This window comes from Novosphingobium capsulatum NBRC 12533 (assembly GCF_001598375.1).
Lineage (GTDB): Bacteria > Pseudomonadota > Alphaproteobacteria > Sphingomonadales > Sphingomonadaceae > Novosphingobium > Novosphingobium capsulatum.
In genome coordinates, this window is sequence record NZ_BCYV01000006.1 from 114044 (window position 1) to 169671 (window position 55628).

The window sequence follows — 55628 nt, forward strand, 5'->3', positions numbered from 1 at the left end:
AGTTCATGGCGGGCATCAGCAACCCGCTCTGGTCGCGTTAGGTCTCGCTTGCGGCCCACTGTGCGGGCCGCAAGTGGCCTCGCGGTCAAAGCGGGCCCAAGAAGGAGAGAAGACCCATGGACATTCGCGTTTCGGGACACCAGGTCGAGGCCGGTGCCGCCTTTGAGGCCCACGCGGCCGATCGGCTTTCCGGCATTGTCGACAAGTACTTCTCCCGCGCGCTTTCCTCGCAGGTCACCCTGGGCAAGGCGCCGCACGGAGGTTTCCGCTGCGACATCATCACCCATGTGACGCAAGGGTTGATTCTCAAGGGCAGCGGCGTGGCCCAGGACGCGCACCAGGCGCTGGACCAGTCGGCCGAAAAGATCGACAAGCAGCTGCGCCGCTACAAGCGCCGGATCAAGGCCCATTCCGAAGGCGCCGATTTTGCCCGCCGCAGTGAAGACGCGGCCTATACCGTGTTCATGGTGGAAGAACCTGCGCACGATCAGGAAGAAGCCGAAGCTGCCGATGCGCCGCTGGTGATTGCCGAAACCCGGGTCGACGTGCCCACCGCGACGGTGTCTGACGCGGTGATCATGCTCGATCTGCGCAACACCAACGCGCTGCTGTTCAAGAACGCCGGCACCGGCGTGCACAACATGGTCTATCGCCGTGGCGATGGCTCGATCGGCTGGGTTGAACCGGCTGGCGCCTGATCTCTAAGCCCTGCCCGCAGGCCCATTTCGGGTTTGCGGGCAGTGCCATGACGGCATTGGCCAATTCACCCGTGATGCGTTCGGCGCTTGCATGGGGAACGAATAGAGCGCATGGCGCCGCCAACTTGACCGTGCCTTTACACAGGCTGTGGCGTTTTTCGTTTCATGACCGCACTTTTTTCCATTGATCCTCAGGCTGTCCGCGTCGTTCGCGCTGAATCCAAGGCGCAGATCCTGGATATGCTCGCCGCGTGCTTTGCCAGCGTCTATCGGCTCGACCGGGCGCAGGTGCAGGAACGCATCGAAGAGCGTGAGAGCCTGGGCAGCACCGGTTTCGGCCGTGGCGTGGCGATTCCCCATGCCCGGCTCGATGGCCTGTCGCGCCCGGTGGCGGTGTTCCTGCGGCTGGAAGAACCGGTCGATTTTGCCTCGGCCGATGGCATGCCGGTCGATTGCGTGTTCGGTCTCCTGTCTCCTGAACAGGCCGGCGCCGTGCATCTTCAGGCACTGGCCGCGATCAGCCGCCTGATGCGCGATGATCGCATGCACCAGCGACTGACCAGCGCGCCCGATGCCGACGCGCTCTATGCCGTGCTGGTCAACGTGATCGATCGCGACGCGGCCTGAACCGCGCGCACCCCAAGCCATGACAGCGCGCCTACCCGCAGGGATCGAGGCCAAAGGCTGGATCAGGGCCGCGCAGGCGGCTGGCGGCTTTGCCATGGTGCTGCACAAGGGCGATGCCGATGCCGGCACTATCGCCTTGGTGACATTGGAAAATCACCCCGAGCACGGGCACCTGGCGCAACTGTGGGAGCGCATGCCCCGCGCCGATGGTAGCCGGCCATGGACTGCTACCAAAGCGCAAGACCCGGAAATTAAACAAGATTTTAACGACTATATAGCGCGCAGAACTGCGGCTGATCCCGATTTGTGGCTGCTTGAACTGACCATCGCAGACGCACAACAGTTCATCGGGAACTTTGCCGGCGAAGGTTGACTCCCTTTCGCGCGTGGATAGACCCGGCGCCATCGAATTGCGCAGGCGGCGCCGCTTGGCATGGGGTCTTCAGGCGCTGGCACGCAGACGGGGGTTTACCGTTACGGCCCAAGGGGCATGGCTTTCGGCATGATTGCCGAAGCGCTGTGCTGCGCGCCGCAATCGGCCGATCACCGCCCAATGCAGATGGCTGATGACCGATCCGTTCCGCGTTGCCCGCCAGGCCCTTTCCAGCCTGCTTGCCGTGGCAATGCTGCTGGGCGCACCGCTTGCCCAGGCTCAGGAACCTGTTCACGCCCTGTCTGTTCACGCCCCCTCTGGCCCGCACGATCTCCAGGTCGTGGTGGCAGAAGGCTCCGCCAACGGGGCCATCACGCTTCCTTCTGCCGGCCCTGCCACCACCACGCTGCCGCCGGCGCGCGGCATGCTCGCCCTGGCCCCGGCACCTTCTGCCACCACCGGCGCGGTCAACCCTGCCAGTCTGGCTGATCTGGTGGCGGCAACGCCCGTTCCGGCCAACCTGTCAGCCGAGCTCGAATGCCTGGCTGGCGCAGTCTATTTCGAATCCAAGAGTGAGAGCCTGGCGGGCCAGTTGGCCGTTGCCCGCGTGATCGTGGCGCGCAGCCATTCGGGCCGCTATCCGTCATCCTATTGCGGCGTGGTGTTCCAGCCGTCGCAGTTCTCGTTCGTGCGCGGCCATGCCATGCCGGCGATCAACCACGCCAGCCGGTTCTGGGCCAATGCCGCGCGCATTGCCGTGATTGCCGATCAGGGCAGCTGGAAAAGCCCGGTCGAAGGTGCGCTGTTCTTCCACGCCGCGCGCGTTTCCCCGGCCTGGGGCAAGACCCGCCTGGCCGCCATCGGCGGGCATATCTTCTACCGCTGAGCGTTACTGAACCGGCGCCTTACAGTGCCTTGCCGGCGCGACCGGCCAGCTCATTGACGTATTGCCAGGCCACGCGGCCCGAACGGCTGCCGCGCCGCTTGGACCATTCCAGCGCATCGCCCGCGTCGAACGGCAGGGCCAGTTCGGCGCAATAGCCAGCGATGATTGCCAGGTAATCGTCCTGGTTGCAGGCATGAAAGCCCAGCGACAGGCCAAAGCGATCAGCGAGGGCCAGGCGATCGTCCACTGCATCGCGCGGATTGATCGGATCATCCTGCTCGCTCATGTGGCGTTCCACGATCGCGCGGCGGTTTGACGTCACGGCCAGGCGCACATTGGCCGGCCGCGCTTCCACCCCGCCTTCCAGCCACGAACGCAGCAGGCGCGCGCCTTCGGCATCGCCAGCATCAAAGCCGAGATCGTCGAGCAGGACCAGGAACTGGCGCGGCACCCCGCGCAACTGCGCAAACAGCAGCGGCAGGCTGGCATCGGGCATGGCCTGGACCAGGGCGATGGCGCCGGGGTGGGCAGCGTCGGCGGCGTTCACCGCGGCGCGCAGCACCGCCGATTTGCCCATGCCGCGCGATCCCCACAGCAGCATGTCATGCGCGGCCGCACCACGGGCCAGCCGCGCCACGTTGTCCACCACTGCGGCCTTTTGCGCATCGATGCCGCGCATCAGTGGCAGGCTCGGCGCCTCCAGCCGTTCCACCGCGCGTGCGGTCTGCCCCAGCCAGACATAGCCGGGATGGGTCAACCAGTTCACCTGGGGCGGCGCCGGCGGCGCCAGCCGCTCCAGCGCTTCGGCAATGCGGGTAAGCAGCGTTTCGGGCAGGCTGTGCGGCTGATCGATCATCACGTGGGCAACTTTGCGGCTAAGGGGATGCTTTGCAAAAGGCGCGCAGTCGCGATAGCGACGGCAGCCATGACGTCCAACCCCTTTTCCGACCCCTTGCCGCCCGAAATCCGCCCCGCAGACGATGATGGCGTCGCGGCTGCCATCGCCGTGCTGGCGGCGGGCGGAACCGTCGCCGTACCGACCGAGACCGTCTATGGCCTGGCGGCGCGGGCTGATCGCGATGCGGCGGTGGCGGGTATCTATCGCGCCAAGGGGCGGCCCGATTTCAACCCACTGATCGTGCATGTGCCCGATCTGGCGGCGGCAGAGCGTCTGGCGGTGCTGGATGACCGGGCCAAGGCCCTGGCGGCTGCGTTCTGGCCAGGCGCGCTGACCCTGGTCGTGCCACGCCGCGCCGACAGCGGCCTGGCCACGGCCGTGAGTGCCGGCCTGCCCACCGTCGCGCTGCGCTGCCCGGCTCATCCGGCGATGCAGGCGGTGCTGCGTCAATCCGGCCTGCCCCTGGCGGCGCCATCGGCCAACCGCAGCGGCGCGATCAGCCCGACCAGCGCGGCCCATGTCGCTGCCTCGCTCGGGCGGCGGGTGGATCTGGTGCTCGATGGCGGCGAAACCCGGCAGGGGATCGAATCGACGATCGTTGGCCTGCGGCCCGAGGGCGGTTGGGCCTTGCTGCGCCCCGGCCCGATCACCGGCGCCGAAATCGCCGCCGTGCTGGGCGAGGAGGCCGAACAAGGCCCGTCGCGCGGGATCGAGGCCCCGGGCCAGCTGGCCAGCCACTATGCCCCGGGAAAGCCGGTGCGCCTGGGCGCGGAGCACGCGCAGACGGACGAGTTCATGATCGGTTTCGGCGCGGTCTCAGGCGATGTCACGCTCTCGGCCCAGGGTGACCTGGCCGAGGCGGCCGCGCGCCTCTACGCCTGCCTACACGACGGCGCAGCGGCACGTCAGCCGCGTATTGCCATTGCCCCGGTGCCGGATGAGGGCATCGGCGCGGCGATCAACGATCGCCTGCGCCGGGCCGCAGTCTGAAAACCTTATTGCGGGTTGTTGAGATCGTTGACCACGGCCTGCGCGGCCGTGGCGCGGGCGCAAGCGCGGCGGTTGCCCTTCTTGCAGGCGGCCTGCTCGTTCGCCAGGCGGGCCTGCGCCTTGGCCAGCGCCTGCGCATGGGCCTGAGCACGCTGGGCCTGGGCGGCCGGATCAGGCCGGGTTGGATCGCGCGGGGCGGCGTTCTGCGCCGCACAGGCAGCCAGGGCCAGGGGAAGGGTCAGGACGATCACCTTGCGCAACATGCATTTGCCTTTCCAATGGCGGGTCTTCCAGGCGTTTGCACCAGCCCCTGCCCCGCCGCCAAACGAAAAAGGCCGCCGGTGGTTCCGGCGGCCCGTTTCACGTGAAACATCTGTTCGGCAGGTTGCGCCGGTCAGACCGTTTCGTAGTACTTGGGAGCATGCTCGTTGAGGATCGCGAGGATCTTCTTGAGCGCGGCCGGCTCGTCGGTCTTTTCCATCGCGGCGAGTTCGCGGGCCAGGCGCGAAGACGCGGCTTCGAAGATCTGCCGTTCGGAATAGCTCTGTTCCGGCTGGTCATCGGCGCGGAACAAGTCGCGAGTCACTTCGGCGATCGAGACGAGGTCGCCGGAGTTGATCTTGGCTTCGTATTCCTGGGCGCGGCGCGACCACATGGTGCGCTTGACCTTGGGCTTGCCCTTGAGCGTATCGAGCGCTTCGCGCAGGGTCTTGTCCGAAGACAGCTTGCGCATGCCGATCGCTTCGACCTTGTTGACCGGAACGCGAAGCGTCATGCGCTCCTTTTCAAAGCGGAGCACGTAGAGCTCCAGCTTCATGCCCGCGATTTCTTCCTGCTGAAGCTCGACCACGCGGCCGACACCATGCTTCGGGTAAACGACGTAATCCCCAACATCGAAGGCAAGAGCCTTGGCTGCCATTTCTTATCCTTTCGACGCCGGCAGACGGGACGGCGGGGGCGGGATGCCCGGCTAGGAAAAACCATGACGGCGAACCGAATATGCCTGTGACACTCCACCCTGCCCGGTCTGGTTGATCCGGTGCGGGGCTGGTCCCGGGGAGCGTGAACTGGCAAAGAACCGTTTTAAGCCCGGCCAAGGCCCTGCGATCGACGAGGCGATCCGATAGCGCGATCCGTCAGCGTTTTCCGTGTGCCGCCTGTTTCTGCCTTCTCGTAACAAAAAGGGCGCCCGGCAAAGGATTTGCCCGGCGCTTGATGGCTATATAGCAGCATTGTGGCAAAATTACCAGAGCCGAGACAGCAAAAGGCATGCGCCTTTTGGCCGCGCCCGGCCAAAAAGCCGGGGCAGCCCGATTTCCGGCGCTGGATCGGGGCATGGATCAAGCCCCGTCTGGCGCAATCAGCCGCGCGACAAAGGGGCGCGAATCACCCCTGGCGCGGTTGCCGGTTCGCTCAGTCCCCTTCGCCCGGCTCGGGCGAGAACTGGGTTTCGAACTTGTTTTCCACGCCCTTCCAGGCGTCGGCATCGGCCGGCGCGTCCTTCTTGGTCGTGATATTCGGCCATTCGGCAGAATACTTGGTGTTCAGCTCCAGCCACTGCTCCAGCCCGCTTTCGGTGTCGGGCAGGATCGCTTCGGCGGGGCATTCCGGTTCGCACACGCCGCAGTCGATGCATTCGCTGGGGTTGATCACCAGCATGTTGTCGCCTTCATAGAAGCAGTCGACAGGACACACTTCCACGCAGTCCATGTACTTGCAGCGGATGCAGGCATCGGTGACGACGTAAGTCATGCTGTGGGTATTTCCTCAAGGCTCGATTTCGGGCCGTGCTAGAGGCGCGAGGGGCGCCGCGTCAAGCACCCGATAGCATCCTTGTGCCTCAAGGGCAGGCCCGCGGCGTGCCGGAAGGGTGATAATCTCGATCACGCGCACCGAATTGCGCAAGGGTAGGACCAGGACATCCCCCGACTTCACGCCCGCGCTGCAGCGTTCGACGCGACGGCCGTTGAGGCGAATGTGCCCTTCTTCCACCCAGCCCTGGGCAAGCCCCCGGCTGCCGGCAAAGCGCAGGAACCACAGCAACTTGTCTATCCGCATTGCTCCTCCCTCGTGATCGCTTTTCCTTTATCGCAGCAACGTGGCCAGCGCGGCAAAGGCGCCGCTGGCCGGTGCCGGTTGCACCGGCGCGCGCGAGGCCTGCTGGTTGGATTTGCTGTTCCTGGCCGGTGGCGTGGCCGGCCGTGGCGGGCGCCAGTCCCACAACGGCGGTGCGGGCGGCCCGGCCTGCCCTTCGGCCAGCGGGCGCGGCATCGCGGCGCGGAAGCCGGCAGCGCGCAGCAGATTGGCATAGCCGGCGGTGGACAGGCCCATCGAGCGGGCCAGCGCCGGATCGAGCACGAAGCGGCGGCCTTTTGCGCCCTGGCGCACGCCGTGTGCGGCATGGAGCAGCTTTTCCGCCATGTCGACGCGCAACGCCTGCGGGCCGGTGCGGCGATAGCCCAGCGGAATATCCTTTTGCGCCAGCACTGGCGTCATGCCGCCCGGCGGCGGGGCGGTGGGAGCCAGGCCCCAGACCTTGGCCAGGGCCGCCCAGGCGGCCAGCGGCGCGGCGCGCAGGGCCGCGGGCACGAACACGTCGAGCGCACCAACCTGGATGCCCAGGCGGCGCGCCAGAGCGCGCTGCGCCGGTGTCAGGTCTTCCAGGCGGGCATGGTCGCGCGCGATAACCCCACCGCTTTCCACCAGGTGCAGCGCCAGCGCGCGCAGCGCGGCCCCTGCCGCAGGATCGCGGGCGGCATCGGCCAGGCGGCGCAACGGTCGCAAGGCGGTGGCGAGGTTCTGCTCAAGCCATTGCGCCAGCGCCGCCTGTACCTTGTCACGCGCGGCCGGGCCCGCGCGCTCCAGCGCAGGTTCGAGCGCGAGGCGCGGCTCAAGCACGGTGCGGCCCTTGGCGAGGCGGGCAACGGCAAGACCGCGCCACTGCACCTGCCCGTCGGCGAGGGCGATATCCTTGCCGGTAGCAGCGTCGCTCGCCAATTCGGCCAGGCGCGTGGCGAGCAGGCCCGGCAGGTGCCGTTCGGCCGCAGCCAGCAGCAGCTTGCGATCGGCCGCGCGGGCGAGCGGATCGACCACGAAGCGAAACCCTTCGAGATGGCCAATGGCTTCATCGTCGACCAGCACGGCGCCATCGTCGCCCAGGCGCACCGGCAGCAGCGAGGCGTCGGCCCCAGCCTTGCGCATCAGCACCGTGGTGCGGCGGTTGACGAAGCGTTCGGTCAGCCGCCCGTGCAGCGCATCGGACAGGCGCGTTTCCACGGCGCGGGCGCGCGCGGCCATCTCGTCGCGGGCCAGCACCCAGTCTGGCCGTTGGGCAATGTAGGACCAGCTGCGAATCGCCGCGATGCGGCCTTGCAGCGTGTCGATATCGCCCGAGGGATTGTCGAGCTGGGCAATCGCCTGGGCGACATAATCCGCGCCAAGGTAACCGCCGCGCAGATCCTGCCACAGCCGCGCCACGAACCGCGCATGGGTTTCCGCGCCCTGCTGGCGGAAATCGGGCAACGAACAGACATGCCAGAAACGTTCGACGCTGCGCGCGCCCCGCACCGTGGCGGCCACGTCCGGCTCTTCGGCCAGGCGGCGCAGCACGGCCAGGTCGATCGCCTCGGGCGGGGTGGCGAGTTCGGGGCGCGGTGGCGGGCTTTCCAGGTCGGCGATGAGCGTGGCCAAGGTATCGAAGCGCGGCTCCGCCTCACGCCAGAACAGGCGGGTCAGCGGGGGGAAGCGATGCTCTTCGATGGCATAGACTTCCTCGTCGGTAAATTCGGGATCGCGGCCGCCCGTGCCAGCCAGCGTGCCGAACGTGCCGTCCTTGTGATGCCGTCCGGCGCGCCCGGCGATCTGGGCCATTTCCGCCGTGGTCAGCCGGCGATGGCGATGGCCGTCGTATTTCGACAGGCCAGCAAAGGCGACATGCTCGACATCGAGGTTGAGGCCCATGCCCACGGCGTCGGTCGCCACGAGGTAATCGACCTCGCCCGACTGGTACATCGCCACCTGGGCGTTGCGGGTCTGCGGGCTTAGCGCGCCCATGACCACCGCCGCGCCACCGCGAAACCGGCGCAGCATTTCGGCCATGACATAGACCTGCTCGGCCGAGAACGCGACGATCGCGCTGCGCGGGGGAATGCGGCTGAGTTTCTTGGCGCCGACGTGGCTGAGCGTGGAAAAGCGTGGCCGCGTGACGATTTCGGCCTCGGGGACCAGGACCTTGACCATCGGCTCCAGCGTGGCGGAGCCCAGCAGCATGGTTTCCTCGCGCCCGCGCGCGTGCAGCAGGCGATCGGTGAAAATATGGCCGCGTTCGGGATCGGCGGACAGCTGCGCCTCGTCGAGCGCGACGAAAGCGAGGTCGGGCCGCGCCGGCATGGCTTCGGCGGTGCACAGCAGCCAGCGCGCGCCCTTTGGTTCGATTCGCTCCTCGCCGGTGATCAGCGCGACTTGCGCCGGCCCCTTGATCGCGCAGACCCGGTCATAGACCTCGCGCGCGAGCAGGCGCAGCGGAAAGCCGATCGCGCCAGAAGAGTGCGCGCAGAGCCGCTCGATCGCGAGATGGGTCTTGCCGGTGTTGGTCGGGCCGAGCACGGCCTTGATCGTGCCGCCTGACGGGCGATTCGCCGACGAGGTCACTCGCGGAGAGGCGGGCACGCGGTTGGCCATGGCCCCAGATGTGGCGGGCGTGCGGCGCACATGCAAGAAGGCGCCGTGGAATTATCCCCGGCGCCCTGCTTGATCGTGCCGAAACCCAGCTGAGCCGGATTTCAGGGCCTGTTACGCGTCGTAATCGGCGCCCAGCGAGGTGTTGCGCACTGGCGCCGCAGCCGTGATGCGCAGCGCTTCGGCCGACTGGGAAAGCGAGCCGATTTCATCGACTTCGTCATCGTCGTCGGGCAGCACGCGCTGCAGCGACTGGATGAGGTTTTCCTTGAGAATGGTGGGGCGCACCGTCTCTTCGGCAATTTCACGCAGGGCCACGACCGGGTTCTTGTCGCGGTCGCGGTCGACGGTCAGTTCGGCACCGCCCGAAATCGCGCGGGCGCGTTCGGCGGCCAGCAGAACCAGATCGAAACGGTTGGAAACCTTGTCGACGCAATCTTCGACGGTAACGCGCGCCATGGGCACTCCGAAAAATGGAAATGATCGGGGAAAGCGTGCAGCTAGGTAGGCGCGGACGAAAAGTCAAGGAACTTGGCATATCTAGCGGTTCCCCACCGTCACCGGCCGCGCGCGTTGCCGTGCGAAGAGAAAGTGTTTTTGCACGAATACCGCAAATAAGGGTAACGCTCGGGCAAGACTTGGTGGATAAGATGAACAATACCGGGTTCGTGTGCGCCCGGCCAAAGGGGGAACGCACGCAATTGGAGATCAGGGCAGTGGCCCAGCGCAACGATCTGCCCGAGGAACCCGGGCAAGACATCGCCGCCCCATCGGCCGGTGCTGACGCATCGGCCGGCGCCGACATGCGCGCCGCGCCCCGTTTCACGCTGCTGATTCGCGCGGCCAAGCTGATCGTCGATGGCGGCGAGTTTCTGTGCATCCTGCGCGATGCCTCGGCCACCGGCGTCAAGATTCGCCTGTTCACCCCCATTCCCGATCACCAGACCCTGGCGATCGAACTGGGCAACGGCGATCGCCATGCGGCGCGCCTGGTGTGGACCACGGGCGATCACGCCGGCCTGCAGTTCCTGCAGGAAATCGACGTGCAGCGCCTGATCGACGAGCGCGACGGCGCCTATCCGCGCCGCCAGGTGCGGCTGCGCCTGATGCTTGATGCCGTGCTGCATTCCGGCGGCGAAAGCGTGCATGTGCAGTTCCACGACATTTCGCAGCAGGGCGCCTGCATCGAATGCGAAAAGTGGTTGATGGTGCACGAACTGGTGCGCCTGGATACCGGGGTAATGCCCTCGATCTATGCCAAGGTGCGCTGGCGCAACCACCCGCGCTATGGCCTGGTGTTCGAGCAGACCTTCAAGCTGGATGAACTGGCGCGCATTTCCGCGCCGTTGCAATTGGGCCAGGCCCTGTCCGATGCCGCGCGTCGCAAGGGCCAGCCCGATTGAGCCCCGGCGTGGGTCTGTCCCGCGCTGTGCCCAATCGGGGAAACCCCCGCAATATCCGGCAAGAACTGCTTAACGTTAACTGTCCCTTATCCATTTTCCTTCATCCCGAGAGCATCAGCGAATCCGCTTGGACGGGGGCATGGGATGGTTAACGTGGTGGGCACTTCGGGGGATGAAGGCCGTCAGTACGATGTCGATGTGGCGATCATCGGTGCAGGCCCGGCGGGCCTGACCGCCGGCTACCTGCTGACCAAGCAGGGGCTTTCGGTGGCGATCATCGAGAAGGACACCCGCTATGTCGGCGGGATCAGCCGCACGGTGGAACACGAAGGCTATCGCTTTGATATCGGCGGCCATCGCTTCTTTTCCAAATCGCAGGCGGTGGTCGATCTGTGGAACGAGATCCTGCCTGATGACTTCATCCAGCGCCCGCGGATGAGCCGGATCTACTACGAGGGCAAATTCTATTCCTATCCGCTGCGCGCGTTTGAGGCGCTGTTCAACCTCGGCATCATGCGCTCCACCCTGTGCATGGCCAGCTATGTGAAGGCCAAGGCCTTCCCCAAGAAGACCGTGCGCAGCTTCGAGGACTGGACCACCAACCAGTTCGGGCAGAAGCTCTATTCGATCTTCTTCAAGACCTATACCGAGAAGGTCTGGGGCATGCCCTGCAACGAGATGAGCGCCGACTGGGCCGCGCAGCGCATCAAGGGGCTCTCGCTCGGCGCGGCCGTGCTCGACGGGTTCAAGCGTAGCCTGGGCCTCAACAAGAAGCCCAACGATGGCATGGCGACCAAGACGCTCTTGGAAACCTTCCGCTATCCGCGCCTGGGGCCGGGCATGATGTGGGAAGCTGCGCGCGACAAGATCCTCGCCAAGGGTGGCCATATCCTGATGGGCCACGCGATGAAGCAGCTGGCCAGCGATGGCCAGGGCGGCTGGCGCCTGAGCGCCACGCCGGCCGAAGGCGGCGAAACCATGATCCGCGCCCGCCATGCGATTTCCTCGGCCCCGATGCGCGAGCTGGCAGCCCGGATGCATCCGCTGCCGCAGACCACGATCGAGGCCAACGACCTCAAGTACCGCGATTTCCTGACCGTGGCGCTCAAGATCCGCTCGGAAGACCTGTTCCCCGACAACTGGATCTATATCCACGACAGCAAGGTCAAGGTTGGCCGCATTCAGAACTTCCGCTCGTGGTCGCCCGAAATGGTGCCCGACGACAGCGTGGCCTGCGTGGGCCTGGAATACTTCTGCTTTGAAGGCGACGATCTGTGGGCATCGAGCGATGCTGACCTGATCGCCCTTGCCACGCGCGAGATGCAGATCCTGGGCCTGGTGCAGCCCGACCAGGTGATCGGCGGCGTGGTGGTGCGCCAGGAAAAGGCCTATCCGGTCTATGATGATAGCTATGCCGCCAATGTTGCGGCGATGCGCACCGAACTGGAAGCGGCCTATCCCACGCTGCACCTGGTGGGGCGCAACGGCATGCACCGCTATAACAATCAGGATCACGCGATGATGACCGCGATGCTGACGGTGGAAAACATCGTGGCCGAGCGCCGCCTCTATGACACTTGGTGCGTCAACGAAGACGCCGAGTATCACGAGGCCGGGGCCGAAGGCGCGGACGCGGGCCTGCCCAGCACCCGCCCGGTCACGCCCGACCAGGCTGCCGCGCTGGCATCGGTGCGCCAAGTTCCCGAACGCATCGCCGCGGCGCCGGATCGCCGCGCCGCCTGATGGTCTGACGGTTTTCCGTGCGGTAATTCTTGGCCGAAAGGCGATGGACGGCAATGACGGCGATGATCATGCCCCTGTTTCAGCGATTGGGCCAGCACACGCTGGTGCGCTATATCCTCGCCAGCGTAGGGGCGCTGGCGGTGGATATCGGCAGTTTCCTGGCGCTGCTGGCGCTGGGCGTGCCGGCCATGGCGGCCTCGGCGCTGGGCTATGCCCTGGGCATTGCCGCGCACTGGTTGCTGTCGAGCCGCGCGGTCTTTGCCGAGAACGTCGCCGCATCGGGCCCGGCGCGGCTGCGGCAGCAGGCGCTGTTCGTGGGATCGGCGCTGGTCGGCCTGGCGATCACCACGCTGGTGGTGGGCGGCATGGTGCAGCTGGGGCTTGATCCGCGCACGGCCAAGATCGTGGCCATCGCGCTGAGCTTTGCCGCCACCTGGGTGCTGCGCAAGCAGGTGGTGTTTCGCTGATGACCGTGCTGGCTTCGGTGCGCGCCGATCGCGTTTCCCCTGCTCCCGATCAGACCTCGTCCCCGCCCCCACCCGGCGCCACGGCCAGCGCGCCGCTGCGCTGGTGGATGGTGCTGGGCATCTGGGCGCTGATCGTGGGGCTGCAACTCCTGATCTTTGCGCGCGATATTCCCGGCATGCGCATGGGCGATCCCGATGATGTGCTGCGTCTGGTGCAGGTGCGCGATCTGCTGAGCGGGCAGGCGTGGTTCGATCTGCACCAGTACCGCATCATGGCGCCAGAAGGCGTGCTGATGCACTGGTCGCGGCTGGTCGATCTGCCGCTGGCGGCAGTGATCCTGGCCTTGCGCCCGCTGCTGGGCACGGCCAACGCAGAAATTGCCGCGGCGGTGATCGTTCCGGCGCTGACCGTGCTGTGCACGGTGGCCTTGGCGATGCACGCGGCCAACCGCCTGTTCGGCTGCGACACTGCCGTGGCGGCCGGCATCATCGTCGGGCTTTCGGGCATCGTGCTGCACCAGATGCAGCCGCTGCGCATCGATCACCATGGCTGGCAGATCGTTTCTGCGCTGGGTGCCGTGGTCGGGCTGCATGCGCGCGATCCGCGTCGTGGCGGCTGGGTGCTCGGCCTGGCGCTGGCCGCCGGGCTCACTGTTTCGCTGGAAGGCCTACCGCTCACCGCGCTGTTCATCGGCGTGGTTGCCGTGCGTGCACTGCTCGATGGGCAGTGGCAGCGGCTGGGCCATGCGGCGGTGGCGCTGGCGCTGGGCACCGCCGGCCTGTTCCTGGCCTGCCGTGGCCTTCGCGACATGGTCGAACATTGCGATGCCGTCTCCCCGATGCACATCGCCGCGCTCGGCTGGGTGGCGCTGTGCGGCGCCGGCCTGGCGTGGTGGCGCCCTTCCCAGCGCCCGGCTTCACGTCTTGTGGCACTGGGCGTGCTGGCTATCGCCGCCGGCGGCGCGGCCGCCATCGTCGCGCTGGCCGCCCCACAATGCGCCACGGGCGCCTTCGGTGGGCTTGATCCCTATGTGAAAAGCCATTGGCTGGACAACGTGCGCGAAGGGCGCCCGATCTGGGAAACCACGCTGCACAATGCGATCGCGCTGATCGGTGCGGTGCCGCTGGGGCTGTGGGCCTGCTGGCGCCTGATCCAGAGCGCGCCATCCATGCCGGAGCGGCTGCGCTGGGTGCAGCATGGCCTGGTCCTGCTCGGCGCCGTGGCGGTGGGGGCGATGGTCAGTCGGGCGATGGCCACGGCGGTGGGCATCGCCATCCTGCCTGCGGCCTGGCAGGTGCGGCAATGGCGCCTGGTGGCCGTAGCGCAGACCAGCTCCGCGCGCCGCATGGGCGTCAACGTGCTGATGCTGCTGGCGGCATTGCCAATCCTGCCGATCGCGCTGGGCGAGACGGCCTGGGCCAAGCTGGGCCATCCGCCTGCGGATCGCGACTTTGCCATGGGCAGCCTGCGCGGATGCGATTTCGATCGTGGCGTGGGCGCGCTGGCGGCAATGCCTGCCACAGATATCTTTGCCCCCGTCGATATCGGCCCGGATATCCTGCTGCGCACGCACCAGCGCGTGGTCGCCACCGGGCATCACCGCGCCGCTGCCGCGATCAGCGATGTGATGCACGGCTTCCTGGCCGATCCCGAACAGGCGCGCGCCTATGTGGCCAAGCGCCATGCCACGCTGGTGGTGGTGTGCACCGTGGCGCCCGAGATGCACCTCTATCGCCGCCAGGCGCCCCATGGCCTGGCCGCCGCGCTGCTGGCCGGCACGCCGCCCTCATGGCTGCGCCCGATCGCCTTGCCGACAACGGCCAAGACGCCCAGCAACATCGCCGCGTGGCAGGTCGTGGCGCCGCGCTGAACGATCAGCGCGTGGCGCCAGCCGCGCGCGATCAGACCCCTTCGCGGGCAATCTCGCGCCAGCCGATATCCCGGCGGCAGAAGCCATCGGCGAAATCCAGTGCATCGACAGCGGCATAGGCAGCGTCGCGCGCGGCACGCACGGTCTTGCCGCGCGCCGTCACGTTGAGTACGCGGCCACCGCTGGACACGAGCTGGCCATCGGCGCCCAGCGCGGTGCCGGCGTGAAACACCTTGGCACCGGTGCCTTCGGCGGCGGCAATGCCATGGATGGCGCCGCCCTTTTTCGGGGTGCCGGGATAGCCCTGCGCGGCCATCACCACGGTCAGCGCGGGATCGCTGCTGAAGCGCGGCGGCTCGACCGACGACAGGCGGTTTTCCGCGCAGGCGAGCAGCAGCTCGACCAGATCAGTTTCCAGCCGCAGCATCAGCACCTGGCATTCCGGGTCACCAAAGCGGGCGTTGTATTCGATCAGCTGCGGACCCTTGGCCGTGAGCATCAGTCCGGCATAGAGCACGCCGGAATAGGGCGTGCCGGCATCCTGCATGGCCTTGACCGTGGGTACGATGATCTGCGCCATGGCCTGGGCTTCCAGCGCCGGGGTCAGCACGCGGGCCGGGCTATAAGCACCCATGCCGCCGGTGTTGGGGCCTGTATCGCCATCGCCGACGCGCTTGTGATCCTGGGCAGAGGCCAGCGGCAGCACGGTGGCGCCATCGGTCAGGGCAAAGAAGCTGGCTTCCTCGCCTTCGAGGAATTCCTCGATCACCACTTCGGCGCCGGCTTCGCCGAACTGGCCGTCGAACATGTCGTCAACCGCGGCGCGGGCTTCGTCCATGGTCATCGCCACGACCACGCCCTTGCCGGCGGCCAGGCCATCGGCCTTGATCACCACCGGCGCGCCGAACTGGTCGAGCGCCTGGTGCGCGGCCTGCGCGCTGGTGGCGCGGACATAGCCGGCGGTGGGAATGCCGGCCTTGGCGCACAGGTCCTTGGTAAAGCCCTTGGACCCTTCAAGCTGGGCGGCGGCCTTGCTCGGCCCGAACACGGCAATGCCTTCGCCGCGCAGCGAATCGGCCAGGCCATCGACCAGCGGCGCTTCCGGCCCGATCACCACCAGGCCGATGCGCTGCTCGCTGCAAAACGCGATGACGGCGGCATGATCGCTGGCATCGAGCGCCACAAGCTGCGCGTCCTGGGCGATGCCGGGATTGCCGGGCGCCGCATAGAGCTTGCTGCACAGCGGGGATTGGGCCAGTTTCCAGGCCAGGGCATGTTCGCGCCCGCCCGAACCCAACAACAGGATATGCATGGCCTTCCCTTCCGCGCCCAATGACGACGATGACTTTCGCAAGGACGGGCTCCTAGCGAGCGAACGCGCCGGCGACAACGCCCCGGCCCTGTCGATCTCCGAGATTTCTGCCCAGCTCAAGCGCACGGTGGAGGATCGGTTCGGCTTCGTGCGCGTGCGCGGCGAGCTTTCCGGGGTGAAGCGCGCGGCTTCGGGCCACCTCTATATGTCGCTGAAGGATGAAGGCGCGCGGCTCGATGGGGTGATGTGGCGCGGCAATGCGCAGCGCCTGGGTTTCATGCCCGAAGACGGCGTGGAAGTGATCGCCACTGGCAAGTTGACGACCTATCCTGGCCGCTCGAACTACCAGATCGTGGTCGATCGCATGGAGATTGCCGGCGAAGGCGCGCTGCTGGCGCTGCTGGCCAAGACCAAGGCGCGGCTGGAAGCAGAAGGGCTGTTCGACCGGGCGCGCAAGCGGGCCCTGCCGTTCCTGCCGCGCGTGATCGGCGTGGTCACTTCCCCCACCGGGGCGGTGATCCGCGATATCCTGCACCGCCTGTCGGATCGCTTTCCCAGCCATGTCGTGGTCTGGCCGGTGCTGGTCCAAGGCCAGGGCGCGGCCGCACAAGTGGCAGCGGCGGTGCGCGGCTTTTCCGATCTGGCCCCAGGCGGGCCGGTGCCGCGCCCCGACGTGGTTATCGTGGCGCGTGGTGGTGGGTCGATCGAAGACCTGTGGAGCTTCAACGAGGAAGAGGTGGTGCGCGCGATTGCGGCCAGCACGATTCCCGTGATCAGCGCCGTGGGCCACGAAACCGACACCACGCTTGCCGATTTCGCGGCCGACCTGCGCGCGCCCACGCCCACGGCGGCGGCTGAAATCGCCGTGCCGGTGCGCGCCGAACTGGCGGCACAGGTCCACGACCTGCAGGCTCGCCGCGGCCGTGCCCTGGCGCGCCTGCTGGCCCATGCGCGCGAGCGGCTGGAGGTGCGCAGCCAGCGCCTGCCCACCGCCCAGGCCCTGCTCAGCCCGCAGAGCCAGCGGCTGGATGACCTGTCGGACCGGCTGCGCCGCGCGCTGGTGCATCGCACCGAGATTGCTGCCGGGGTGCTCGCCCGCCACGGTGGTGCGCTGCGCCCTGCTCTGCTCACCCAGCGCCTGGGGCGCGAACGCGAACGATTGGCAGCGCACCGCCTGCGGCCCGAGGCGCTATTGCAGCGGATCGAACACGCGCGCGGCCGGGTGGAGGCGCTCGACCGCCTGCGTCGCTCGCTCGATCCCGAAGCGCCGTTGCAGCGCGGCTATGTCCTGGTGACCGACCGCGATGGCCATGTCGTGAAGGACCGCGCCACGGCAGCGGCGCGTGCGGCGCTGACGCTCAAGTTTGCCGATGGCACGCTGGACGTGACGGCGGGCGAGGTGCCCCCGGCCCAGCCCCCGGCCGCCGCCCGCCCCGCCAGCCGCCCGCGCGGCACGGCGGAAAGCGCCCAGCCCAAGCTGCTGTGATTTGCCAAGGCCGGCGGCAGGGCGTAAAACCGCTGTCATGTTGATGACTCCCAACGGCCGCCTGGCCCGCCTGCACTATCTGCCCGGAACGTTTCGCCAGCTTTCGGCGGGCGATCACGTGATCTGCGCCGTCAGCGGCGTGCCGATCCCGCTCGACGCACTGCGCTATTGGAGTGCGGAATTGCAGGAAGCCTATGCCACCCCGGAAATCGCCACGCGGCGTTTGCTGGGCCAGGCCGGTTGAGATGACCGGGTTCACCCGCCGCGCCGTGATGGCGGGCGGGATGGCGGCCTTGGCGCTGCCGGGGCTGGCCAGCCCGCTGCGTGGCTTGGCCCAGGCCAGCGTCTCGCTTCCGCCCGATTGGACGGCGCGCCTGTCTCAGGGCGGCTGGCTGCGCGGCGTGGCCCCGGCCGGCGCGGCGGCGCTGGCGCTTGACGGCGTGCCGCTGCCGCTGGCCAGCGATCGCGGGTTCCTGATCGGGTTTGATCGCGATGCGCCCGCCACGAGCATGCTGACAATCACCGACAGTGCCGGCGCGGTTAGCCAGGTGCCGCTCTCCGTGGCGCCGCGCGATTGGCAGATCGAACGGGTCGATGCGCCGCTGCGCCCGCCCGGCGTGCCTGATGCCGAATTCCTCGCCCGCCGCGCCACGGAACGCGCGCAGATCGATGCAGCGCGGGCGCAGCGCACTACGGCCCAGGGCTGGCGCCAAGCCATGGTGCAGCCGGCGCCTGGGCGCTTTTCCGGCCGATTCGGCGCGCAGCGGATCTATCGCGGGCAACCCGGCGCCTATCACGGCGGGCTGGACATGGCCTCGCCCACCGGCACTCCGTTCGTGGCGCCGGCCGATGGTGTCGTCGTGCTGGCGGCAGAGGCGCCATTCACGCTGGAAGGGCGCCTGCTGATGCTGGATCACGGCATGGGCCTGGGCAGCGCGTTCCTGCATTGCAGCAGCCACCTTGTGCGCGTGGGCGAGGCCGTTTCGCGCGGCCAGCCGCTCGGCACCGTCGGCATGACCGGGCGGGCCACCGGCCCGCATCTGCACTGGGCCCTGGCGTGGCAAATGGGCACGGTGATGCGCCGGCTGGACCCGCTGCTGTTCCTTGGCTGACAGTATCGCGGCGCCGGCTGCGGTGGTGCTCTCCAACAGGTAATATGGTTTCATTGGAAAATGACTGTTGCCGAGATGCACGTAATATTTCGATATTAAACCATTAAATTTCATGTATTTGCGAATACTGTTGTCGCATTGTCACACAAGTGAAGCCATTTATTTTGGCTCCGCACAATCGGCTTTCAAGCCAGCCGAAATCTCACAACAAACCGCGCCATCGGTCCCGTCCTTCGTGGAACTGGGCAGCGGTTTGGAACTTTCAGACCGCTGCACTGGAATGTCGGGATTGTCGCTCTCGGCCGGTGTCTCGCGATCTCTTTTGCGGGGCGCCGGCCCCCACAAGGGACATAGATCGTGATCAAGACCCCCTCGTCCTTGCACTATGCTGGCGTTGCCAGCCTGGCCATGGCGCTGGCCTCGCTGGCCAGCCCCGCCTTCGCCCAGGATGCTGCCCCCACGGCCCTGCCCGCCACCGCCGCGGCTGATGCCACGGATGCCCCCGGCAGCGAAATCATCGTCACCGGTTCGCGCATCGAGCGCCCTGACCTGACGGCATCGAGCCCGGTTTCGGTGATCAGCGCGGATTCGATCAAGTCGGTGAACACCGTCACGGTCGAGCAGATCCTCAGCGTCAACCCGCAGTTTTCGGCCGGCCTCAACGGCGCCAGCAACAACCCGGGCGATGGCTCGGCCACGCTCGATCTGCGCGGCCTGGGTTCGCAGCGCACGCTGGTCCTGCTCAATGGCAAGCGTCTGCCGGTCTATGACGCCACCGGCTCGGTTGACGTCAACCAGATCCCCACCGCGCTGATCAAGAACGTTCAGGTTCTGACCGGCGGTGCCTCGGCGGTCTATGGGTCCGACGCCGTTTCCGGCGTGGTCAACTTCGTGCTCGACGACAAGTTCACCGGCCTCAAGCTTGACGCCGGCAGCCAGGTCACCGGCTATGGCGATGGCGCGCAGTATGATGCCAGCCTTACCGGCGGGTTCAACATCGGCGATCGCGGCCACCTGATCCTGTCGACCAACTATTCCAAGCGCGATGGCGTCAAGTTTGCCGCGCGCGACTTTTCCAGCCGCACGCTGTGCTCGGAAGACCTGTCGCAAAGCTGCGGCTCGTCGAACACCACGCCCACGCTGTTCTCGATTCCGGGCGGCGGGTTGCAGCAGGTGACTGCCGCTGGCGGCCTCACCAGCAACTATGGCACCTATAACTACAACCCGATCAACTACGCGCAGACGCCGTTCGAACGCTATGGCGGCATGGCGATGTGGAACTACGACGTCAGCGACAAGGTCGAGCTGTATGGCTGGGCTTCGTACCAGCACACCAAGACGGTCCAGACCCTCGCGCCGACGGCGACGGCGGGCTATCCGTTCAACGTCTATTCCGACAACCCCTACCTCAGCGCGGCCGAGCAGGAAGCGTTCTTCGACAAGGCTGCCAATCCGCAGTTGCAGATCAATTCCGACGGCAGCTCGACCATCAGCATCCGCCGCCGCATCACCGAGGCCGGCGGCCGCATCGAAACCCACACCAACGAAACCTGGCAGGCCCTGGCCGGCCTGCGTGGCGATTTCTTCGATACCGGCCTGAAGTTCGACACCTCGGTGCAGTATGCCCAGGTGCACAAGCACACGCTGCTGGAAAACGACCTGTCCTATTCGGCGCTGACCAATGCGCTTGACGCCGTGTCTGATGGCAATGGCGGCGCGATGTGCCGCAGTGCCGATGCACGCGCGCAGGGTTGCGTGCCGATCGATCTGTTCTCGGCCAATGGCATTACGCAGAATGCGCTGTCCTATGTGCTGCGCAATGCGACGGAAGACGATCGCACCACCCAGTTCGTGGCCGAAGGCAACGTTTCGGGCGACGTCAAATTCCTGCGCAGCCCGTTTGCCGCCAACCCGGCCGCCATCTCGCTGGGCGTGACCTATCGCCGCGAAACCGCCGATATCGAAGTCAGCGACGATTACGCCTCGGGTGACCTGATCTATTACGGCCAGGGCTTCAACATCCCGAACAAGAGCTACAACGTCAAGGAAGTCTACGCCGAGTTCAAGATGCCGCTCGTCCAGGACAAGCCTGGCATCCAGGCGCTCGATGTTGAAACCGGCTACCGCTATTCGGATTACTCGATCTCGGGCGGGGTTTCGGCCTACAAGTTCGGGGCCGACTATGCGCCGGTGCAGGGCCTCAAGTTCCGCGCCAACTTCCAGCGGTCGGTGCGTGCGCCCAACCTCTATGAACTCTACCTGCCCAAGACCCTGGGCACCGGCAACCTCGGCACCGATCCCTGCGCCGGTTCGGGCGTGACGGGCACCACGGCGGCACTGTGTCTCGCCCAGGGCGCCACCCAGGCGCAGCTGACCAACGGCTTGATTTCCGGTCCGATCTCGGGCCAGGTCAATGCCTTCTACGGCGGCAACACCAACCTCAAGCCGGAAAAGTCGAACACCATCACGGCCGGTGTGGTGATCGAACCGGCCCAGATTCCTGGCCTGTCGCTGACCGCCGACTATTACGACATCAAGATCGCCAATGCGATCGTGACCAACTCCACCTCGGTGGTCGTGGCACAGTGCTTTGCCTCGGGTGATCCGACCAATCCCTATTGCCAGGGCATTCACCGCAGCACGGTCGATGGTTCGCTGTCGGGTGGCCTGACGGCGGGCGTCGACACGCTCTATGCCAACGTGGCGGCGCTGCGCACGCGCGGTCTCGACTTCGGCGTGAACTTCCATCGCGGCAGCCGCAGCGGCTTCCACTATGGCTTCGACTTTGCCGGCACCTACGTCATCACCAACTATCAGGTGGTGGGCGGCAGCGTGATCCAGTGCGCCGGCCGCTTTGGTGCGGATTGCGACATTCCGGCGCCGAAGTGGAAGCACGTGGCAACGCTGGGCCTGGGCTGGAAGAACGTTGATCTCTCCACCCGCTGGCGCCTGATCGGCCAGGTGAGCGAGGATGCCGACACGCAGATCCAGACCAACCGCATCCCGGCCGTCAGCTACTTTGACGAAACCGCCACGATCCGCGTGAACGACAAGTACACCTTCTCGCTCGGCGTGCTCAACGTGTTCGACAAGCAGCCCCCGATCGTGGGTGACACCAGCGGCGCCACCTCGGTGGCGGGCAGCACCTTCCCGACCGTCTATGACGTGATGGGCCGCAGCTTCTTCGCGCGCGTCACGGCCAACTTCTGATATCAGGCCCGGCGCGTCTTCCCGCGGGGAGCGCGCCGGGCCATTCTTTGCCGCAGGGTCACATCGCTGTGGCCTTGATCAGGCCGGGTCACCCAGACCCGGCCTTTTTTGCGTCTGGACAACGTGCTCCGCGACGGTGGCCTTGGGCAAATTTCCGACACAGTTGAAACGAAATGTGGCTTTGATGCCTCTGTGATTTGCATAAATTTCGCGATGTTTGCGGTTGGTGGCTACTCATGTTGCTTCGTTGCAACATGAGTGAAACGTTTTGTGGGGGGCGGTGAGAAGCTGCTTTCATTTGCGACGAAAAATCTCGCACAAGACGGCATCGGTCCCGGCTTTCGTGGAACGCTGCATCGTCCTGCCCTCGCAAAAGGGCCGGGCCTGCTTTGGAAAGCCGGGATTGTCGCTCCTGGCAGCCAAACTGGTCGGCTGCCTCCAGAAGGGACTGAACAGTGACCAAGATCAACACCACCGCCTATCGCGTCGGTGCAGCAGGCCTTGCGCTTGCCATCGCTTCGCTGGCTGCGCCTGCCTTTGCGCAAGACGCCGCCGCCCCGGCCGATGCCGCGCCCGCCGATGCGGGCCAGACCATCGTCGTCACCGGTTCGCGCATCGCTTCGCCGAACCTCACCTCGACCGCGCCGATCACCAGCCTGACGTCGGAAGACATCAAGCTGCAGGGCACGACCAAGACCGAAGACCTGCTCAATTCGCTGCCGCAGGTGTTCGCGGCGCAGTCTTCGACGCTGGCCAACGGTGCAACTGGTACCGCCACGGTCGACCTTCGCGGTCTCGGCGCCTCGCGTACCCTGGTGCTGGTCAACGGTCGCCGCCTGATGCCTGGTGACGTGACCAGCTCAGCTGCTGACTTGAACTTCGTGCCGGCTTCGCTGGTCAAGCGCGTTGACGTGCTGACCGGTGGTGCTTCGGCCACCTACGGTGCCGACGCGGTCGCTGGCGTCGTCAACTTCGTGCTCGATACCGAGTTCACCGGCCTGCGCGTCGATGCGAACTATGGCTTCTACCAGCACGACAACAACAACTCGGTCACGCCGTCGATCCTCGACAAGCGCACCGCCCAGGGCCTGTCGGGCTATGGCTATCCGCGCGGCAGCGTTGCCGATGGCGGCAACTTCGACACGACGATTTCGTTCGGCACCAAGTTCGCCGATGGCCAGGGCCATGCAATGGCCTATTTCGGCTACCGCAAGGTGAACCCGATCCTGCAAGCCAAGCGCGACTACAGCGCCTGCACTGTGCAGAATGCTGACAGCAAGACGCTGCAGTGCGGCGGCTCGGCCACCTCGGCCACCGGCAACATCCTGTTCACGCCGGCGGGTTCGTCGTCGTCGACCTTCGGCGCGCTTGGCCCGGGCACCCTCGCTAAAAAGACGCGTACGCGCTACAACTTCGCGCCGCTGAACTACTTCCAGCGTCCGGATGAACGCTACACCGCCGGCGCCTTCATCGATTACGAAGTCAATTCGGCGATCCATCCGTACATGGAATTCATGTTCATGGATGACCGCACCGTGGCGCAGATCGCGCCGTCGGGCGACTTCGGCAACACGCTGACGATCAACTGCGACAACCCGATGATGTCGGCCTCGCAGAAGAGCCAGATCTGCAACCCGGACAACCTCATCGTCGGTTATGTCGGCAACTATCCGCTGACCCCGGCTGCATACACCAACGTCTATGGCACCCCGGCCCCCGGCGCGATCAACAAGATCGATCCGACCACCGGCGCGCCCTACAACCTGGCTTACATGCAGCTGCTGCGCCGCAACGTCGAAGGCGGTCCGCGCCAGAGCGATCTGGAGCACCAGGCATTCCGCACCCTGATCGGTTCGCGTGGCGAACTCGGCAAGGGCTGGAGCTATGATGCGTACTACCAGTATGGCCGCGTCAACTACTCGCAGGTGTACACCAACGAGTTCTCGGCTGCGCGCCTGCACAACGCGCTCGATGTGGTGACCAACCCGGCAACCGGCCAAGCCGTGTGCCGCTCGGTTCTCACCGGTGGCGACCCGAACTGCGTTCCCTACAATGTGTTCAGCGGGCAGATCTCGCCTGCTGCGCTCAACTACCTCAACGCTTCGGGCTTCCAGCGTGGCCACACCACCGAACAGGTGCTCAGCGGCCAGCTGACCGGCGACTTGGGCCAGATGGGCATCAAGAGCCCGCTCGCCTCGGACGGCATCAGCATCGCGCTGGGCGTGGAACACCGCCGCGAATCGCTCGACCTCAAGACCGACAACGAATTCCAGACCGGCGATCTCACCGGCCAGGGCGCGCCGACCCTTTCGGTCAGCGGTTCGTACAAGGTCACCGAGTTCATCAGCGAAGCCGAAGTGCCGCTGGTCCAGGATGGCTTCATCTACAACCTCAGCCTGAACCTGGGCTACCGCTACTCGCACTACAGCGTGTCGAACGGCCAGGTGTTCAACACCAACACCTGGAAGATCGGCGCTGATTTCGCTCCGGTTCGCGATCTGCGTATCCGTGGCTCGATCAACCGTGCGGTGCGCGCTCCCAACATCCAGGAACTGTTCTCGCCCAACTACGTCGGCCTCGATGGCTCGACCGATCCGTGCGCGGACAAGGTGCTGACCGCTGCCGATCAGGGCTGCTTGCTGCAGGGCCTGAAGGTTGGCCAGAAGGTCGTTTCCAACCCGGCTGGCCAGTATAACGGCTACCTGGGCGGCAACGGCCAGCTGCGTCCTGAAGTCGCGACCACCAAGACCGTGGGCGTGATCCTGCAGCCTTCGTTCGTTCCGGGCTTCAGCTTCAGCGTCGACTATTTCGACATCAAGCTGAAGAAGGCGATCCAGGGCTACGGCGCCGACGCGATCCTCGCGGCCTGCACCACCGATCTCAACCCGACGGCTTGCGGCCTTATCCACCGCAACGCAGCTGGTTCGCTGTGGCTGACCTCGGACGGCTACGTGACCGACACCCCGGTGAACGTCGGTGGCGTGAAGACCAAGGGCTTCGAGTTCAACGGCAACTACGCCCACGCGCTGGGTGGCCTGGGCCGTGGCACGATCAGCTTCGTTGCGACCTACCTCGACAAGTATGTCGTCGATAACGGTCTGACCGCTCTCTATGATTGCGCCGGCTACTATGGCGTGACCTGCGGCAGCCCGCGTCCGGTGTGGCGTCACAAGCTGCGTCTGGGTCTTGATACCAAGGCTGGTATCAACATCTCGGTGCAGTGGCGTTACTTCGACAGCGTCGACGTGGAATACAAGAACAAGTCCACCACGCTGTCGGGTCCGTACAACGACTTCAACTCGCACATCCCGACCCAGAGCTACTTCGACCTGGCTCTGTCCACCCGCATCCAGGGCAAGGCTACGCTGCGCTTTGGTGTGAACAACATCTTCGATCGTGACCCGCCGCTGGTGACGTCGGGTGCGGCCGGCAACGCCTGCGCTTCGGTGTATTGCAACGGCAACACCTACCCGGGCACCTACGACTCGCTGGGCCGCTATCTCTACTCGAGCATCACGCTCGACTTCTGATAGTCCCCACGTGACGTGACAGAAGTGGCGGCGCGCGAAAGTGCGTCGCCACTTTTTTTGCCTTGAGCCCGGCGCCAGCGCTGCCACACTGGCAGGCCGGGCGCGATGCGCCCAATTGCCGACCACAGGATAGATGATGCAGACCCAGCTTCCCCCGCCCTCGCTCCAGGCCATTGCCGACACCGCGCGGCGTGGCCGGCTGGACGAGGCTGCACTGCTGGCAGCGCGGGCTGTGGCCGCCGCGCCGCGCGATCCAGTGCTGGCCGCGCTGGCTGGCGCGATCGAGGCCATGCGCGGGCAACCGCTACGGGCCATTCCCTATCTGGAAACGGCGCATGCCCAGCGCCCCGACGATATGACCGTCAGGACCAACCTGGCCGAATCCCTCTATCGCACGGGCGAGCTGGCGCGTGCCCTGGCACTGGTCACGCCGGCGCTGGCGCGGGCCGACCGCAGCCTGCGCCTGGCCCGGCTGGGTGGTGCCGTCGCATTGGAACTGGCCGATGCCACAACTGCCATCGCCTATTACCGCATCGTCGTGGCGGCGGCTGAACAAGACTGGAGCGCCTGGAACAATCTGGGCAATGCCCTGGAAGCGGCGGACGACATGGCCGGGGCGATCAGCGCGCTGCGCCGCGCCGTGCAGCTGGCTCCGGATTCGCCGCCGATCCGCGTCAATCTCGTCAATGTGCTGGTTGCCGCGGGCGAACTGGACGCGGCAGAGCGTGACCTGGCGCAGGCCCGGCAGCTGTGGCCCGATGATGCCAAGCTGCTGATCGCCGAACATACCATTCACCGTGTCCGCGGTGATGATGCGGCCGCTTTTGCGGCGCTGGCCGAAGCGGCGCGGTTGAGCCCGGACGATGCCGCGTTGCATCACGATCTTGGCGCCGAAGGCAGCCGCACCAATCGCTTTGCCGAAGCAGAAGCCGCCTATCGCCGTGCGATGACGCTCGATCCGGCGATGGGCAGCGCCTATGCCGGGCTCGCCGCCGTGCTGGAACGCATCAACCGCGAGGATGAAATCGCCGATCTGGCCCGGATTGCGGCGGAGGTGGGCGCTGACGACGGCTCGCGCGCCTTTATCGAGGCATTGCACCTCAAGCGCGTCGGGGACGCTGTGGGAGCGCTCGCAGCGCTTGATCGCGTCGGCGATGCAATGGCTCCCGAACGTACGCTGCATTTGCGCGGCCTGCTGCTCGATCGTCTCGGTCGCCACGACGAGGCGTTTGTCGCGTTCACCGCGATGAACGAGCACTGGCAAAGCGATCCTACCGCACCGCGCGAGCGGGCACGCGCCTATCGCGAGGCGATTGCGCAGGCCGCGGCGCAGCTGTCGCCAGCATGGCTGGCGGGCTGGACCCCGCCACCGCCGCCCTCGCCGCGCGCCAGCCCACTGTTTCTGGTGGGCTTTCCGCGATCGGGCACTACCCTGCTCGATACGCTGCTGATGGCCGATCCCGATGTGGCGGTGCTGGAGGAAGAGCCGTTCATCGTCGAGGCAGAGGCCGCGCTGGGCAACGTGGCCGCGCTCGACCAGGCGAGCCCGGCACAGGTGGCCGCGGCCCGCGATGCCTATTTTGCCAAGGTCGATGCGCTGTGCGGCGATTGCTCGGGCCGCATCGTGGTCGACAAGCAGCCGCTGCATCTCAACAAGGTGGCGATCATCCGCCGCCTGTTTCCTGATGCGCGGTTTGTGCTGTCGTTGCGCCATCCCTGCGATGTGGTGCTCAGCTGTTACCTCACCCACTTCCGCACCAACAGCGCGATGGCCAACTTCCTAGATCTGGACGATGCCGCTGCGCTGTATGATCTGACCTTCGCCCATTGGGAAAAGGCCCGCGCGCTGTTCGATCTGCCGGTGGCAACGGTCGTCTATGAACGGCTGGTGGAGGATTCCGAGCGCGTGCTGCGTCCGTTGTTCGACTGGGCCGGGCTGGCCTATCCGACCGACCGCATCGATCATACCCGCGCCGCGCGTGATCGCGGGCTGGTGTCGAGCGCCAGCTATTCCCAGGTGACCGAGCCGCTCTATCGCCGCGCCAGTGGGCGCTGGCGCCGGTACGAACGCCACCTGGCGCCGATCATGGACGTGCTGCGTCCTTGGGCAGATCACTTTGGCTATGGAATTGAGGACGAGCGCCTGCCGGATTGGCCGGTGCCAGACTGATACGCGTTGAACAGGCCCGGGGGGGCCTGGTGTTTGGACGGGGAAGATCATGCAGGGGGCATGGCAAGACAGGATAAGGCAAGACGTAGACAATCATGTAAACCGGGGGGATCTGGCCAGCGCGGCGCAAGCGCTGGAAAACATCATTGCGCAGGCGCCACCCGGACAGGTGGCGTTGGACCAGGCGTGGCTGCGCCTGGCGGGGTTGCGCCGCGCCCTGCGCCAGCCGCAGCGCGCGCTGGATGCCGTGCACCAAGCCTTGGCCCTGGCGCCGTTGGATTTCATGGCGCTGGCCTTGCGCGCCAGCCTGCTGGAGCGCCTCGCGCCCGATGAGGCTGGCCGTGCCTGGCACGAGGCGCTGGCGCAGCGTCCGTCGGGCGAACTCCCTGCCCCGCTGGCCATGGCCGTGGCCGCCGGTGAACGCTGGCACGCCGAATGGAGTGCAAAGCGCGAGGCGCGGCTCGATGCCGCGATCGGCACGCTGTGCAACGGCGAAAACAGCGATCGTGACTGGCGGATCACCCGCATGCGCAACAATGTCTTGCGGCGCACCCGGCCATTCCGCAGCTGCCCGACGCATTTTCACTATCCCGGCCTGGTCGAGCGCGAGTTCCATCCTCGCGCCCGCTTTCCCTGGCTGCCTGAGTTCGAACGCGCCACGCCCATCATCCGGGCCGAAATGGAAGCGCTGCTTGCCTCTGGCCGGGCAGAACTGCTGCCCTATCTGCAATATGAGGATCACGAAGCGCTGGCGCAGTGGCGCGATCTCAATCGCAATCCCGATTGGTCGGCCATTCACCTGCTGCGCCAGGGCAACCGCATCGATGTCAACGCCGCGGCCTGCCCGGCGACGATGGCCTTGCTGGAAACCGTGGCCCAGCCCCGCATTCCCGGCGCATCGCCCAACGCGATGTTCTCTCTCCTGGCGCCGGGCACGACCATTCCGCCCCATGTCGGCGTGAACAACACGCGGTTGCTGTGCCATCTGCCGCTGGTGGTTCCGCCTGGTTGCTGGTTCCGCGTGGGGGCGGAAACCCGTCCCTGGCGAGAGGGGGAGGGTTTCGTGTTCGATGATACGATCGAGCACGAGGCCGCCAATCCCAGCGACCGGCTACGGGTCGTGCTGATCTTCGACCTGTGGCATCCCGACCTCGACAGCGTCGAGCAGGAGGCGGTGGCGCGGATCATTGCCAGTGATGGCGCGGTGTAAGTGCCGTTGGCAGGCTGGGCATCGCGCAAGGGGGCTTGCTGCGCTGCCCGGTTGGGGGCATTGTCACGCCACGCAATAAATGCCCCGTAACTGAGGGATTTGGCCCATGTTCCTGTCTATTGCCCTTGCCGCGCCGCTGTTGCTGGCCAGCGCTGCGCAGTCCAGCACCACGTCTGCTCCGCAATCGGCCCCGGCCGCCCCCGTTCCGGCTGCCGCTGCTGCGCCGGCGGTCACGCCTGCTGCTGCGGCAAAGCCGGCCAAGGACGCCGATCCGATGATCTGCGAACGCTTTGCCGAGACCGGATCGCTGCTGCGGTCCAAGAAGGTCTGCATGCGCAAAAGCGATTGGGAAGAGCAGCGCCAGCAGAACCAGCGCCTGATCGAACGCTCGCAAACGCAGATGCCGATGAATTCGGGCGGCTGACGGCGCAATTGCAGCGACGCACAAGAAAGGCCGGCGCAACCACGCCGGCCTTTTTTGCGTTCCGGCAAAACCGCGGCTTACCGATAGAACACATGCCCTTCGATGCGGCCCACCTTGGTGCGGCCCTTCATCGGGCTGCTGGCGGTGTGAAAGAACAGCGCGCCGGGAACCGGATTGTCGCCTTCGCCGTTCAATACCTGCGTGGCGATGGCAACGGCTTCGCGCCACTGGTCGGTATCGCGCGGCGGGTTATAGGCGTCGACGTTGAAGAACTGGCCAGGCTGGCGCACCACGGCGCAAGGCTTGGTGGCAAAGCGCGGGTCCTGGGTCCGCGCGCGGATCACCTGGGCAACAGCGGCACGGCCGAGACGGGGCTGGTTGCCAGCTTCGTGGATGATGACCTTGGCCATGCATTCCACCTGGGCCTGGTCCACGGTGGACGGCGCGTCGATGGCGGATTGCAGGCTTGCCGGCGCTGTGGCGGCGGCATCAGCGGGCGATTCGGCCTCGGCCGGCTGGGCGGTTTCAGGCGCCAGGGCGGGCAACGTAATCACGGGCTGGGAAAGAGGCTGGTTGGCCGCAACGGCGGGTGCGGACATTTGCAGGGCAGCCAGAACGGCCACTGCGGAAAAGACACAAGCTATTTTGCCGAAGGCACTTTTAGACATTCCAAGGCATCACACGGGCGCAAGGTCGCCAAGTCACACGCACAATAAAAACCCAAATCGAAAAGCGCGTGCGGGCTTCCCCACGTCTCGCCACCAGCCAAGGCCCCGGACCCGAAATGGCCCCTCCCCCCGGCTGGTCGGCTGAACGAAGGCGCCCCCGTTGGCCGCTGCGGCGCTCTGTGTCAATCATGTTGCGTTCATGTGCCGGGTGCTTGCGCCAAGGCGCAAGGCCACCCGCAACGATTCAACTGGTGCCGGGGCGGGCGCAGGAAAACGCGTGGCGGGCCAGTGGGAGCTACGCCGATGCGAGGTTTCCCTATGCCCGTCCTGCCCCCTGCCTATCGCTGGCTTTCCACCCTGCAACCCCTGCCCCGCATGCTGCGCGAAGGCCTGGCACTGATCGACACGGCCGAGCAGGCGGGCCCGGCCAGCAATCCTGTCATCCTGGCGTGGGCTGCCGAACTCGGCGGTGACGTGGCCCGCGCCTATCGTGCCGACAGCACGGCCTGGTGCGGCCTGTTCATGGCCCTGGTGGCGCAGCGCGCGGGCAAGCCATTGCCGGCCAATCCGCTATGGGCGCTCAACTGGGCGCGGTTTGGCAGCGCGGCGGCGCAGCCGATGCTGGGTGACGTGCTGGTGTTCCAGCGGTCAGGCGGTGGCCATGTCGGCCTGTGCGTGGCGCAGGACGAGGCCGCCTATCACGTTCTGGGCGGCAACCAGGGCGATCGGGTCAGCATTGCCCGCATCGCGCGTCATCGTCTCTATGCCGCGCGCCGGCCAGATTATCGCATCATGCCCACCACGGTGCGTACCTATGGCGTGGCCGAATGTGGCACGCTTTCCACTAACGAAGCCTGAGGGCAGGACAAACTGCCCCGTTGCCCGGGCTGGCCCTTGGGCCTAGCAAAGGCACATGATCGCCAGCTATCCCCAAGCCCGCCTGCGCCGCACCCGTACCACCGCCTGGAGCCGCGCCCTGCACCGCGAGGTGCTGATCACCCCGGCCGATCTGATCTGGCCGCTGTTCGTGACTGAAGGCACCGGCGTCGAACAGCCGATCGCCTCGCTGCCGGGCGTGTCGCGCTGGTCGGTCGACGGCATGGTGGCGCGGGCGCGCGAAGCGGTGGACCTGGGCATTCCCTGCCTGGCCTTGTTTCCCAATACCCAGGCCGAGCGGCGCAGCGACGACGGGCGCGAGGCGCTCAACCCCGACAACCTGATGTGCCGCGCGATCCGCGCGATCCGCGACGCCTGTGGCGACGCCATCGGCATTCTCACCGACGTGGCACTCGATCCCTATACCACCCATGGCCAGGATGGCCTGGTCAACCATGCCGGCTATGTCGAGAATGACGCCACGGTCGAAGTGCTGGTGGGGCAGAGCCTCAACCAGGCGGCGGCCGGGGCCGATATCATCGCTCCGTCCGACATGATGGACGGCCGCATCGGCGCGATCCGCGATGCACTGGAAGGCGCCGGCCACGCCAATGTCCAGATCATGTCCTATGCCGCCAAGTATGCCTCGGCCTTTTACGGTCCGTTCCGCGATGCCGTGGGCTCGAGCGGGCTGCTCAAGGGGGACAAGAAAACCTACCAGATGGACCCGGGCAACGCCGAGGAAGCCCTGCGCGAGGTGGAGCTGGACCTGGCAGAAGGCGCGGACAGCGTGATGGTCAAGCCCGGGCTGCCCTATCTCGACATTGCCGTGCGCGTGAAAGAGGCGTTCGGCGTGCCGGTCTTTGCCTATCAGGTCAGCGGCGAATACGCGATGATCGAGGCAGCCGTGGCCGCCGGCGCGGGGGAACGCGATGCGCTGGTGCTCGAAACCCTGCTGGCGTTCAAGCGGGCGGGCTGTTCCGGCGTGCTGACCTATTATGCCGCGCATGCCGCGCGGCTGCTCAACCGGTGAGCAGCATGACCAGCCGCGCCGATGTCACCATCCTGCCGCTGCATGGCAAGACGCCGCAGATCCACCCCAGCGCATTCATTGCGCCGGGATGCCGCATCGTGGGTGACGTCACCATCGCGGAAGGGGTATCGATCTGGTACAACTGCGTGATCCGGGCTGACGTCAACCGCGTGGTGATCGGCGCGCGCAGCAATGTGCAGGACGGCACGGTGATCCATTGCGACAGCCCCAAGCCGGGGCGTCCGGAAGGCTTTCCCACACTGATTGGCGAGGACGTGCTGATTGGCCACATGGCGATGGTCCACGGCTGCACGCTGCACGATCGCGCGTTCGTGGGCCTGGGCACCATCGTGATGGATGGCGCGGTGATCGAAAGCGATGCCATGCTGGCGGCGGGCGCCATGCTGACGCCGGGCAAGCGCATCCCCGCGCGCCAGCTGTGGAGCGGGCGGCCTGCTGCCTTCATGCGCGAGCTGACCGACGAAGCGCTGGCCGACATGCAGCACGGCGTCGCGCACTATGTCGAAAACGGCCAGGCCCATGCCGCCGCCGTGGCAGAGGCGCTCAATGGCACGGCCCAAGCCTGATCTGCCGCCCGCCGCAGCCCTGCGCGCGCTGACCGATGGCGAACACCGCCTGGCGGTGCGCGTCACCCCCGGTGCGCGGGCCGAAGGCGTGGCGATCGAAGACGGCCGCGTGCTGGTGAAAGTGCGGGCAAAGCCCGAGGATGGCAAGGCGACCGCTGCCGTGATCGGCTTGGTGGCCCAGGCGCTGGGCGTGGCGGCGAGCCACGTCGATCTGTTGCGCGGCGCAACTTCGCGCGAAAAGCTGCTCAGGATTCCGCCGGAAGCCTGAATGCCACGCCGGCCATGATCGCGGCCCAGCTGGCGCTGATCCACAGGCAGCCCAGCGGCAGGCGGTCCTGCAAAAAGGCCCCGACCACGGCCCCGGCGAGCAGCCCTGACCAGAGCAGCGCCCACGGCCGCCATTCGCCGCCCCCGCTCACGCCGGCAAGCTGGCGCGCCAGGCCCTGGCCCAGCTTGACCAGGGCGCCTGTCATGTACGTCAATCCTACGGCCACTTCGCCATCGCGCAGGAACGTGTTGTTGAGCGCGCCCATCGCCAGCACTAGCCCGGCCAGCATGGCGCCGTGCTGGCCCAGCACCCGCGCCAGCGCCGCTTCGAGCAAACACAGCGTGACCAGGCCCAGCACCGCCGGCTTGCGCCTGGCCCCGGCCTTGAGCGCCACCAGTGCGCCCAGGGTTACCCCCACCACGAACCCGGTGATCAGCAGCGCCGGCACCAGCGCGCGGGGCACATCGGTGCCCAGCGCCACGCCCAGCCGGGTAGTGTTGCCCGACATGAACGAGACGAAATAACCATCGGCCGAGAGAAAGCCCACGGCATCGACAAAGCCGGCCATCGCTGCCAGGGCCACGGCAAAACGGCGGCGTGCATGATCCATCCGATCCATGGGGCGCAGCCTATTAGTATCCAGCCGCGCGGTCCACCAGGCCGGCCAGCGGCTGCCCGGCGCGCCAGCGCGCGATGTTGGCGGCAATCGCGCGCGCGGCCGAATGGGGATCAGTGGGTGCGGCCACGTGGGGCGTGATGGTCACGCCGGGATGCTGCCACAGCGGATCGTGCTGCGGCAGCGGCTCGTGCGGGAACACGTCGAGCACGGCATGGCCCACCTGCCCGCTGTCGAGCGCGGCGATAAGATCGGCCGTTACCACGTGGGCGCCGCGGCCGGCGTTGATCAGCCCGGCCCCGCGCGGCAGGCGGGCGAGTGCCTTGCGATCGAGCAGGCCGTGGGTCTGCGTTGTCAACGGCAGCAGGTTGACCAGGATATCGGCCTGCGCCAACGCCACGGCCAGGCCAGCATCTCCTGCCAGCATGGGGATCGTGCCATCGGCAGCGCCGCGCCCACTGCGGCTCCATCCCGTCACGGGAAAGCCGGTGCGCGCCAGCAGGGCCGCGCTGGCCTGGCCCATTTCCCCCATGCCCAGGATGGTCACGCGGCGTTCTGCCAGGCGCGGCTGGGGCAGCGGTTGCCAGCACGCGGCGGCCTGTTGCGCGCGATAGGCGGGCACCTGGCGATGCAGCATCAGTACGTGGCCGAGCACCGCCTCGGCCATGTCGGCCGCCAGCTGTGGATCGATCAGCCGGGCGAGCGTGACCGGTGGCAGCGTCGGATCGGCCAGCAGGCCATCGACACCGGCCCAGGCGCTTTGCACCAGGCGCAGCGCCGGCAGACGCGCCAGCAGCCCAGGTGGCGGATTGGCGACCACGGCCACGCTGATATCGGCCAGTAGCGCTGATGGCGGCTGGGTGTCATCAGCGCCGGTCCAGGCCACGATAGTGTCCTCGGGCAGCGCGGCGGCAAGCGCCCGCGTCCAGGTGGCCATGGCCGAGGCTGGCAGATCGGCCCGGAACAGGATCGGCACGGGCAAGCAGTCTCCCCAGGCGTTTCACGTGGAACAGCGTTACTCTGCGCTGGTCTGCGCCAGAATAACCCCGGCAAATAGTAGCAGGGCGATCATGGCAAAGACCAGCAGCGCTGCGGTGCGCCATAGCGCCCCTGCCCGACCGCAGCCATAGGTGCCGCGCACCTGGCGATAGATATGCAGCGGCGGCACGATCAGCGTGGCCAGCGCCACACCAGGCAGGCCGATGCGGTTGGCGATCATCAGCACCACGGAAAACAGCGTCATGAACGCCAGCGAAAACGTGACGAACACGGTGTGGTCGTAAAGCTGAAAGCGCCGGCTGAACGGGAATAGCAGCCACAGCATCGGCACCGATATCGGGATTAGCGCCCAGCTGTATTTATAGGCGTAGGATTGCAGCTTGTAGAGCGCCAGGCCCGGATTGGTGCGAAAGGCCTCGAGCACATGGGCCAGCACGGGAATGTCGCTGCTCACGCGCGGGGTACCGCTGCCCGGTGCCGAGGGCGCCATGTTTTCCAGGATGTCGAGCGAGGTTTTCTGCGTGTCGATCTGATCGTCGATCGCCTCGGTGCTCTGGTGCTGCGCCTGCAACTGCGCGCGCTGCGCCTCCAGCTTGGCCAGCTTGCTTTGCGCCTCGGCCTTGCCCTGGGCCAGGCTCTTGCCATTGTCGGCCGCGCTGGGGTTCCAGTGCCATTCGCCGCTGATCTGGTGGAACACGGCAAACATCAGGAACACGCTGAACAGGAACAGCGCCAGGGGCGAGACGAAGCGCACTCGCTGCCCATCGATATAGCGCCGGGTCAGTTCGCCCGGGCGCCAGGCGAGCATGGGCAGGGTGTGCCAGATGCGCCCTTCGAAGTGGAAAACCCCGTGGAGAAGGTCGTGGAAAAACGCCCCCAACGTGCGGTGGACATGCGCCGCTTGGCCGCAGGCATGGCAGTGGCTGCCGAGCAGCGGCGTGGCGCAGTTGAGGCAGGCAGTTTCATGCGTGTGGCCATCCTGGCCAACCGCAAGGGCCGGTTCCGACATTGCTCGATTTCCCCCTTCGTTGCCGCAGATTGCGGCGTTCCGCGCCTATCCGCAAGCCTGCATGGGTACTTTACGGGGTGTTAACCCTGGTGAGGCAGGGAGAAGGCAGGGGTTTTGCCCGGATGGGCCTGGACAAGGGAATCACACGGGCGTGCACGGGCCCAGCGACAGTTTCGGCAGCTTTGGCAAAGGCATCGGCGCCGCTGGCCTGGGCGGCGGTGGCTTTGCGCGCAGCACCGTGCCTGGTGGCTTTGGCACCCGGCGCGCGCCGATCGTTACCCCTGCCCTGCCGGGTACGCCCCTGCCCGGTGCGCCTGATTGGCGCCAATCGCCCCACCCGTTTGCCCGCCGCTGGTTGGGCGCCTGCCTGCGCATCGAACGCGCCGCCGCGCGCTGGCTGCATGTGCACGATCTGGCGCAGGATATCGGCAGCCGCCGCTGGCTGCATGGTGCGGCCACTTGTGCCACGCTGGCCGCTACCGCGCTGGCGCTATGGCCCAGTTTCGCCCCGCTCCAGGCTGCGCCGCTGCAGGCGCTCGATGATGGCATGGCGCAGGAATTTGCCGCGCAAGGCATTCGTCCGCTGGCCCAGGGCGCCAGCAACGGCCGCCACTTTGCCGCCACTGCGCGGGTGATCCACCTCGCCGCTGCGCCCGAACGGGCGACCATTGCCCTTACCGCCACGCTGGGTGAAAATGACAGCCTGGCGCGCATGCTGCAACGCTCGGGCCTGGCCGGCAGCGATGCCGCGCAAGTGGCGGGCCTTATCACCCGCGCCCTGCCGCCCGAACAACTGCTGCCCGGCACGCGCTTTGCGATGACGCTGGGCGCCCACGCCAACCCGTTCGATCCGCGCCCGCTGGAAAAGCTCAGCGTACGGGCGCGGTTTGACCTGGCCATCGATATCGTGCGCCAAGGCGGCGGCCTGGCGCTGCACCAGCGCGCGATCCCGGTCGATACCACGCCGATGCGCCTGACCGGCATTGTCGGTAGCAGCCTCTATCGCTCTGCCCGCGCCGCCGGGGCCAGCCCGCAGGCGGTGCAGGACTATCTGCGCACGATCGATACCGTGCTGCCGTTCGAAGACATCGCTCCCACGGACGAATTCGACCTGGTGGTGGCCTACAAGCGCGCCGCCGATGGCCAGGGGCAGATGGGTGATCTGCTCTATGCCGGGGTGCGCCGGGGATCGCAGCAACGCGCGCAATTGCTGCGCTGGGGCAACCAGGGCGAATTCATGAGCCCCGAGGCGATGAAGGGAACAATGGCCGCAAGCACATCGGCGGGCATGCTGGCCGCGCCCGTGGATGGACATATTACCTCGGGCTTTGGCTGGCGCCGCCATCCCATCCTGGGCTACGTGCGCCTGCACGCCGGGATCGATTTCGGGGCGGCCTGGGGCGCGCCGATCCATGCGGTCAGCGACGGTACAGTGACGTTTGCCGGCTGGCATGGCGGGCATGGCGAATATGTGCGCCTCGATCATGGGGGTGGTATCGGCACCGGCTATGGCCACATGAGCCGCATTGCCGTGGCGCCTGGGAGCCATGTCGTGCGGGGGCAGGTGATCGGCTATGTCGGCTCTACCGGCCTGTCGACCGGACCGCACCTGCACTATGAACTCTACCGTGGTGGCCAGGTGGTCGATCCCGGCTCGTTCAGCATGATCATGCGCCCGCGCAGTGTCGATCCGGCGCAACTGGCCGCCTATCGCGCCCGGCTCAATGCGCTGATGACGCTGGGGCCGATTGCGCCCGCCCCCCTTCATTCATCCGAGGTTCGGTGATCGCAAGGCAGCAGTCTGATTACCGCGAAGCCGTTGACGCCCTTGGCTGCCCTCCATAGGGAGCGGGCGGTAGAAAGGCAGGACGGTTTTCTTGGGCAAGCGCAGATGGATCATGGTGCTGGACCGTGGGGCGGTCCTGTTCATCGGCATTGCCGTGGGCACTGTGCTGGGCCTCTCGTTCCGTACCGGGGGCAAGCCGTGGCAGGCGCTGCCGGGCTGGGATGCTGGCGCGCCGCTGGCCGATACCGCGCCGGCCGATGGCACGCCTGCCCCCCTTGCCGCCGCCGGGCCGGCCCCTGCCCCCAGCCTGGCCCCGGGTTGCAGCGGCACGTTTCCCAAGAGCGCGCGCGTGGCCGAAGCGCTGGCGGCGCACCGGCCGCTGCACATCGGCGTGTTCGGCGATTCGTTCGGTGATGGCCTGTGGGCCGCGACCGACCAGGCGTTTCGCAAGTATCCCGATGTAAAGGTTCACCAATTCAGCCACGAAGGCACTGGCTTTACCCGCTATCGCACGCGCGATCTGTTGCAGGACGCCAAGGACCGCGTGGCCGGCCAGCCGATCGACGTGGCGCTGATCAGCATTGGCGCCAACGATACCCAGGGCCTGTTCGTCAACGGCCACGCCGCCGCCTATATGACCCCGGCCTGGCAGGAAACGATCGAAGGCCGGATGACCGCGCTGGTGCGGATGCTGCAGCAGCGCGGCGTGGCGGTGGGCTGGGTGGGCCTGCCGCGCATGCGCGATGCAACATACGATCGCGATATCCAGGCCATGAACCGCTTCTATGCCAAGGTCACCTGCCGCCTGGGCGTGCCCTTTGCCAATGCCGTGCCGGTGAGCCAGGATCGCCAGGGCCATTTTGCCCTGCGCCTGATCGATCCGGCCACCGGCAAGGACTATCTCGCCCGCGCCAACGACGGCAAGCACATGACGTTTCATGGATATGAAGTGATCAGCCGGCCGGTGGTGCAGCCGATCCTGGCCCTGCTGGCGCCGCCAGCGGCCAAGCCCACAACCCAAGCCGTAAGCAATGACACAGCGCCGGCAGCATCCGCCAACCATGCCAAGGCGCCCAAGCATGCCAAGCGGCCTGCTGCCAACGCAGCAGGGCCGGATATCCCCAGCAAGCCCACAGGATTGCCAACAGACTTGCCCACACACAAGTCCACCGCATCACCCACAGACTTGCCCACAGCCCCGGCCAAGGCGCCGGCTGATGCCAAGCCGATCACGCCTGCGCCGACACCCTCGGGCAGCCCGTCGAAATCGAGTGCCGGCACCTCACCAGCCAGCGGGAAACGTTCATGATCACCCGCGCGTTTGCCCGCACGCAGTTGGCCCTTGCGGCCTGGGGCACGGCGGCGCTGTTGCCGGCGGCCGCTGTTGCGCAGACCGGCGCACCGGTCGATCTCACACTGCCGGGCGCCCCTGCCCCTGCCGTGCCGGCGATCACTGCGGCGGTGCCCGGACAACTCTCCAATGCCGCCGCGCTGGCGCCGTTTCTGGCCAAGCTGGCCAATGGCGCGCCGGGTGGGGTGCTGTCCGTCGTGCAGATTGGTGACAGCCATACTGCGGGCGACATGATCAGCCAGGGCCTGCGCGCTGCGCTGCAGGCGCGGCTGGGCAATGGCGGGCGCGGCATGATGCCGGCGGGCAAGCCCTATCAGGGCTATCTCACCTGGGGCGTCACCGCGCGGCAAAGCGCCGATTGGCAGGGCAATGCCCTGTTCGGCCCGCAACGCACCGCCATGGGCGCGCTGCTCGGCTTTTCCGGTTTTACCCAGACCACCACCATGCCCGCCGCGACGATGAGCCTGACCGCCGATAGCCCGGCCACGCGGTTCACCCGCTTTACCCTGTGCGGGTTGACCGGGCCGGAAGCAGGCGCGGTGACGGTCACGTTCGATGGCGTGCCGGCCGAACCGATCAGCTTTTCTGCGCAGGCGCGGGGCGCGGTGTGCTTCGTGCGCACCTCTGCAGTGCCGGTCACCCAGGCCACCGTGGCCACGCTCGATACCCGCCCGGTCAGCCTGACGGCGTGGGAAACCCGCACCGGCACGCCCGGCGCGATCGTGGCCAACCTCGGCGTGGTCGGCGCGCGGGCGATGCATCTGGCGCGGGCAGACGATACCGTGGCCGGGGCCGAACTCGCCGCGGCCCGGCCCGATCTGGTGATCCTGGCATTCGGCACCAACGAAGGATTCGATCCGGCACTGGGCCTGGCCGAAACCGAAGCAGTGCTGCGCAGCGCGGTGGCGCGGGTGCGGCGCATGGCCGGGGCGGATGTGCCGATCCTGCTGGTCGGGCCACCCGATGCCGCCAGCAGCCGGGCGATCGTGGCCCTGCCCGCCCTGCCCGAAACCCGCAATTGCGGCGCTGGCTGGGCCGTGCCCGGCCACCTGGCGCAGATGCGCACGCTGGAAAAGCGGTTGGCCACGGCGCTGGGCCTGGGCTTTTGGGATTGGCAGGGTGCCATGGGCGGCCCGTGCACGACCATGGCCTGGGTGGCGCAGGGGCTGCAGCGCGGCGATCACGTGCACTTCACGCGTGATGGCGGGCACCTGATCGGCGGGGGCCTCGCGGCAGACCTGTTTGCTGCGGCCAGCACCCTGCCCCCGCCGCCGCGTCCCCGCTGACGACTGCGGCGCGGCCATGCTCTTTCCCACGCTTGGGTTTCACGTCTTCTTCCTGGCGGTCTTTGCGCTCAACCGCCTGATGGCCCGCGCGCGCGATTGGCGCGTGATCATGCTGCTGCTGGCGTCCTGGCTGTTCTATGGCCTGTGGGACGCGCGATTCGTGGCGCTGCTGATTGCCAGTTCGGGGTGGAACTGGCTGTTTGCGCGGATCATCGCCGCCGGGCGCGGGCCACGGCTGGCGTGGCTGTGGTTGGCGATCCTGGGCAACCTGGGCGTGCTGGGCTGGTTCAAGTATGCCGGCTTCCTGGCCGATCTGGCGGGCATGCCGCTGGCGCAGGCGATCATCCTGCCGGTGGGTATCTCGTTCTTCACCTTCCAGGGGTTGAGCTATGTGATCGACGTCTACAACGGCCGCACCCGGCCGGCGCGGCTGCTCGATCTTACCCTGCTGATGAGCTTCTTTCCTCACCTGGTGGCAGGCCCGATCGTGCGGCCCAGCCATCTGCTGCCGCAACTGCGCCATCCGCCGCGCCTGGGCCGGCAAGAGGCGATGGCCTGCCTGATCCTGATCCTGTGGGGTACGGTCAAGAAGGCGGTGATCGCCAACGATATCTCGGTGCACCTGGTCGATCCGGTCTTTACTGATCCGGCGGGCCATTCCAGTTTGGAATTGGTGCTCGCCGCCTATGGCTATGCCGTTCAGATATATTGCGATTTTTCGGCCTATACGGATATGGCGATTGGCCTCGCTGGCTTGCTCGGCTTCCGCTTCCCGCGCAATTTCGATCAGCCCTACCGCGCCGTCTCGTTGCAGGATTTCTGGCGCCGCTGGCATATCAGCCTGTCGAGCTGGCTGCGTGACTACCTCTATATCGGCGCGTTTGGCGGCTCGCGCCAGGCGCTGTGGCGCACCTGCCTGGCGCTGTTCGGCACCATGGTGCTGGGCGGGCTGTGGCACGGGGCCAGCTGGAATTTCGTGATCTGGGGCGCGCTGCACGGCGGCGTGCTGGTGGCAGAGCGGCTGTGGCAGCGCGCGCGGCCCGCAACCTGGCCCGTGCTGCCGGCCTGGGCTGGCACGGTGATCACCTTCCATATCGTGGCGCTGGGCTGGATATTCTTCCGCTGCAGCGAGTTTTCCGGTGCCCTTGCCTTTCTACGTGGGATGGCAGCGGGGCATGCCGGCGGTGCGCCGCTCGCCAGCGGCTGGATTCTGGCGCTCATGGCGCTGGGCATGGCTTGCCATTTCGGCCCGCGCGACGGGGTGCAGCGCTCGGCCCGGGCGCTGGCGGTCATGCCGGGCTGGGCAGTGGGGCTGATCGGCACGCTGGTGCTGCTGGTCATCGAAGGCTTGCGCGGCGGGGGCATTGCCCCGTTCATCTATTTCCAGTTCTGAAGGTGGCCTGATGGACAAGAGCAGCACGGAAGATGGCCTGCCCTGGGGCGAATCCCCCATCGATCTGGCGCAGGAACACGATGCCACGCTGCAGGACGGCTGGCGCTGGGCCTGGGGCGTGCTGATCAGCAGCAGTCTGGCGCTGGCCCTGTTCAATTCCCACGCCATCGCCAATTGGGCCGATCAGTTGCCGCCCAACGATTTCACCGCGCCGATCGTGATGGCGGCCGATGCCTGGCACGACAAGGCCGGGCAACTGGGCCTCAACACCGTGGTCGACGCCGTGGAGCGCTGGGCCGATGCCGCGCGGGGCGAGGCGCCGCCTGCTGCCGGGCGGGATTGAGCCGGCCAGCCAACCCCAGGCACGCATGAAAAAAGGGCGGGAAGCGCTGTGCTTCCCGCCCTTTCTGTCATTGTCGGTTTAACCCGGCTCAGGCCTCGTCGGCATTGGGCTCGCTCGCGGTGTCGCTCGCCTTGCGCTTACTGGCCTTCTTCTTGACCAGCTTGGGCGCGGCCGGGGTCAGTTCAAAGTTCAGCGCATCGTCCTTGAGGCTGACATGCACTTCCCCGCCATTGGCCAGCTTGCCGAACAGCAGCTCCTCGGCCAGCGGCTTCTTGACCTTTTCCTGGATCAGGCGGGCCATGGGCCGGGCACCATAGAGCCGGTCATAGCCGCGCTTGGCCAGCCAGGCGCGCGCGTCGCTGTCGAACTGGATGTGCACGTTCTGCTCGGCCAGCTGGAGTTCCAGCTGCAGCACGAACTTGTCGACCACGCGGCTGACAACTTCGGGCGGCAGATAGCCGAACGGCACGATGGCATCGAGGCGGTTGCGGAATTCCGGCGTGAACAGGTTCTTCACCGCTTCGTCGCCGGCGTCCTGCTTGGAGACGTCACCGAAACCAATGCCCTGCTTGGCCATGTCCGATGCGCCCGCATTGGTGGTCATGATCAGGACCACGTTGCGGAAGTCCACGGTCTTGCCGTGGTGATCGGTCAGGCGGCCATTGTCCATCACCTGCAACAGGATGTTGAACAGGTCAGGATGCGCCTTCTCGATTTCGTCGAGCAGCAGCACGCAATGCGGCTGCTGGTCGATGGCATCGGTCAGCAACCCGCCCTGGTCGAACCCGACGTAGCCCGGAGGGGCGCCGATAAGGCGGCTGACCGAATGGCGCTCCATATATTCCGACATGTCGAAGCGCTGCAGTGGGATGCCCATGATCTGGGCCAGGCTGCGCGCCACTTCGGTCTTGCCCACGCCAGTGGGGCCGGAGAACAGGAACGAACCGATCGGCTTGTCGGGATCGCGCAGGCCGGCACGGCTCAGCTTCATGGCGCTCGACAGCACTTCGATCGCCTTGTCCTGGCCGAACACCAGGCGCTTGAGGTCACGCTCCAGGTGTTCCAGCACCTTCTTGTCGTCGCTGCTGACCGACTTGGGCGGGATGCGCGCCATCGTCGCGATCACGGCCTCGATCTCGCGCGCGGTGATGGTCTTCTTGCGCTTGGACGGCGGCACCAGCATCTGCATCGCGCCCACTTCGTCGATCACGTCGATCGCCTTGTCGGGCAGCTTGCGGTCGTTGATGTAGCGGGCCGAGAGTTCCACCGCGGTCTTGATCGCCTCAGGCGTGTACTTGACCTTGTGGTGTTCCTCGAACGCGGTGCGCAGACCCTTCAGGATCTTGATGGTGTCTTCCACGCTCGGTTCGTTCACGTCGATCTTCTGGAACCGGCGCAGCAGGGCGCGGTCCTTTTCGAAGTGGTTGCGGAACTCCTTGTAGGTGGTCGAGCCGATGCAGCGGATCGTTCCGCCCGACAGCGCGGGCTTCAACAGGTTCGATGCATCCATCGCGCCACCGCTGGTGGCACCAGCGCCGATCACGGTGTGGATCTCGTCGATGAACAGGATCGCGTGCGGCATCTTTTCCAGTTCGGAAACCACCTGCTTGAGGCGTTCCTCGAAGTCACCGCGATAGCGCGTGCCGGCCAGCAGGCTGCCCATGTCGAGCGAATAGATCACCGCCTTGGTCAGCACTTCGGGCACTTCGCCTTCGACGATCTTGCGCGCCAGGCCTTCGGCGATGGCCGTCTTGCCCACGCCCGGATCACCCACGTAGAGCGGGTTGTTCTTGGACCGGCGGCACAGAATCTGGATCGTGCGGTCCACTTCCGGGCCACGGCCGATCAGCGGATCGACCTTGCCCAGCAGCGCCTTGTCGTTGAGGTTGACGCAGAACTGGTCGAGCGCGGAATCCTTCTTGTTGCCGCCCTTGGCCTCGGCCTTTTCTTCCTGCTTGGGGGTTTCTTCCTCGTTCGGCTTGGCCGAACCGGAATTGACCTGGCGGCCGCCCTTGCCGATGCCGTGGCTGATATAGCTGACGGCATCCAGGCGGCTCATGTCCTGCTGCTGGAGGAAATAGACGGCATACGAATCGCGTTCGGAGAACAGCGCGACCAGCACGTTGGCGCCGGTGACGGTGTCCTTGCCCGAAGACTGGACATGCAGGATGGCGCGCTGGATCACGCGCTGGAACCCGGCGGTAGGCTGGGGATCGGCCTTTTCCGCGGTTTTGAGGGACTGGTATTCCTGGTCGAGGTACTGGCGTACCACGTCGCCCAGATCGCCAAGATCCACGCCGCAGGCCTGCATCACCTGCGCCGCGTCTGCATCGTCGATCAGGGCAAGCAGGAGATGTTCGAGCGTCGCGTATTCATGGCTGCGCTCCGAGGCATTGGCCAGGGCGCTGTGCAACGTCTTTTCGAGGCTCTGGGCGAAACTGGGCATAGGCTCGCTTTCTGGGGCTCACTCTTGGCCATGACGGAAGTATTCCGCCACGGGATGGTTCCCTTGCGGGAGGAAAGCATGGGGGTGGTTAACCGCCGCCGAACCAGGTTGGGCGGTCGCCACGGATGCTTCAATCGTCGATATCGTTGCCGGGCAAGCGGCCGGGCGCCGCACGAGCGGAAGCCGGCGACCGATACCCGGGCGCGTTGGAGGGGTATGAAACCCTATATGGGGATGCCGCCCGGCAAGGTGAAGGGCGGCGGCGGTCATCGTCCGGTTTCGCCGGAATTGGGCGGTGGTGCCGGGGGCCGGGCCGCGCCGAACAAGGCCTCGGCCGCTGCCCGGGTATGGCCGGCGCGATCACGATGGCGGGTGGTGCGGGCGATCTCGGCCTCCAGCAGCGCGATGCGCGCCGTCAGTTCGTCTACCGACAGCGCATCGAGCGGTTCTGCGGCCAGTTGGCTGGCCAGGTCGCCCTTGCGGCGCGGAAGGTCTTCGACGTCCATCGCAGTGCACAATGTTGGACGGCAAACGCTTGCTGTCAACCTGTCCCATGGCTAGGGGATGCGGTTGACGCAGATATGACGTCAAAACATGGGGCGGCGCATGCTGGATCTTCCGGTGACGATGACGGCAGTGGGATTTGCAGAGCACGGTGGGCCCGAGGTGCTGCGGCCTGAAACCCTGCCGGTGCCCCGTCCCGGCCCGGGCGAGGTGCTGGTCAAGGTGGCCTATGCCGGGGTCAACCGCCCCGATGTGATCCAGCGCCAGGGTCTCTATCCACCGCCGCCGGGCGCTTCGCCGCTGCCCGGCCTTGAAATTTCCGGCCAGGTGGTCGCCCTGGGCGAAGGCGTGACGGCGCCGCTTCTGGGCCAGGCCGTCTGCGCGCTGGTGTCGGGCGGCGGCTATGCCGAGTATTGCCTGGCCCCGGCCGCGCAATGCCTGCCGGTGCCCGATGGGCTGCCGCTCGATTGCGCCGCAGCTCTGCCCGAAACCCTGCTGACCGTGTGGCACAACGTGTTCGAGCGCGGCTGGGCCTGCGAGGGCGAGACGATCCTGGTCCATGGCGGCACCAGCGGCATTGGCAGCATGGCGATCATGCTCGGCAAGCTGTTCGGCCTGACGGTGATCGTCACCTGCGGCGGCGCCGACAAGTGCCGTGCCGCGCTGGAGATCGGCGCCGATCATGCAATCGACTACAAAGCCAGCGATTTTGTCGAGGCGGTGAAGGACATTACCGGCGGCAAGGGCGTCAACCTGGTGCTCGACATGGTCGCCGGCGATTACGTTGCGCGCAATCTGCAATGCCTAGCCGAGGATGGCCGCCACGTGACCATCGCCGTGCAGGGCGGGGCCAAGGCGCAGATCAACATGGCCCAGGTCATGTCCCGGCGCCTCACGCTCACCGGCTCTACCCTGCGGGCGCGCTCGGCCACGTTCAAGGCGCTGCTGACGCAGGAAATCGCCCAGACGGTGTGGCCCCTGGTCGAAGCCGGCAAGTTGCGCCCGATCATGGACCAGGCCTTTCCGATGGAGCAGGCGGCCGCTGCCCACACGCGCATGGAAGCGGGCCACCATATCGGCAAGATCGTACTCAAGATGGGGTGATTCCGGCCCCGCAACCCAGGCAAATCGGGCCTGGCGCGGATTGCTCTTGCCGTTTGGGCCGGGCTCGCTTACATCTTTGCCGGCAAGTGGCCGCTCCGTGAAGGGGCGGCCCTTATTGTTTCCGCGCCGCACAGACCTGTTATTTCACCAGCCAATCGCGCACGATAAAAAGAGGACCATGCCGTGAGCAACCAGCCCACGTATCCGCTGATGCCGCATGCCACTGCTTCGTGGCTTGTCGACAATACGGCCCTGACGTTTGAACAGATCGCCGAATTCTGCGGGCTGCATATCCTTGAAGTGCAGGCCATGGCCGACGATCTGGCCGGTGCCAAGTACACCGGGCGCAACCCGCTGCATTCGGGCGAACTGAGCCAGACCGAAATCGATCGCGGCCAGGAAAATCCCGAATACCGCCTCAAGATGCAGCGCGCGCCGCTCGCCGTCAGCCGCACCAAGGGCCCGCGCTACACCCCGGTGTCCAAGCGCCAGGACAAGCCCGACGGCATCGCCTGGATCCTGCGTCACCACCCGGAAATTTCCGATGCGCAGATCGGCAAGCTGATCGGCACCACCCGCACGACTATCGCGGCGATTCGCGATCGCAGCCATTGGAACATCGCCAACATCAACCCCAAGGACCCGGTCACGCTGGGCCTGTGCTCGCAGCGCGAGCTGGACATGCTGGTGAGCAAGGCGTCGAAGCGCGCTGGCGTTCCGGCCGAAGACGAAGGCGCGGTTACCGATCGCCTGGGTTCGGATCGCGATGCCCTGATCGAGGAACTGCGCGCCCAGCGTGAAGCGCAGTCCAAGGCGGCCTCCGAAGCGGCCCAGCACGCCGAAGCCATGGCCTGGCTCGAAGCGCGCCGCGCCGAAGGCATTTCCGACAGCTGAGCACTGCCTCCCGTTCGCGGGAGGGCACTTCCCAAATCCCCCCTCCCGCTTGCGGGAGGGGGCGGGGGAGGGGATGTCACATCACGGGACCGGGCGAACACGCCCTCCCCAAACCCCTCCCGCAGGCGGGAGGGGCTTTCTGCCGATCAGACCGACTGGATATAGACGCGCATCGCGTCGGCTTCGGCTTCGATCCGGTCGAGCCGGTATTTCACCAGGTCGCCGATCGAGATGAAGCCCACCATGCGCCCGTCTTCCAGCACGGGCAGGTGGCGGAACCGGCGCCGCGTCATCAGAGCCAGGGCTTCCATCACCGATGTTTCCGGGCTGATGGTGACCACCGGCGCGGTCATCACCGCGCTGACCGGCAGGCGCAGCGCATCCTCGCCATGGGCGGTGAGCGCGCGAATCACGTCTCTTTCCGAAAAGATGCCGGCCACGGCATTTTCGCCATCGTGCACCGGCAGGGCGCCGATCTTGTGGCTGGTCAGAACCTCGATGGCGTCAGCCACCGTGTCCTGTGCGTGAATGGACCAGACTTCGCCGGAACGCCCGGCAATCAACCGCGCAATGGTCATGGGTTGGCTCCTCTTCCCCTTGGGGCAGTTGGTCCCGCCTCCACGGCAATCATGACATGTTCCGGTTGCGCGGCAAGGCCCTTACTGTAGGCAATGGCATCGGGAGAAACACGATGGCCAACCAGTCTCCGCTGGATGATCCGCACAATGCGGCGCACGCTTGGGCGCGCTATCGCTGGCTGCTGCGCTGGATGGGCCTAGCCACCGTGCTGGTCATCGTGGCGGTTGATGCCTGGCTCTACATGGGCGTGGGGCTGGTTTCGATCCATCTCTACATCGCCACCTCGCTCGGCATCGGCATGACCATGATGCTGATGGCCGCGCTGATGGGGCTGGTCTTCCTGTCGAGCGGCACGGGCCACGATGAAAGTATCGAGGACCGGCTCGACACCTCGCACTGGGACGAATCCTGAAAATACCCTTGCCGCCCGTCGGCACAGGCGGCAACTGGACGCGCCTGCCCAGACCGGAGTGCCGACCATGAACCGCCGCCAAGTGCTTGCTTCCACGGGAATGGCCGCTGGTGCCGCGCTGGGTGCCGGGGCCGGCGCAAAGGCGGCGCCGCCATCTGCTGGTGCGGCCCCGCATCGGCCCGGCCGCACCGGCCCGCGCAACCTGATCACCGACGTCGCCGGCATCACCGTGGGCTGTGCCCAGGATGCGGCGGTGCGCACCGGCACCACGGTCATCCTGGCCGAAGGGCTGGTGACCGCCGCGATCGACGTGCGCGGCGGCGGGCCCGGCACGCGGGAAAGCGATGCGCTGGAAAGCCACAACCTGGTCCACGCCGCCAACGCAGTGGTACTGTCGGGCGGATCGTCGTGGGGCCTGGCCGCCGCCGATGGCGTGGCGGCGCACCTGGGCGCGCGCGGCATCGGCTATGGCGGCCTGGCGCAACAGGGCGTGCCGGTGTCGCCGATCGTGCCGGCTGCCATTCTCTATGACCTGGGCAACGGCGGGGCCAAGGGCTGGGGGACGGAGCCGCCCTATCGTGATCTGGGCATCGCCGCGCTGGCCGCTGCTGGCGCCGATTTCGCGCTGGGCACCAGCGGCGCCGGCTATGGCGCGATGGCTGGCGCGCTCAAGGGCGGGTTGGGTTCGGCCTCCACCCTGATGCGTGATGGCACCACGGTGGGGGCGATCGTGGCGGTCAATGCGCTGGGCGCCACGGTGGTGCCGGGTACCCGCCATTTCTGGGCTGGCGCCTTTGAAATGGGTGATGAATTCGGCGGTCTTGGCCCGATCGCCGCGCGTGTCGGGCCAGAGGAATGGGGCGGTACCAAGCTGCCCGCCCCGCGCGAGAATACCACGATCGCCTGCGTCGCCACTGACCTTGATCTGACGGCTGATGAGATGAAGCGCGTGGCGATCATGGCGCAGGATGGGCTCGCCCGGGCGATTCGCCCGGTGCACACCCCGTTCGACGGCGACGTGGTCTTTGCCCTGTGCACCGCGCGCCGTCCGGTGACCGGCCCGCGCGATCTGGCGGCGCTGGGCGTGGGTGCGGTGGCGGCTGACACGCTAGCCCGCGCCATCGCGCGCGGGGTTCATGCCGCCACGGCGCCGGCCGGCTGGGCCGTGCCCACCTGGTCAGCCCTCAAGCCGGAATGACGGCCTTGGCCCGCGCGCTGATCACCCTGGCGGTTCCGGTGCTACTGGTGTTGCTGGCGGTTCTGGCGGTGCCGGCCGATGGCCCCACCTGCCTTGGCATCGGCCTGCGCATCTGGGCGCTGTTTGCCTGTGCCCCGGCCACCAGCGCCTGGCTGTGGTGGCGCCAGCGCGCGGTGCCGGCGTGATTGCCGCTTTCGTGGCGGTCATGGCGCTGTCGCTGCTGATCGCGCTGTGGGCGCGGCGCGGGGCAGGGCAGGGGCCGCGCGCCTTTTTCGTGGCGGGCGGGCAACTGGGCGCGATCCTGTTCTTTTTCCTGAGCGTCGGGGAAACCTATTCGATCGCCACGATGCTGGGCTTTCCCGGCGGGGTCTATGCCGGTGGCGAAGGCTTCGTGGTGTGGTTTTTTGGCTATATCCTGCTGGCAGCGCCGGTGCTGGCCGTGCTGGGGCCATGGATCTGGCGCGCTGGCAACCTCTATGGCGCGGTGACGATTCCCGATTTCTTCGCCGCCCATTTCAACAGCCGCCTGCTGGAACGCGTGATCGCGCTTGGCGCAATTGCCCTGCTGGTGCCGATCGGCACGATGCAGTTTGCCGGCATCCGCCTGGTGCTGGGCGCCCTGGCGCCGGGCCTGCCGATGCCGCTGCTGCTGGCCGGCGCCGGTCTGGTGGTGATGGCGTATGTGGCGTTGGCAGGTCTGCGCGCGGCGGCATTCGTTGCCGTGCTCAAGGATGCGCTGATGCTGGGCGCGATCCTGCTGGTGGGCGCATTGGCCCTGCTGCACTGGCCAATTGCCACCACGCCAGTGGCAACCGCCACGATGGCTGCGCAAGTGCCCGTCACCCTGCCCTTTGCGCTCAGCACCATTGCGGTGCAGGCGCTGGGCTTTGCCATGATTCCGCAGAACTGGGCGTTTCTGTTTGCCGCGCGCGGGCCGCAGGCGATCGTTCGCGCCCAAGCTGCCGCGCCGCTCTATATGGTGATGTTCCCGCTGTTGATGGCGGTGGCGGTGTTTGCCCGGCGCATGGGCCTGCCGGTGGACAAGCCCGATTTCGTGTTCCTGGCTGCGGCGCAGCATCTGCTGCCCGGCTGGGCGCTGGGCGTGGTCATGGCGGCCGTGGTGCTGGCGGGCATGGTGATCCTGTCCAGCGTGTGCCTGGCGATCGCGCCGCTGCTCACCCGCAACGTGCTGCCGGGCCTGGACGGCCGAGCGCAGCAGCGCTGGGCGCAAGGGGTGACGGCGCTGTTCATCGCGCTGTCGGCGGCTGGCGCCATGGCCCAGGTGCCTTTGCTCGCCATGCTCAACACCGTGTTCTACTTCGGCATCGTGCAGACCCTGCCGGGCTTTCTCGCGGCGCTGTGGACCGGGCGGGTAAGGGCGGGGGGCGTGCTGGCCGGCATGGCCGTGGCCGCGCTGGCGATCATCGGGGTGCGACTGGCGGGGATTTCAGCCGGCGGGATCAATCCCGGGCTGATTGGCCTGATCCTCAACAGCGTGGTGCTTACGCTGGTGACCCTGATGTTTCCCCGCCGCGACGGGCATAGCGTGATGGCCATGCTTCGATAGAAGCGCATGGGCCTCGACAAGCGCAGCCCGAACGGAAACTTTTCGCAAGGCCGTTCGCCCTGAGCCTGTCAAAGGGCAACAAGCCTGACGTTTCTGCTTAGGAAGCCGGCGGGTTGAGCCGGTAATCGGCCACCGGCACGCCGCCGATCACGTGCTCCTGGATGATCCGCTCCAGCACCGGCGGAGTGCAGGAATGATACCACACGCCATCGGGATAGACGACCGCGACTGGCCCTGCCGCACACACGCGCAGGCAGCCAACCTTGCTGCGCAGCACGCCCTGCTTGCCGCCCAGCTTCAATTCGCCCAGCCGCTTTTTCAGGAAAGACCAGGCCGCATCGCTTTCCTTGGCAGAGCAGCACTTGTCCTTGTCGGAATCGGCGCAGAGGAAAATGTGGCGCTGCGGGGCAAAGCCGCCGAGCTTGGCCAGCGTGCTTTCCGCGTCGGCAATTTCCTTGTCGGCCGATTTGCCCATCAGCCGCGCTTGCCGGCGATGCGGGCGATTTCTGCCGCCACCATCTTTTCCACCATGACCGGCAGGTTGCGTTCCAGCCACTGCGCCAGCATCGGGCGCAGCATGTCGCGCACCATGCCTTCCAGCGAGGTTTCGCCCGAACGCACGATCTGCGGCTGGGCGCCGGGCTGGGCCAGCATGGCCAGCGCCGCCAGCGAATCGCGCATCGACGCCGCCGCTTCGCGGGGCACCAGGGCTTCGTCCTCGTCGTCCTCGGCGCAGGTACCGGGCGCAGTGCCGGCGTCGGCCGCCGGCTTGCCATATTCGCCCATGATCTGCGCGGCCACGTCGGTCAGGTCGAGCACGTCGGCCGGGCTGGCAGCACGAGTCATGCTGATTGCCGGGTTGCTGGCGGCGGTGCGCGGGGCAGCGGCACCCTCGCGCCCGGCCTGGGCCTGAAGCGCGGGGGCAATCGCGGCGGCAGCGGCCGCGGCAGACATCGGCGCACGCGGGGCCGGGGTGGCTGCCGCTTCGCCGCGCACATCGCGCGCGATCACCTTCTTGATCGATTCGAGAATTTCCTCGACCGAAGGTTCACCGGCCTGGCGCATTGTTGTCCCCCACGTTCCTGTTGCCCACGCTGTGCAGATATCCGTGCCCGATTGCCAGCGCTTGTCGCCGGTGATCAGGGCAGTGGCTGATCGGGGATTGTCGCATCCTGGGCCGGGGTGTCAACCGTGGCAGTGGCACGGGCCACCGGCGCGGGATCGCTGTCCCAATCCCAGATGCGGTGGTGCACCCGCTCATAGTTGGCCACGGGATCATAGAGCGTGCCGCCGTCGAGCCCGAGATCGCGCGCCTGTGCCTTGCCCATCGCCGAAAGCAGCGCAAAGCCGGCGACATATTCGTTGCGCTTGGCGGTGACCAATTGCACCTGGGCGTTGAGCAGTTCCTGCTCGGCATCGAGGATGTTGAGGATGGTGCGGTTGCCCACGGTGTTTTCCGCGCGCACGCCTTCAAGGCTGAGCGCCGCCGCATCCACCGCCGTCTGGTTGAGGCCGATGACTTCCTTGGCTGCCAGCCAGGCCGACCAGGCCGAACGCACCGTGGCGATCACCGCACGCTCGGTGCCGATTTCCTGTTCCATCGTCGCGCCCTGGGTGGCCTGCGCCTGGCGCACGCGGGCCGCTGGCGCGCCGCCCTGGAACAGTGGGATCGATGCGGTGAGCCCCGCTACCATGTTGCGCGAGGCATTGGGCACGCCGGGCTGATAGCTGCTGAGATAGTTGGTGTTATTGGTCGATGCGTTGGCCGCAATGGTCGGCAGGCGGCTGGCGCCGGCCACCTTCACGTCAAACCCGGCGGCCTTGCTCGCCTCGCGCGCGGCCATCAGGTCGGGGTTGTTGTCCAGCGCATAGTCGACCGCATCCTCCACGCCACCTGGCATGCCCGCCAGCGCCGGCGGCGCTTCCAGCGTGCCCGGCGCATGGCCGATGATCCGCACATAGGTTTCGCGGCTGGCCACCAGATTGGCTTCGGCCGAACGCAGGCTGGCGCGCGCCAGGGCCAGGCGTGAGCGCGACTGCGCCACGTCGGTGCGGGTCACGTCGCCGATCTCGAAGCGGTCGCTGGTCGCCTGAAGGTTGACCTCGAGAACCTGCACGTTGTTCTTTTGCAGGCCGACGATCGCGGCATCGCGGATCACGTCCATATAGGCCGTGACAGTGCTGGTGAACACGCTCGATTCGGTGCCGCGCAGCGAAGCGCGCCCAGCCTCGACTCGCGTTTTGGCGGCGCGAATGCCGTTCTTCACCGCGCCCCCATTGTACAGCGGCACCCCGGCGTTCGCGCCCAGGTTGACCACCCGATCGGGATAGCTGGTGGAGAAATACGAGCCGCCCTTGTCGACATACTCGTTGTAGCTGGCGCTGCCCGAAAGCGAGGGCAGGGCTGCTGCCCGCGCGATCGGCACGTTCTCGTCGGTCGCGCGCAGCGAATCGCGCGCGGCCTGCAGATCGGGGTTGGTCTGGTAGGCGGCGGTCAGCGCGCTGCGCAGGTCATCCGCCTGGGCCGGGGCGCTGCTCGTGGCGATCGCGGCGACCAGCAAGGGGCCTGCCGCCACCGCCGCGCGCCACCGGCTCAGTCGCGACATGGGGTTCAGAAGCTCCAGCCCTTGGGGGCGGCAAATTCGGGCAGCACGGCAAAGTCTGCCTCGCCCAGGGCGCCCAGCGCCACCTGGCCAGCAGCCTTGCGGCCCAGGGCCAGGCGCGCCACGCGGCGCTCGATTAGGCCGGTAACCAGGCGGCCATCGTCGGCCACGGCGGCTTCCAGGGCAGGGGTCACCACTTCGATCGCGCCATCGACCAGAACCAGCGCGAACTGGCCCAGCGCGGCAAGATCGTCGGCCGGGCTGGCCAGCGTCACTACCAGGCCCAGCTCGCGCAGCAGCGCGGCAAGATAGGTGCCGGGCTTGCCCACCACCAGCGCGCGTTCGCCCGCCACCGGTGCGGCGGCGATCAGCATCTGCCCATGGGTGAGGGCAGGAGCCAGCACTGCGCCATCGCCCAGCGGCACGGCGCGGTCCATATAGGCCAGGGCGCGGCGGTCTGCCGGCACGAAATCCTCGCGCGCAACGGCGGCAAAGGCGGCCAGCACGGCCGGATCGTTTACCCCGCTCACGCGCAGCTGGCTTTCGATCATGGCCTTGCGTTCGCGCACCATTCCCGTCTCGGCTGCCTCAGCTACTGCCACGCTCATCGGTATTCCTCATCAGGTTCGGGATGCGTGGGCCGCTTTCGCAGTCGCACACGCCATTGATCGCCAGCGTCTCTAGAATATTGCCCGCGCTGCGCCAAGCGTCTTGCATGCTGTCTGTCGGCGCGTAAGGGGCATTGGCAGAATGCTGTAGCAGGAGCGAAATTGCGATGGCGGAAATGGTGACGATCCGGGAAGCGGATCTGGTCGAAAGCGTGGCCGATGCGCTGCAATACATCAGCTACTTCCACCCGATGGATTACATCCGCGCGCTGGGCGATGCCTATGAGGCCGAACAGGGCCCCGCCGCCAAGGATGCCATCGCCCAGATCCTGACGAACAGCCGCATGTGCGCCGAAGGCCACCGGCCGATCTGCCAGGATACCGGCATCGTCAACGTATTCATCGAATGGGGCCAGGATTGCCGCCTGGAATCCGACAAGTCCTTGCAGGACGTGGTCGATGAAGGCGTGCGCCGCGCCTACCTGAATGCGGACAACAAGCTGCGCGCCTCGGTCCTGGCCGATCCGGCCTTCACCCGCCGCAACACGCGCGACAACACGCCCTGCGTGCTCCACGTGGAAATGGTCAAGGGCAGCAAGGTGACCGTCGATGTCGCGGCCAAGGGCGGCGGCAGCGAGAACAAGTCCAAGTTCAAGATGATGAATCCCAGCGATTCGATCGTCGACTGGGTGCTCGAAATGCTGCCGCAGATGGGTGCCGGCTGGTGCCCGCCGGGCATGCTCGGCATCGGCATCGGTGGCACGGCCGAACACTGCGTGCTCTTGGCCAAGAAGGCGCTGATGGAGCCGATCGACATGGCCCAGCTCAAGCTGCGCGGGCCGCAGACCGATATCGAGCGCCTGCGCATCGAGATTTTCGACAAGGTCAACGCGCTCGGTATCGGCGCGCAGGGGCTGGGCGGGCTTTCGACCATCCTCGACGTCAAGATCATGGACGCGCCGTGCCATGCCGCTGGCAAGCCGGTGGCGATGATCCCCAACTGCGCCGCCACGCGCCACGCGCACTTCACGCTGGATGGCAGCGGGCCAAGCTATCTCGAACGACCCAAGCTGGATGAATGGCCGCAGGTGCACTGGGCACCCGATGCCGCGGCCAAGCGCGTCAACCTCGACACGCTGACGCCAGAAGAAGTGCAGGGCTGGAAGCAGGGCGATCGCCTGCTGCTCAACGGCAAGATGCTGACCGGCCGCGACGCCGCGCACAAGCGCATCCAGGACATGCTGGCCAAGGGCGAGCCGCTGCCGGTCGATTTCAAGGGCCGCGTGATCTATTACGTCGGCCCGGTCGATCCGGTGCGCGAGGAAGTGGTTGGCCCCGCTGGCCCCACCACCGCCACGCGCATGGACAAGTTCATGGACATGATGCTCGACCAGGGCCTGCTGTCGTGCGTCGGCAAGGCCGAGCGCGGCCCGGCGGCCACCCAGTCGATCGCCGAGCACAAGTCGGCCTATCTCATGGCGGTGGGCGGCGCGGCCTACCTCGTTGCCCGCGCGATCAAGGAAGCCAAGGTCGTCGGGTTCGAAGACCTCGGCATGGAGGCGATCTACGAATTCACCGTGGAAGACATGCCGGTGACCGTGGCCGTCGATAGCGAAGGCCAGAACGTGCACCAGCTCGCCCCGCTGGTGTGGAAGAAGAAGATCGCCGACGAAGGCCTGCTGCCGGCCTGACCGCTGGCCTGGCGTTAGGCTTCGCACCACCCCCAACCCCCTCCTTTCGAAGAGGAGGGGGCTTTTTTGTGTCTGCTCCCCATCCTCTTTAGAGGAGGGGGCGGGGGGTGGTGGAAACCTGGCGCAAACTCTCGATCAACCACCCACGCTGTTCGACCGCCGCACTGGCGCGGTGTGCCCGCGTGCCGTAGCAAGGCGTTATGGCCATGACAGAGCGGGCTGACCCCGCCCCTACCTCCGACGATACCCCGCCCGGCATGGGCCACGTCACCGCACGGCAGGTGGTCCTGTCGGCGGCGGCGCTGTGGCTGTGCTATTTCGTGCTGGTCTCGATCCGCTGGGCCCTGGTCGGGCCACCCGATACCGATCTCTCGATCTGGATCGAGCTGCTGTGGCGCCGCGCGCTGGTGACCATGGCCGGGATCGCCGTGACCGTGCTGGCCTGGCCCCTGCTGCGCCGCTGGGATCATCGCCGCCTAGGCTGGCGCGTGGCGCTGGCGCTGGTGATCATGTTGCCCGCCGCCTTGCTGCTGGCGCTGATCAACCAGCAGGCGTTTGCGCCGGTGGAGGCCCGCTGGGACCAGGAAGCGCAAAAGCAGGATGCCGGCCAGGATGCCGCCACGCGCAAGGAAGCGTCGCAGCGCAATACCGGCGGCAACATGCTGATCGATATTGCCCCACCCGCGCCGTCAGCGCCAGCGATCCCGCCCGAGCCACCCG

At 66.9% G+C, this 55628-nt stretch carries 55 protein-coding genes (2 of these 55 running past the window's edge); 36 read left to right on the forward strand and 19 right to left on the reverse strand.

Going from position 1 to position 55628, the window contains the following annotated elements; genetic code table 11:
- From dnaQ to SCA01S_RS21650, 5 genes are all read left to right on the forward strand, one after another.
- A protein-coding gene (gene dnaQ / locus SCA01S_RS04195) for a DNA polymerase III subunit epsilon (RefSeq protein WP_054131664.1) crosses the window boundary here: on the forward strand, nt 1-41 show its 3' portion. Its footprint begins 676 nt before the window's first position; 41 of the gene's 717 nt are visible here — the last part of the coding sequence; the start codon falls outside the window, past its left edge; the stop codon is at nt 39-41.
- A 75-nt stretch (nt 42-116) separates the two neighbouring features.
- Nucleotides 117-698: a ribosome hibernation-promoting factor, HPF/YfiA family gene (hpf, locus tag SCA01S_RS04200; protein ID WP_022676473.1), complete on the forward strand. Its 582-nt coding sequence runs from the start codon at nt 117-119 to the stop codon at nt 696-698.
- A 165-nt stretch (nt 699-863) separates the two neighbouring features.
- Nucleotides 864-1325 carry a PTS sugar transporter subunit IIA gene (locus tag SCA01S_RS04205; protein ID WP_022676474.1) on the forward strand — a complete coding sequence of 154 codons (462 nt, stop codon included), beginning with the start codon at nt 864-866 and terminating at the stop codon, nt 1323-1325.
- A 19-nt stretch (nt 1326-1344) separates the two neighbouring features.
- Nucleotides 1345-1698: a DUF1491 family protein gene (locus tag SCA01S_RS04210; protein WP_062783250.1), complete on the forward strand. Its 354-nt coding sequence runs from the start codon at nt 1345-1347 to the stop codon at nt 1696-1698.
- Nucleotides 1699-1891: 193 nt separating this feature from the next.
- Nucleotides 1892-2584: a cell wall hydrolase gene (locus SCA01S_RS21650; protein WP_245652437.1), complete on the forward strand. Its 693-nt coding sequence runs from the start codon at nt 1892-1894 to the stop codon at nt 2582-2584.
- A 19-nt stretch (nt 2585-2603) separates the two neighbouring features.
- Here the strand turns inward: SCA01S_RS21650 and SCA01S_RS04220 are convergent, their stop codons facing one another.
- The gene (locus SCA01S_RS04220) at nt 2604-3440 is read right to left on the reverse strand and encodes a DUF815 domain-containing protein (protein ID WP_062783253.1); all 837 of its coding nucleotides are present in this window, start codon (nt 3438-3440) and stop codon (nt 2604-2606) included.
- A gap of 69 nt (nt 3441-3509) precedes the next feature.
- Here SCA01S_RS04220 and SCA01S_RS04225 point away from each other — a divergent pair, with 69 nt between their 5' ends.
- On the forward strand, nt 3510-4472 hold the full coding sequence (locus SCA01S_RS04225) for an L-threonylcarbamoyladenylate synthase (protein ID WP_054131666.1): 963 nt from the start codon (nt 3510-3512) through the stop codon (nt 4470-4472).
- 5 nt (nt 4473-4477) lie between these two features.
- Here the strand turns inward: SCA01S_RS04225 and SCA01S_RS04230 are convergent, their stop codons facing one another.
- The 6 genes from SCA01S_RS04230 to rpoZ all read right to left on the reverse strand — a co-directional run bounded on the left by SCA01S_RS04230 (nt 4478) and on the right by rpoZ (nt 9608).
- Entirely contained in the window at nt 4478-4735 is a 258-nt protein-coding gene (locus SCA01S_RS04230; protein WP_062783256.1) for a hypothetical protein, read from the reverse strand.
- A 131-nt stretch (nt 4736-4866) separates the two neighbouring features.
- Nucleotides 4867-5391 (reverse strand): CarD family transcriptional regulator, encoded by a 525-nt coding sequence (locus SCA01S_RS04235; protein ID WP_022675317.1) that lies wholly within the window; start codon nt 5389-5391, stop codon nt 4867-4869.
- Nucleotides 5392-5885: 494 nt separating this feature from the next.
- Nucleotides 5886-6224: a ferredoxin FdxA gene (gene fdxA, locus SCA01S_RS04240; RefSeq protein ID WP_022675318.1), complete on the reverse strand. Its 339-nt coding sequence runs from the start codon at nt 6222-6224 to the stop codon at nt 5886-5888.
- A 15-nt stretch (nt 6225-6239) separates the two neighbouring features.
- Nucleotides 6240-6530: an RNA-binding S4 domain-containing protein gene (locus SCA01S_RS04245; RefSeq protein WP_022675319.1), complete on the reverse strand. Its 291-nt coding sequence runs from the start codon at nt 6528-6530 to the stop codon at nt 6240-6242.
- A gap of 27 nt (nt 6531-6557) precedes the next feature.
- Nucleotides 6558-9152 carry a helicase-related protein gene (locus SCA01S_RS04250; protein ID WP_054131668.1) on the reverse strand — a complete coding sequence of 865 codons (2595 nt, stop codon included), beginning with the start codon at nt 9150-9152 and terminating at the stop codon, nt 6558-6560.
- A gap of 111 nt (nt 9153-9263) precedes the next feature.
- A complete protein-coding gene (rpoZ, locus tag SCA01S_RS04255; RefSeq protein WP_022677787.1) occupies nt 9264-9608 on the reverse strand; it encodes a DNA-directed RNA polymerase subunit omega in 345 nt (114 codons plus the stop codon).
- A gap of 257 nt (nt 9609-9865) precedes the next feature.
- Between rpoZ and SCA01S_RS04260 the strand changes: the two genes are divergently transcribed.
- The 4 genes from SCA01S_RS04260 to SCA01S_RS04275 all read left to right on the forward strand — a co-directional run bounded on the left by SCA01S_RS04260 (nt 9866) and on the right by SCA01S_RS04275 (nt 14633).
- Nucleotides 9866-10552, forward strand: a complete 687-nt coding sequence (locus tag SCA01S_RS04260; RefSeq protein WP_082350102.1) for a PilZ domain-containing protein — start codon at nt 9866-9868, stop codon at nt 10550-10552.
- A gap of 144 nt (nt 10553-10696) precedes the next feature.
- Nucleotides 10697-12295 (forward strand): NAD(P)/FAD-dependent oxidoreductase, encoded by a 1599-nt coding sequence (locus SCA01S_RS04265; protein ID WP_062783259.1) that lies wholly within the window; start codon nt 10697-10699, stop codon nt 12293-12295.
- A 53-nt stretch (nt 12296-12348) separates the two neighbouring features.
- Complete coding sequence (locus SCA01S_RS04270) at nt 12349-12762, forward strand: GtrA family protein (RefSeq protein WP_054131670.1); 414 nt, start codon at nt 12349-12351, stop codon at nt 12760-12762.
- Complete coding sequence (locus tag SCA01S_RS04275; protein ID WP_062783262.1) at nt 12762-14633, forward strand: hypothetical protein; 1872 nt, start codon at nt 12762-12764, stop codon at nt 14631-14633. Before SCA01S_RS04270 ends, SCA01S_RS04275 begins: the two co-directional genes overlap by 1 nt.
- Before the next feature lie 31 nt (nt 14634-14664).
- Here the strand turns inward: SCA01S_RS04275 and purD are convergent, their stop codons facing one another.
- Nucleotides 14665-15945 (reverse strand): phosphoribosylamine--glycine ligase, encoded by a 1281-nt coding sequence (gene purD / locus SCA01S_RS04280; RefSeq protein ID WP_062783264.1) that lies wholly within the window; start codon nt 15943-15945, stop codon nt 14665-14667.
- Between purD and xseA the strand changes: the two genes are divergently transcribed.
- From xseA to SCA01S_RS04320, 9 genes are all read left to right on the forward strand, one after another.
- Nucleotides 15944-17431: an exodeoxyribonuclease VII large subunit gene (gene xseA / locus SCA01S_RS04285; RefSeq protein WP_062783267.1), complete on the forward strand. Its 1488-nt coding sequence runs from the start codon at nt 15944-15946 to the stop codon at nt 17429-17431. The two genes, purD and xseA, sit on opposite strands and share 2 nt — an antisense overlap.
- A 37-nt stretch (nt 17432-17468) precedes the next feature.
- Complete coding sequence (locus SCA01S_RS04290) at nt 17469-17675, forward strand: DUF2093 domain-containing protein (RefSeq protein WP_062783270.1); 207 nt, start codon at nt 17469-17471, stop codon at nt 17673-17675.
- Between the two features lies 1 nt (nt 17676).
- Nucleotides 17677-18543, forward strand: a complete 867-nt coding sequence (locus SCA01S_RS04295) for a M23 family metallopeptidase (protein ID WP_062783272.1) — start codon at nt 17677-17679, stop codon at nt 18541-18543.
- Nucleotides 18544-18900: 357 nt separating this feature from the next.
- A complete protein-coding gene (locus SCA01S_RS04300) occupies nt 18901-21753 on the forward strand; it encodes a TonB-dependent receptor domain-containing protein (RefSeq protein WP_062783275.1) in 2853 nt (950 codons plus the stop codon).
- A 258-nt stretch (nt 21754-22011) separates the two neighbouring features.
- Nucleotides 22012-22212: a hypothetical protein gene (locus SCA01S_RS22495; protein ID WP_166650448.1), complete on the forward strand. Its 201-nt coding sequence runs from the start codon at nt 22012-22014 to the stop codon at nt 22210-22212.
- Nucleotides 22209-25283 carry a TonB-dependent receptor domain-containing protein gene (locus SCA01S_RS04305; protein ID WP_245652438.1) on the forward strand — a complete coding sequence of 1025 codons (3075 nt, stop codon included), beginning with the start codon at nt 22209-22211 and terminating at the stop codon, nt 25281-25283. The genes SCA01S_RS22495 and SCA01S_RS04305 overlap by 4 nt, the downstream gene beginning before the upstream one ends.
- A gap of 133 nt (nt 25284-25416) precedes the next feature.
- Nucleotides 25417-27453: a tetratricopeptide repeat-containing sulfotransferase family protein gene (locus tag SCA01S_RS04310; protein ID WP_245652439.1), complete on the forward strand. Its 2037-nt coding sequence runs from the start codon at nt 25417-25419 to the stop codon at nt 27451-27453.
- A 169-nt stretch (nt 27454-27622) separates the two neighbouring features.
- Nucleotides 27623-28663 carry an aspartyl/asparaginyl beta-hydroxylase domain-containing protein gene (locus tag SCA01S_RS04315; protein WP_167542862.1) on the forward strand — a complete coding sequence of 347 codons (1041 nt, stop codon included), beginning with the start codon at nt 27623-27625 and terminating at the stop codon, nt 28661-28663.
- A gap of 106 nt (nt 28664-28769) precedes the next feature.
- Nucleotides 28770-29087, forward strand: a complete 318-nt coding sequence (locus SCA01S_RS04320; protein ID WP_022678449.1) for a hypothetical protein — start codon at nt 28770-28772, stop codon at nt 29085-29087.
- Between the two features lie 77 nt (nt 29088-29164).
- On the opposite strand, the gene SCA01S_RS04325 is transcribed toward SCA01S_RS04320, so the two are convergent.
- A complete protein-coding gene (locus SCA01S_RS04325; protein ID WP_167542863.1) occupies nt 29165-29641 on the reverse strand; it encodes a cell wall hydrolase in 477 nt (158 codons plus the stop codon).
- 432 nt (nt 29642-30073) lie between these two features.
- Here SCA01S_RS04325 and SCA01S_RS04330 point away from each other — a divergent pair, with 432 nt between their 5' ends.
- From SCA01S_RS04330 to SCA01S_RS04345, 4 genes are read left to right on the forward strand one after another with little or no spacing between them, the layout of a single operon-like run.
- Nucleotides 30074-30613 carry a TIGR02594 family protein gene (locus tag SCA01S_RS04330; protein WP_062783281.1) on the forward strand — a complete coding sequence of 180 codons (540 nt, stop codon included), beginning with the start codon at nt 30074-30076 and terminating at the stop codon, nt 30611-30613.
- 55 nt (nt 30614-30668) lie between these two features.
- A complete protein-coding gene (hemB, locus tag SCA01S_RS04335) occupies nt 30669-31664 on the forward strand; it encodes a porphobilinogen synthase (RefSeq protein WP_062783284.1) in 996 nt (331 codons plus the stop codon).
- 5 nt (nt 31665-31669) lie between these two features.
- Nucleotides 31670-32251, forward strand: coding sequence for a gamma carbonic anhydrase family protein (locus tag SCA01S_RS04340; protein WP_062783287.1), 582 nt, complete (start codon nt 31670-31672; stop codon nt 32249-32251).
- Nucleotides 32232-32519, forward strand: a complete 288-nt coding sequence (locus SCA01S_RS04345) for a DUF167 domain-containing protein (protein WP_062783290.1) — start codon at nt 32232-32234, stop codon at nt 32517-32519. Before SCA01S_RS04340 ends, SCA01S_RS04345 begins: the two co-directional genes overlap by 20 nt.
- Here the strand turns inward: SCA01S_RS04345 and SCA01S_RS04350 are convergent.
- The 3 genes from SCA01S_RS04350 to SCA01S_RS04360 are packed head-to-tail and all read right to left on the reverse strand — an operon-like array spanning nt 32497 to nt 35143.
- On the reverse strand, nt 32497-33138 hold the full coding sequence (locus SCA01S_RS04350) for a YoaK family protein (protein ID WP_054131682.1): 642 nt from the start codon (nt 33136-33138) through the stop codon (nt 32497-32499). The two genes, SCA01S_RS04345 and SCA01S_RS04350, sit on opposite strands and share 23 nt — an antisense overlap.
- A gap of 13 nt (nt 33139-33151) precedes the next feature.
- Nucleotides 33152-34111 carry a 2-hydroxyacid dehydrogenase gene (locus tag SCA01S_RS04355; protein WP_245652453.1) on the reverse strand — a complete coding sequence of 320 codons (960 nt, stop codon included), beginning with the start codon at nt 34109-34111 and terminating at the stop codon, nt 33152-33154.
- Nucleotides 34112-34150: 39 nt separating this feature from the next.
- Complete coding sequence (locus SCA01S_RS04360; protein ID WP_054131683.1) at nt 34151-35143, reverse strand: DUF3667 domain-containing protein; 993 nt, start codon at nt 35141-35143, stop codon at nt 34151-34153.
- A gap of 151 nt (nt 35144-35294) precedes the next feature.
- On the opposite strand from SCA01S_RS04360, the gene SCA01S_RS04365 reads away from it, so the two are divergent.
- From SCA01S_RS04365 to SCA01S_RS04385, 5 genes are all read left to right on the forward strand, one after another.
- Nucleotides 35295-36929, forward strand: coding sequence for a M23 family metallopeptidase (locus SCA01S_RS04365; RefSeq protein WP_062783293.1), 1635 nt, complete (start codon nt 35295-35297; stop codon nt 36927-36929).
- A gap of 91 nt (nt 36930-37020) precedes the next feature.
- On the forward strand, nt 37021-38238 hold the full coding sequence (locus SCA01S_RS04370) for a DUF459 domain-containing protein (protein ID WP_157088854.1): 1218 nt from the start codon (nt 37021-37023) through the stop codon (nt 38236-38238).
- Nucleotides 38235-39566 (forward strand): GDSL-type esterase/lipase family protein, encoded by a 1332-nt coding sequence (locus SCA01S_RS04375; protein ID WP_062783298.1) that lies wholly within the window; start codon nt 38235-38237, stop codon nt 39564-39566. The genes SCA01S_RS04370 and SCA01S_RS04375 overlap by 4 nt, the downstream gene beginning before the upstream one ends.
- Before the next feature lie 16 nt (nt 39567-39582).
- Nucleotides 39583-40959, forward strand: a complete 1377-nt coding sequence (locus SCA01S_RS04380; RefSeq protein WP_062783666.1) for an MBOAT family O-acyltransferase — start codon at nt 39583-39585, stop codon at nt 40957-40959.
- Nucleotides 40960-40969: 10 nt separating this feature from the next.
- Nucleotides 40970-41302, forward strand: a complete 333-nt coding sequence (locus SCA01S_RS04385) for a hypothetical protein (RefSeq protein WP_062783302.1) — start codon at nt 40970-40972, stop codon at nt 41300-41302.
- Between the two features lie 88 nt (nt 41303-41390).
- On the opposite strand, the gene clpA is transcribed toward SCA01S_RS04385, so the two are convergent.
- Complete coding sequence (clpA, locus tag SCA01S_RS04390) at nt 41391-43748, reverse strand: ATP-dependent Clp protease ATP-binding subunit ClpA (RefSeq protein WP_022675243.1); 2358 nt, start codon at nt 43746-43748, stop codon at nt 41391-41393.
- A 266-nt stretch (nt 43749-44014) separates the two neighbouring features.
- Nucleotides 44015-44254 carry a DUF1192 domain-containing protein gene (locus SCA01S_RS04395; RefSeq protein ID WP_022675244.1) on the reverse strand — a complete coding sequence of 80 codons (240 nt, stop codon included), beginning with the start codon at nt 44252-44254 and terminating at the stop codon, nt 44015-44017.
- A gap of 100 nt (nt 44255-44354) precedes the next feature.
- Between SCA01S_RS04395 and SCA01S_RS04400 the strand changes: the two genes are divergently transcribed.
- Together SCA01S_RS04400 and SCA01S_RS04405 are read left to right on the forward strand one after the other, a co-directional pair.
- The gene (locus SCA01S_RS04400; RefSeq protein WP_084390767.1) at nt 44355-45356 is read left to right on the forward strand and encodes an NAD(P)H-quinone oxidoreductase; all 1002 of its coding nucleotides are present in this window, start codon (nt 44355-44357) and stop codon (nt 45354-45356) included.
- 183 nt (nt 45357-45539) lie between these two features.
- Complete coding sequence (locus SCA01S_RS04405) at nt 45540-46250, forward strand: DUF1013 domain-containing protein (RefSeq protein ID WP_022675246.1); 711 nt, start codon at nt 45540-45542, stop codon at nt 46248-46250.
- 146 nt (nt 46251-46396) lie between these two features.
- Here SCA01S_RS04405 and SCA01S_RS04410 read toward each other — a convergent pair whose 3' ends face one another.
- Nucleotides 46397-46828: a CBS domain-containing protein gene (locus SCA01S_RS04410; protein ID WP_022675247.1), complete on the reverse strand. Its 432-nt coding sequence runs from the start codon at nt 46826-46828 to the stop codon at nt 46397-46399.
- Nucleotides 46829-46941: 113 nt separating this feature from the next.
- On the opposite strand from SCA01S_RS04410, the gene SCA01S_RS04415 reads away from it, so the two are divergent.
- The 4 genes from SCA01S_RS04415 (at nt 46942) to SCA01S_RS04430 (ending at nt 50006) form a co-directional block, all read left to right on the forward strand.
- Complete coding sequence (locus SCA01S_RS04415; RefSeq protein ID WP_062783307.1) at nt 46942-47241, forward strand: hypothetical protein; 300 nt, start codon at nt 46942-46944, stop codon at nt 47239-47241.
- A gap of 67 nt (nt 47242-47308) precedes the next feature.
- Nucleotides 47309-48439, forward strand: a complete 1131-nt coding sequence (locus SCA01S_RS04420) for a P1 family peptidase (RefSeq protein WP_062783310.1) — start codon at nt 47309-47311, stop codon at nt 48437-48439.
- Complete coding sequence (locus SCA01S_RS22500; protein WP_062783313.1) at nt 48436-48624, forward strand: hypothetical protein; 189 nt, start codon at nt 48436-48438, stop codon at nt 48622-48624. The genes SCA01S_RS04420 and SCA01S_RS22500 overlap by 4 nt, the downstream gene beginning before the upstream one ends.
- Entirely contained in the window at nt 48597-50006 is a 1410-nt protein-coding gene (locus SCA01S_RS04430; RefSeq protein WP_167542864.1) for a sodium:solute symporter family protein, read from the forward strand. Before SCA01S_RS22500 ends, SCA01S_RS04430 begins: the two co-directional genes overlap by 28 nt.
- Before the next feature lie 97 nt (nt 50007-50103).
- Here SCA01S_RS04430 and SCA01S_RS04435 read toward each other — a convergent pair whose 3' ends face one another.
- The 4 genes from SCA01S_RS04435 to SCA01S_RS04450 all read right to left on the reverse strand — a co-directional run bounded on the left by SCA01S_RS04435 (nt 50104) and on the right by SCA01S_RS04450 (nt 53217).
- Nucleotides 50104-50481, reverse strand: a complete 378-nt coding sequence (locus SCA01S_RS04435) for a (2Fe-2S) ferredoxin domain-containing protein (RefSeq protein ID WP_062783319.1) — start codon at nt 50479-50481, stop codon at nt 50104-50106.
- Entirely contained in the window at nt 50481-51071 is a 591-nt protein-coding gene (locus SCA01S_RS04440; RefSeq protein ID WP_062783322.1) for a DUF2497 domain-containing protein, read from the reverse strand. Before SCA01S_RS04440 ends, SCA01S_RS04435 begins: the two co-directional genes overlap by 1 nt.
- 74 nt (nt 51072-51145) lie before the next feature.
- Nucleotides 51146-52612 carry a TolC family outer membrane protein gene (locus SCA01S_RS04445; protein ID WP_062783325.1) on the reverse strand — a complete coding sequence of 489 codons (1467 nt, stop codon included), beginning with the start codon at nt 52610-52612 and terminating at the stop codon, nt 51146-51148.
- A 5-nt stretch (nt 52613-52617) separates the two neighbouring features.
- Nucleotides 52618-53217: a protein-L-isoaspartate O-methyltransferase family protein gene (locus tag SCA01S_RS04450; RefSeq protein WP_062783328.1), complete on the reverse strand. Its 600-nt coding sequence runs from the start codon at nt 53215-53217 to the stop codon at nt 52618-52620.
- A 167-nt stretch (nt 53218-53384) separates the two neighbouring features.
- On the opposite strand from SCA01S_RS04450, the gene SCA01S_RS04455 reads away from it, so the two are divergent.
- Both SCA01S_RS04455 and SCA01S_RS04460 read left to right on the forward strand, forming a co-directional pair.
- Nucleotides 53385-54908, forward strand: coding sequence for a fumarate hydratase (locus SCA01S_RS04455; protein ID WP_062783331.1), 1524 nt, complete (start codon nt 53385-53387; stop codon nt 54906-54908).
- 206 nt (nt 54909-55114) lie between these two features.
- Nucleotides 55115-55628: the 5' end (the start) of a sensor histidine kinase gene (locus SCA01S_RS04460; protein ID WP_062783669.1), read on the forward strand. 956 nt of this gene lie beyond the right edge of the window; the window shows 514 of its 1470 coding nt (coding positions 1-514); the start codon lies at nt 55115-55117; its stop codon lies off the right edge, out of view.

Bases quoted from the DNA above. Each gene is read 5' to 3' on its own strand.
- SCA01S_RS04265 (WP_062783259.1), top strand. From the start codon at position 10,697: ATGGTTAACGTGGTGGGCACTTCGGGGGATGAAGGCCGTCAGTACGAT.
- SCA01S_RS04415 (WP_062783307.1), top strand. From the start codon at position 46,942: ATGGCCAACCAGTCTCCGCTGGATGATCCGCACAATGCGGCGCACGCT.
- SCA01S_RS04275 (WP_062783262.1), top strand. From the start codon at position 12,762: ATGACCGTGCTGGCTTCGGTGCGCGCCGATCGCGTTTCCCCTGCTCCC.
- xseA (WP_062783267.1), top strand. From the start codon at position 15,944: ATGGCCTTCCCTTCCGCGCCCAATGACGACGATGACTTTCGCAAGGAC.
- fdxA (WP_022675318.1), bottom strand. From the start codon at position 6,224: ATGACTTACGTCGTCACCGATGCCTGCATCCGCTGCAAGTACATGGAC.
- SCA01S_RS04435 (WP_062783319.1), bottom strand. From the start codon at position 50,481: ATGGGCAAATCGGCCGACAAGGAAATTGCCGACGCGGAAAGCACGCTG.
- SCA01S_RS04235 (WP_022675317.1), bottom strand. From the start codon at position 5,391: ATGGCAGCCAAGGCTCTTGCCTTCGATGTTGGGGATTACGTCGTTTAC.
- SCA01S_RS04455 (WP_062783331.1), top strand. From the start codon at position 53,385: ATGGCGGAAATGGTGACGATCCGGGAAGCGGATCTGGTCGAAAGCGTG.
- SCA01S_RS22500 (WP_062783313.1), top strand. From the start codon at position 48,436: ATGACGGCCTTGGCCCGCGCGCTGATCACCCTGGCGGTTCCGGTGCTA.
- SCA01S_RS04250 (WP_054131668.1), bottom strand. From the start codon at position 9,152: ATGGCCAACCGCGTGCCCGCCTCTCCGCGAGTGACCTCGTCGGCGAAT.
- SCA01S_RS04375 (WP_062783298.1), top strand. From the start codon at position 38,235: ATGATCACCCGCGCGTTTGCCCGCACGCAGTTGGCCCTTGCGGCCTGG.
- clpA (WP_022675243.1), bottom strand. From the start codon at position 43,748: ATGCCCAGTTTCGCCCAGAGCCTCGAAAAGACGTTGCACAGCGCCCTG.
- SCA01S_RS04450 (WP_062783328.1), bottom strand. From the start codon at position 53,217: ATGAGCGTGGCAGTAGCTGAGGCAGCCGAGACGGGAATGGTGCGCGAA.
- SCA01S_RS04310 (WP_245652439.1), top strand. From the start codon at position 25,417: ATGATGCAGACCCAGCTTCCCCCGCCCTCGCTCCAGGCCATTGCCGAC.
- SCA01S_RS04395 (WP_022675244.1), bottom strand. From the start codon at position 44,254: ATGGACGTCGAAGACCTTCCGCGCCGCAAGGGCGACCTGGCCAGCCAA.
- SCA01S_RS04445 (WP_062783325.1), bottom strand. From the start codon at position 52,612: ATGTCGCGACTGAGCCGGTGGCGCGCGGCGGTGGCGGCAGGCCCCTTG.
- SCA01S_RS04290 (WP_062783270.1), top strand. From the start codon at position 17,469: ATGTTGATGACTCCCAACGGCCGCCTGGCCCGCCTGCACTATCTGCCC.
- SCA01S_RS04220 (WP_062783253.1), bottom strand. From the start codon at position 3,440: ATGATCGATCAGCCGCACAGCCTGCCCGAAACGCTGCTTACCCGCATT.
- SCA01S_RS04225 (WP_054131666.1), top strand. From the start codon at position 3,510: ATGACGTCCAACCCCTTTTCCGACCCCTTGCCGCCCGAAATCCGCCCC.
- SCA01S_RS04345 (WP_062783290.1), top strand. From the start codon at position 32,232: ATGGCACGGCCCAAGCCTGATCTGCCGCCCGCCGCAGCCCTGCGCGCG.
- SCA01S_RS04440 (WP_062783322.1), bottom strand. From the start codon at position 51,071: ATGCGCCAGGCCGGTGAACCTTCGGTCGAGGAAATTCTCGAATCGATC.
- SCA01S_RS04205 (WP_022676474.1), top strand. From the start codon at position 864: ATGACCGCACTTTTTTCCATTGATCCTCAGGCTGTCCGCGTCGTTCGC.
- SCA01S_RS04340 (WP_062783287.1), top strand. From the start codon at position 31,670: ATGACCAGCCGCGCCGATGTCACCATCCTGCCGCTGCATGGCAAGACG.
- SCA01S_RS04400 (WP_084390767.1), top strand. From the start codon at position 44,355: ATGCTGGATCTTCCGGTGACGATGACGGCAGTGGGATTTGCAGAGCAC.
- SCA01S_RS04350 (WP_054131682.1), bottom strand. From the start codon at position 33,138: ATGGATCGGATGGATCATGCACGCCGCCGTTTTGCCGTGGCCCTGGCA.
- hemB (WP_062783284.1), top strand. From the start codon at position 30,669: ATGATCGCCAGCTATCCCCAAGCCCGCCTGCGCCGCACCCGTACCACC.
- SCA01S_RS04295 (WP_062783272.1), top strand. From the start codon at position 17,677: ATGACCGGGTTCACCCGCCGCGCCGTGATGGCGGGCGGGATGGCGGCC.
- SCA01S_RS04230 (WP_062783256.1), bottom strand. From the start codon at position 4,735: ATGTTGCGCAAGGTGATCGTCCTGACCCTTCCCCTGGCCCTGGCTGCC.
- purD (WP_062783264.1), bottom strand. From the start codon at position 15,945: ATGCATATCCTGTTGTTGGGTTCGGGCGGGCGCGAACATGCCCTGGCC.
- SCA01S_RS21650 (WP_245652437.1), top strand. From the start codon at position 1,892: ATGACCGATCCGTTCCGCGTTGCCCGCCAGGCCCTTTCCAGCCTGCTT.
- SCA01S_RS04360 (WP_054131683.1), bottom strand. From the start codon at position 35,143: ATGTCGGAACCGGCCCTTGCGGTTGGCCAGGATGGCCACACGCATGAA.
- SCA01S_RS04245 (WP_022675319.1), bottom strand. From the start codon at position 6,530: ATGCGGATAGACAAGTTGCTGTGGTTCCTGCGCTTTGCCGGCAGCCGG.
- SCA01S_RS04210 (WP_062783250.1), top strand. From the start codon at position 1,345: ATGACAGCGCGCCTACCCGCAGGGATCGAGGCCAAAGGCTGGATCAGG.
- SCA01S_RS04385 (WP_062783302.1), top strand. From the start codon at position 40,970: ATGGACAAGAGCAGCACGGAAGATGGCCTGCCCTGGGGCGAATCCCCC.
- SCA01S_RS04270 (WP_054131670.1), top strand. From the start codon at position 12,349: ATGACGGCGATGATCATGCCCCTGTTTCAGCGATTGGGCCAGCACACG.
- SCA01S_RS04380 (WP_062783666.1), top strand. From the start codon at position 39,583: ATGCTCTTTCCCACGCTTGGGTTTCACGTCTTCTTCCTGGCGGTCTTT.
- SCA01S_RS04330 (WP_062783281.1), top strand. From the start codon at position 30,074: ATGCCCGTCCTGCCCCCTGCCTATCGCTGGCTTTCCACCCTGCAACCC.
- SCA01S_RS04320 (WP_022678449.1), top strand. From the start codon at position 28,770: ATGTTCCTGTCTATTGCCCTTGCCGCGCCGCTGTTGCTGGCCAGCGCT.
- SCA01S_RS04410 (WP_022675247.1), bottom strand. From the start codon at position 46,828: ATGACCATTGCGCGGTTGATTGCCGGGCGTTCCGGCGAAGTCTGGTCC.
- SCA01S_RS04420 (WP_062783310.1), top strand. From the start codon at position 47,309: ATGAACCGCCGCCAAGTGCTTGCTTCCACGGGAATGGCCGCTGGTGCC.
- rpoZ (WP_022677787.1), bottom strand. From the start codon at position 9,608: ATGGCGCGCGTTACCGTCGAAGATTGCGTCGACAAGGTTTCCAACCGT.
- hpf (WP_022676473.1), top strand. From the start codon at position 117: ATGGACATTCGCGTTTCGGGACACCAGGTCGAGGCCGGTGCCGCCTTT.